At 60.2% G+C, this 57,671-nt stretch carries 47 protein-coding genes and 1 pseudogene (2 of these 48 running past the window's edge); 18 read left to right on the plus strand and 30 right to left on the minus strand.

Annotated elements, in window-relative coordinates:
* Nucleotides 1–197: the 3' portion of an AraC family transcriptional regulator gene (locus N5D61_RS15970; protein WP_279893495.1), read on the plus strand. 739 nt of this gene lie to the left of the window's left edge; only the last 197 of its 936 coding nucleotides appear in the window; the start codon falls outside the window, past its left edge; it ends in the stop codon at nt 195–197.
* A gap of 39 nt (nt 198–236) precedes the next feature.
* Here the strand turns inward: N5D61_RS15970 and N5D61_RS15975 are convergent, their stop codons facing one another.
* Nucleotides 237–1,127, minus strand: coding sequence for an AraC family transcriptional regulator (locus tag N5D61_RS15975; RefSeq protein ID WP_279893496.1), 891 nt, complete (start codon nt 1,125–1,127; stop codon nt 237–239).
* Nucleotides 1,128–1,271: 144 nt separating this feature from the next.
* Here N5D61_RS15975 and N5D61_RS15980 point away from each other — a divergent pair, with 144 nt between their 5' ends.
* The gene (locus N5D61_RS15980; RefSeq protein ID WP_279893497.1) at nt 1,272–1,754 is read left to right on the plus strand and encodes a hypothetical protein; all 483 of its coding nucleotides are present in this window, start codon (nt 1,272–1,274) and stop codon (nt 1,752–1,754) included.
* Between the two features lie 307 nt (nt 1,755–2,061).
* Here the strand turns inward: N5D61_RS15980 and N5D61_RS15985 are convergent, their stop codons facing one another.
* The 4 genes from N5D61_RS15985 to xylA all read right to left on the minus strand — a co-directional run bounded on the left by N5D61_RS15985 (nt 2,062) and on the right by xylA (nt 7,344).
* Nucleotides 2,062–3,198 carry a sugar ABC transporter permease gene (locus N5D61_RS15985; protein ID WP_108240218.1) on the minus strand — a complete coding sequence of 379 codons (1,137 nt, stop codon included), beginning with the start codon at nt 3,196–3,198 and terminating at the stop codon, nt 2,062–2,064.
* Nucleotides 3,199–4,755 carry a D-xylose ABC transporter ATP-binding protein gene (xylG, locus tag N5D61_RS15990; protein WP_279893498.1) on the minus strand — a complete coding sequence of 519 codons (1,557 nt, stop codon included), beginning with the start codon at nt 4,753–4,755 and terminating at the stop codon, nt 3,199–3,201. It abuts the gene before it with no gap.
* A gap of 122 nt (nt 4,756–4,877) precedes the next feature.
* The gene (gene xylF / locus N5D61_RS15995) at nt 4,878–5,879 is read right to left on the minus strand and encodes a D-xylose ABC transporter substrate-binding protein (RefSeq protein ID WP_279893499.1); all 1,002 of its coding nucleotides are present in this window, start codon (nt 5,877–5,879) and stop codon (nt 4,878–4,880) included.
* Between the two features lie 148 nt (nt 5,880–6,027).
* Entirely contained in the window at nt 6,028–7,344 is a 1,317-nt protein-coding gene (gene xylA / locus N5D61_RS16000) for a xylose isomerase (RefSeq protein WP_108240221.1), read from the minus strand.
* Nucleotides 7,345–7,518: 174 nt separating this feature from the next.
* Here xylA and N5D61_RS16005 point away from each other — a divergent pair, with 174 nt between their 5' ends.
* The 5 genes from N5D61_RS16005 (at nt 7,519) to N5D61_RS16025 (ending at nt 13,703) form a co-directional block, all read left to right on the plus strand.
* Nucleotides 7,519–8,694 carry a DNA-binding transcriptional regulator gene (locus N5D61_RS16005; RefSeq protein WP_279893500.1) on the plus strand — a complete coding sequence of 392 codons (1,176 nt, stop codon included), beginning with the start codon at nt 7,519–7,521 and terminating at the stop codon, nt 8,692–8,694.
* 151 nt (nt 8,695–8,845) lie between these two features.
* Nucleotides 8,846–9,343, plus strand: a complete 498-nt coding sequence (locus N5D61_RS16010) for a DUF1543 domain-containing protein (protein WP_108240223.1) — start codon at nt 8,846–8,848, stop codon at nt 9,341–9,343.
* A gap of 291 nt (nt 9,344–9,634) precedes the next feature.
* Nucleotides 9,635–11,707 carry an ATP-binding cassette domain-containing protein gene (locus N5D61_RS16015; RefSeq protein WP_279893501.1) on the plus strand — a complete coding sequence of 691 codons (2,073 nt, stop codon included), beginning with the start codon at nt 9,635–9,637 and terminating at the stop codon, nt 11,705–11,707.
* 35 nt (nt 11,708–11,742) lie between these two features.
* Nucleotides 11,743–12,759 (plus strand): glycine betaine ABC transporter substrate-binding protein, encoded by a 1,017-nt coding sequence (locus N5D61_RS16020; RefSeq protein ID WP_279893537.1) that lies wholly within the window; start codon nt 11,743–11,745, stop codon nt 12,757–12,759.
* On the plus strand, nt 12,756–13,703 hold the full coding sequence (locus N5D61_RS16025) for a homocysteine S-methyltransferase family protein (RefSeq protein WP_279893502.1): 948 nt from the start codon (nt 12,756–12,758) through the stop codon (nt 13,701–13,703). Before N5D61_RS16020 ends, N5D61_RS16025 begins: the two co-directional genes overlap by 4 nt.
* Nucleotides 13,704–13,735: 32 nt before the next feature.
* Here the strand turns inward: N5D61_RS16025 and N5D61_RS16030 are convergent, their stop codons facing one another.
* On the minus strand, nt 13,736–14,497 hold the full coding sequence (locus N5D61_RS16030) for a TetR/AcrR family transcriptional regulator (RefSeq protein WP_279893503.1): 762 nt from the start codon (nt 14,495–14,497) through the stop codon (nt 13,736–13,738).
* Between the two features lie 173 nt (nt 14,498–14,670).
* On the opposite strand from N5D61_RS16030, the gene N5D61_RS16035 reads away from it, so the two are divergent.
* From N5D61_RS16035 to N5D61_RS16065, 7 genes are all read left to right on the plus strand, one after another.
* Entirely contained in the window at nt 14,671–15,429 is a 759-nt protein-coding gene (locus tag N5D61_RS16035; protein ID WP_279893504.1) for an enoyl-CoA hydratase/isomerase family protein, read from the plus strand.
* Nucleotides 15,430–15,533: 104 nt separating this feature from the next.
* Nucleotides 15,534–16,889, plus strand: a complete 1,356-nt coding sequence (locus N5D61_RS16040) for an MFS transporter (RefSeq protein ID WP_108236745.1) — start codon at nt 15,534–15,536, stop codon at nt 16,887–16,889.
* Nucleotides 16,890–16,980: 91 nt separating this feature from the next.
* Complete coding sequence (locus N5D61_RS16045; RefSeq protein WP_279893505.1) at nt 16,981–18,585, plus strand: CoA-transferase; 1,605 nt, start codon at nt 16,981–16,983, stop codon at nt 18,583–18,585.
* Complete coding sequence (locus tag N5D61_RS16050; protein ID WP_279893506.1) at nt 18,582–19,439, plus strand: shikimate dehydrogenase; 858 nt, start codon at nt 18,582–18,584, stop codon at nt 19,437–19,439. The genes N5D61_RS16045 and N5D61_RS16050 overlap by 4 nt, the downstream gene beginning before the upstream one ends.
* Nucleotides 19,440–19,489: 50 nt before the next feature.
* Nucleotides 19,490–20,653, plus strand: coding sequence for a dihydrodipicolinate synthase family protein (locus tag N5D61_RS16055; RefSeq protein WP_279893507.1), 1,164 nt, complete (start codon nt 19,490–19,492; stop codon nt 20,651–20,653).
* A 13-nt stretch (nt 20,654–20,666) separates the two neighbouring features.
* The gene (locus tag N5D61_RS16060) at nt 20,667–21,518 is read left to right on the plus strand and encodes a sugar phosphate isomerase/epimerase (RefSeq protein WP_279893508.1); all 852 of its coding nucleotides are present in this window, start codon (nt 20,667–20,669) and stop codon (nt 21,516–21,518) included.
* Nucleotides 21,519–21,544: 26 nt separating this feature from the next.
* Nucleotides 21,545–22,030, plus strand: coding sequence for a MaoC/PaaZ C-terminal domain-containing protein (locus N5D61_RS16065; RefSeq protein WP_279893509.1), 486 nt, complete (start codon nt 21,545–21,547; stop codon nt 22,028–22,030).
* A 71-nt stretch (nt 22,031–22,101) separates the two neighbouring features.
* Here N5D61_RS16065 and N5D61_RS16070 read toward each other — a convergent pair whose 3' ends face one another.
* Nucleotides 22,102–22,854: an SDR family NAD(P)-dependent oxidoreductase gene (locus N5D61_RS16070; protein ID WP_279893510.1), complete on the minus strand. Its 753-nt coding sequence runs from the start codon at nt 22,852–22,854 to the stop codon at nt 22,102–22,104.
* 449 nt (nt 22,855–23,303) lie between these two features.
* On the opposite strand from N5D61_RS16070, the gene N5D61_RS16075 reads away from it, so the two are divergent.
* Entirely contained in the window at nt 23,304–24,254 is a 951-nt protein-coding gene (locus N5D61_RS16075) for an alpha/beta hydrolase (RefSeq protein ID WP_279893511.1), read from the plus strand.
* A gap of 135 nt (nt 24,255–24,389) precedes the next feature.
* On the opposite strand, the gene N5D61_RS16080 is transcribed toward N5D61_RS16075, so the two are convergent.
* The 16 genes from N5D61_RS16080 to N5D61_RS16155 all read right to left on the minus strand — a co-directional run bounded on the left by N5D61_RS16080 (nt 24,390) and on the right by N5D61_RS16155 (nt 46,141).
* Complete coding sequence (locus tag N5D61_RS16080; protein WP_279893512.1) at nt 24,390–25,022, minus strand: TetR/AcrR family transcriptional regulator; 633 nt, start codon at nt 25,020–25,022, stop codon at nt 24,390–24,392.
* Between the two features lie 175 nt (nt 25,023–25,197).
* The gene (gene tssA / locus N5D61_RS16085; RefSeq protein WP_279893513.1) at nt 25,198–26,298 is read right to left on the minus strand and encodes a type VI secretion system protein TssA; all 1,101 of its coding nucleotides are present in this window, start codon (nt 26,296–26,298) and stop codon (nt 25,198–25,200) included.
* 101 nt (nt 26,299–26,399) lie between these two features.
* Nucleotides 26,400–26,918, minus strand: a complete 519-nt coding sequence (locus N5D61_RS16090; RefSeq protein ID WP_108236735.1) for a type VI secretion system tube protein Hcp — start codon at nt 26,916–26,918, stop codon at nt 26,400–26,402.
* A 165-nt stretch (nt 26,919–27,083) separates the two neighbouring features.
* On the minus strand, nt 27,084–29,579 hold the full coding sequence (gene tssM / locus N5D61_RS16095; RefSeq protein ID WP_279893514.1) for a type VI secretion system membrane subunit TssM: 2,496 nt from the start codon (nt 29,577–29,579) through the stop codon (nt 27,084–27,086).
* Nucleotides 29,576–30,502, minus strand: coding sequence for a type VI secretion system-associated protein TagF (gene tagF / locus N5D61_RS16100; RefSeq protein WP_279893515.1), 927 nt, complete (start codon nt 30,500–30,502; stop codon nt 29,576–29,578). Before tagF ends, tssM begins: the two co-directional genes overlap by 4 nt.
* Before the next feature lie 31 nt (nt 30,503–30,533).
* A complete protein-coding gene (locus N5D61_RS16105) occupies nt 30,534–34,454 on the minus strand; it encodes a type VI secretion protein IcmF/TssM N-terminal domain-containing protein (RefSeq protein WP_279893516.1) in 3,921 nt (1,306 codons plus the stop codon).
* Between the two features lie 30 nt (nt 34,455–34,484).
* Nucleotides 34,485–35,195, minus strand: a complete 711-nt coding sequence (gene icmH, locus N5D61_RS16110) for a type IVB secretion system protein IcmH/DotU (RefSeq protein ID WP_279893517.1) — start codon at nt 35,193–35,195, stop codon at nt 34,485–34,487.
* On the minus strand, nt 35,192–36,535 hold the full coding sequence (gene tssK / locus N5D61_RS16115; RefSeq protein ID WP_108236730.1) for a type VI secretion system baseplate subunit TssK: 1,344 nt from the start codon (nt 36,533–36,535) through the stop codon (nt 35,192–35,194). The genes icmH and tssK overlap by 4 nt, the downstream gene beginning before the upstream one ends.
* On the minus strand, nt 36,528–37,280 hold the full coding sequence (tssJ, locus tag N5D61_RS16120) for a type VI secretion system lipoprotein TssJ (protein WP_279893518.1): 753 nt from the start codon (nt 37,278–37,280) through the stop codon (nt 36,528–36,530). Before tssJ ends, tssK begins: the two co-directional genes overlap by 8 nt.
* Nucleotides 37,281–37,304: 24 nt before the next feature.
* Nucleotides 37,305–39,902, minus strand: a complete 2,598-nt coding sequence (tssH, locus tag N5D61_RS16125; RefSeq protein ID WP_279893519.1) for a type VI secretion system ATPase TssH — start codon at nt 39,900–39,902, stop codon at nt 37,305–37,307.
* Nucleotides 39,899–40,969, minus strand: a complete 1,071-nt coding sequence (gene tssG, locus N5D61_RS16130; protein WP_279893520.1) for a type VI secretion system baseplate subunit TssG — start codon at nt 40,967–40,969, stop codon at nt 39,899–39,901. Before tssG ends, tssH begins: the two co-directional genes overlap by 4 nt.
* The gene (gene tssF, locus N5D61_RS16135) at nt 40,933–42,765 is read right to left on the minus strand and encodes a type VI secretion system baseplate subunit TssF (RefSeq protein WP_279893521.1); all 1,833 of its coding nucleotides are present in this window, start codon (nt 42,763–42,765) and stop codon (nt 40,933–40,935) included. Before tssF ends, tssG begins: the two co-directional genes overlap by 37 nt.
* On the minus strand, nt 42,765–43,247 hold the full coding sequence (tssE, locus tag N5D61_RS16140; RefSeq protein ID WP_108236725.1) for a type VI secretion system baseplate subunit TssE: 483 nt from the start codon (nt 43,245–43,247) through the stop codon (nt 42,765–42,767). Before tssE ends, tssF begins: the two co-directional genes overlap by 1 nt.
* A gap of 25 nt (nt 43,248–43,272) precedes the next feature.
* Nucleotides 43,273–44,775, minus strand: a complete 1,503-nt coding sequence (tssC, locus tag N5D61_RS16145; protein ID WP_108236724.1) for a type VI secretion system contractile sheath large subunit — start codon at nt 44,773–44,775, stop codon at nt 43,273–43,275.
* A gap of 14 nt (nt 44,776–44,789) precedes the next feature.
* Nucleotides 44,790–45,323: a type VI secretion system contractile sheath small subunit gene (gene tssB, locus N5D61_RS16150; protein WP_108236723.1), complete on the minus strand. Its 534-nt coding sequence runs from the start codon at nt 45,321–45,323 to the stop codon at nt 44,790–44,792.
* Between the two features lie 68 nt (nt 45,324–45,391).
* Nucleotides 45,392–46,141 carry a hypothetical protein gene (locus tag N5D61_RS16155; RefSeq protein WP_108236722.1) on the minus strand — a complete coding sequence of 250 codons (750 nt, stop codon included), beginning with the start codon at nt 46,139–46,141 and terminating at the stop codon, nt 45,392–45,394.
* Nucleotides 46,142–46,841: 700 nt separating this feature from the next.
* Between N5D61_RS16155 and N5D61_RS16160 the strand changes: the two genes are divergently transcribed.
* Entirely contained in the window at nt 46,842–49,010 is a 2,169-nt protein-coding gene (locus N5D61_RS16160; protein ID WP_279893522.1) for a M48 family metallopeptidase, read from the plus strand.
* A 188-nt stretch (nt 49,011–49,198) separates the two neighbouring features.
* Nucleotides 49,199–50,014: a DUF6508 domain-containing protein gene (locus tag N5D61_RS16165; protein WP_279893523.1), complete on the plus strand. Its 816-nt coding sequence runs from the start codon at nt 49,199–49,201 to the stop codon at nt 50,012–50,014.
* A 948-nt stretch (nt 50,015–50,962) separates the two neighbouring features.
* Here N5D61_RS16165 and N5D61_RS16170 read toward each other — a convergent pair.
* From N5D61_RS16170 to N5D61_RS16200, 7 genes and pseudogenes are all read right to left on the minus strand, one after another.
* Nucleotides 50,963–51,499, minus strand: coding sequence for an HD domain-containing protein (locus N5D61_RS16170; protein ID WP_279893524.1), 537 nt, complete (start codon nt 51,497–51,499; stop codon nt 50,963–50,965).
* Between the two features lie 27 nt (nt 51,500–51,526).
* Entirely contained in the window at nt 51,527–51,847 is a 321-nt protein-coding gene (locus N5D61_RS16175; protein WP_108236717.1) for an immunity protein Tsi6 family protein, read from the minus strand.
* A gap of 32 nt (nt 51,848–51,879) precedes the next feature.
* Nucleotides 51,880–52,142 (minus strand): annotated as a pseudogene (locus N5D61_RS16180) (hypothetical protein).
* A 260-nt stretch (nt 52,143–52,402) separates the two neighbouring features.
* Nucleotides 52,403–53,323, minus strand: a complete 921-nt coding sequence (locus N5D61_RS16185; RefSeq protein ID WP_279893525.1) for a hypothetical protein — start codon at nt 53,321–53,323, stop codon at nt 52,403–52,405.
* A 498-nt stretch (nt 53,324–53,821) separates the two neighbouring features.
* Complete coding sequence (locus N5D61_RS16190) at nt 53,822–54,223, minus strand: hypothetical protein (RefSeq protein ID WP_279893526.1); 402 nt, start codon at nt 54,221–54,223, stop codon at nt 53,822–53,824.
* Between the two features lie 135 nt (nt 54,224–54,358).
* Nucleotides 54,359–54,583: a hypothetical protein gene (locus N5D61_RS16195; protein ID WP_279893527.1), complete on the minus strand. Its 225-nt coding sequence runs from the start codon at nt 54,581–54,583 to the stop codon at nt 54,359–54,361.
* Complete coding sequence (locus N5D61_RS16200) at nt 54,583–56,088, minus strand: DUF6861 domain-containing protein (protein ID WP_279893528.1); 1,506 nt, start codon at nt 56,086–56,088, stop codon at nt 54,583–54,585. The genes N5D61_RS16195 and N5D61_RS16200 overlap by 1 nt, the downstream gene beginning before the upstream one ends.
* A gap of 770 nt (nt 56,089–56,858) precedes the next feature.
* Between N5D61_RS16200 and tssI the strand changes: the two genes are divergently transcribed.
* Nucleotides 56,859–57,671, plus strand: partial view of a type VI secretion system tip protein TssI/VgrG gene (gene tssI / locus N5D61_RS16205; protein ID WP_279893529.1) — the 5' end (the start) only. It continues 1,041 nt past the right edge of the window; the window shows 813 of its 1,854 coding nt (coding positions 1–813); the start codon lies at nt 56,859–56,861; its stop codon lies off the right edge, out of view.

Below are 57,671 nucleotides of genomic sequence, written 5' to 3' on the forward strand. Positions count from 1 at the left end.
CGCGGCTGCTCATGCTGCGTAACGATGTGTCGGCTGCCGCCGCCGCGTTCGATGTGGGGTATGAAAGTCCGTCGCAATTCAGTCGAGAGTTCAAGCGCTTTTTTGGACGTACACCCCAGGCGGAGATTGCGTGGATGAAGGCGACCTACGCGTTGCCGGAGCCCAGCACGCCTTCGCTGTTCGTTTCTTCGCACTGAGGCCAAGGCAAGCCTTGCCGAGTCGCTACATCCGCTGAGTCAGCGGGGCTCGTCATCGGCACCCGGGGCACTGTCGTCTCGTGGCGAACACCCGAAGAACGCTTTGTAGGCCCGGCTGAACGCCGCTTCGGACTCATAGCCGATCGCGAATCCGACTTCTCCGACGCGGCTGTGCCCCTGCAGCAACATGCTCTTGGCCAGCGACAGACGCCATTCGTTCTGATAGCGCAACGGCGGTCGCCCCACCAGGGCGTTGAAACGTTCGCAAAAGTTGGAGCGAGACATGCCCGCCACCTTGGCCAGCGCCTCGATACTCCACCGTTGGCCGGGCGTGTCATGGATGGCTTTCAACGCTTGGGCGATTCTCGGATCCGACAATGCCTTGAGCCAGCCGGACGCCGCTTTCTGATGAACCCAGGTCCGCAGAATGCGTATGACCACCAGGTCGATGAGGCGCGACACCATCAACGCTCCGCCTGGGTGGACGTTACCGGCCTCCAGCAGCATGAAGTGCAGAATACCTTCGGACCACGCGGCGGCGTCTTCGCGGGGGATCAAGATCGTCAGGGGCAGGGCGAAGACCATCGCTTCGAAGCTGCTGGCATCGAACCAGAAACGGCACACCACCACCTCTGCTGGTTCAGCGCCCACCGTCAGGCTCAATGCGTTGGGCGGGTGAGGGAGGAGCAGGACGTCCCCCGGCTGCAAGGTCATCTGGTGTTCACCCCTGTCGTGAACGTCCAGCCTGCCTTGGCGCAGCATGCACACGTGGGCACTTTTTTCATCCAGCACCAGCGCCTCGGCAGCATTTAGCGTCAGGGAATAGACGTGGTCGCCGGTGAGGCGGATCTTGGCCAGCACTTGGGACAGCAGATCTGCCTGGGCAAAGCCCTCAAGCTGCATTTCCGGATGAATGATCAAATTTTCCATGGAATCCATCATGTTCGCCGAAGGCTGCCCTCACTAAGCTGAGGCTGCAAGCATAGCGTGTTGTCGCGTTCGAACCAGATACCCCGTACACGACTGCCACCCCATGCACTATGCCTTTCATCCAATCAACCGGAACCGCGTACCATGTTCGGAATTTCACCCCTCGGCTGGGTCCATACCATCGGCAGCCTACCTGCCATTCCACTGGCCGCTTACATGTTCGTGCGCCATGGGCGCATCGTCCCTCGCTCGACGCCCGGATTGCTTTACCTGCTGTTCATGGTGATCGGTGCCGTGACGGTGTTTCTGGTGGCCAAGCAACCACCCAGCAACTTCATCGGTGTCATCACCCTCGCGCTGCTGGCGGCAGGGTATGGCATAGGACGGCTGGGATGGAAATCCCGCGCCGTGGTGTACATTGAAACCATCCTGTTAAGCGTGACGGCCTTCTTTTTGATGGTGCCCACCGTCTCTGAAACCCTGCGTCGAGTTCCCGATGGTCACCCGTTGGTCACCGATCTGCATGCGCCGCTGTTGATCAATGCGCAAGGCCTTATCTTCCTGACGTTGGTCGTGGGTGTTTCGGCCCAAGTATATGCCTTGAGAAAGGGGCGGCTGGTGCGCTGAACGTGGTCGGCGTCTCGACCCAGAGGCGCAACGAGCCGAAGCCATGCATCATTGCTGACTCGTAAAGCTCACCTGGGAGAGTTTTATACGGCGTAAGGCTCACAGAAATGAGCCTTACGCTTGATTACCTTTCCAAAAACGTCCTGGCTCGACCTTATGAGAGAGAAACCGTGCCAACGGCTCATGAGGCGTTGAGCCTTTGCGCGGGCACCGACCATTGCCCTTCATTCCGCGACGGTCAACAGAGGCCCGACCTGGACAGATTCGCCCCGTCTGCTCGGCAGTTGCCGACGCGAGGCGCTTCCTCTCAACGTCGTCCTGTGCGCGTGCTGACGTCCACCCACACGGCCAGCACCAGAATGCTGCCCTTGACGATCATCTGCCAGTAGCTGTCGACGTCGAGCATGGACATGCCATTGTCCAGGCTGGTAATGACCAGCGCGCCAAGGAGGGCACCGTAGACGGTCCCGGACCCACCGCGCATCGAGGTGCCGCCGATGAAGCAGGCGGCAATGGCGTCGAGCTCGCCCATGTTGCCGGCCGAAGGTGAGCCGGCGGCCAGGCGCGCCGTGTTGACCACCCCGGCCAGCGCGCACATCAGGCCCATGATCGCGAAGATCCACAACTTGACCGCTTGAACGTTGATGCCGGACAGGCGCGTCGCTTCCATATTGCTGCCCACCGCATAGACGCGTCGTCCGAACACGGTTTGACTGGCCACGTAGCTGAACACCCCCAGTAAGAACAACAGCAGCAAGACCGGCACGGGAATGCCGTCGTAGCTGTTGAGCGTCTGGACGAAGCCTGCAAGCACTGCGCCGATCACGGCCACGCGAATGATGTCGCGCACGAGCGAATGCGCCGCCAGGCCGTGAAGGGCGCGATTGCGCCGCTGTTTCCACGTCAGGAAAAGCGTCAGGGCAAACAGCAGCACCCCCAGCGCAGTGCCCGTGGTGTGAGGCAAATAGCCTTGACCGATGTAGACGAGTTCGGGCGAGACAGGGGCGATGGTGGTACCCCCTGTGATCCCCAGCAGGACACCGCGAAACGCCAACATGCCGCCCAGGCCGACGATGAAGGAGGGGATGCGCAGATAGGCCGCCATATAGCCGTTGGCAAGCCCGATCAACAACCCGCATAACGCGACCACGCTCAAATTCGCCAGCAGTGGCACGTGATAAACCACATCGAGAATCGCCGCCAGACCGCCGAGCAGGCCGAGCAAGGAGCCGACGGACAGGTCGATCTCGCCGCTGATGATGACCAGCACCATGCCGCAAGCGAGGATACCGGTGATCGACATTTGGCGCAGCAGGTTGGAGAGGTTGCGTGGGGTCAGGAAACCGCCCTCGGTTTGCCAACTGAAAAACAGCCAGATCACCACCACGGCAAACACCAGTGCGAGCATTTTGTAGCGGGTGAACACTTGCTTGACCTGATTCATTTACGCGGATTTCCGATCATTATTGTTATGGCCGCCAGGCTGGCTGAGGGCAGCAGCGAGCACCTGCTCCTGGGTAAGTCCATGGTTGACGAAATCGCCCCGCAACTGACCTTCCCCGATTACCAGTACCCGGTCGGACACCCCGAGCACCTCGGCCAGTTCTGAGGACACCATGATGATCGCCACACCGGCGGCAGCCAGCGCCCCCATTAGCTTGTAGATCTCGTATTTGGCACCGACATCGACACCACGGGTGGGCTCGTCGAGAATCAATATCCGAGGCTGGGTCAGCAGCATCTTCGCCAACACCGCCTTTTGCTGATTGCCTCCGGACAGGCTGGTGATCGGCAGGAAGGGGCTTGCGGTCTTGAGTTGCAGGCGCGAGATTTCACGATCGATGCTGCCCAGTTCCGCCTCCGCGTCGATCCGCGTCATCTTTGCGTAACTGTCCAGTACCGCCAGGGTGATGTTCTGGCCGACCCCCAGATCCGGAATGATGCCTTGGCGCTTGCGGTCCTCGGGCACCAGGCACACACCGGCGCGAATGGATTTGAGCGGCGTGCGGGTGTCGATGGGTCGGCCGTCTAGCCAGACCTCGCCCTCGTAGCGGCCGGGGTAAGCACCGAAGAGGGCGGTGACCAGTTCGGTGCGGCCTGCGCCCACTAGCCCAGCGATCCCGAGAATCTCACCCCGCTTGAGGGCGAACGACACATCGTCGACGCGCTTGCGCCGAGGATTGTCGACGTCGTAACAAGTGATGTGGCGGGCCTCGAAAATCACCTCTCCCACATCGTGGGGCTCGGTGGGGTAGAGGTTGTTCATTTCTCGCCCGACCATCTGCGAAATGATCTGGGGGATGTTCATGTCGGCCATCGCGGTGGTCGCGATGTGTTTTCCATCCCGGATGACGGAAATGGTGTCGCACACGGCGGCCACCTCATCGAGCTTGTGGGAGATGTAGACACAGGCGACCCCCTTGGCCTTGAGGTCATGGATGATGTCCAGCAGCACCTCGATTTCCGAACGGCTCAATGCCGAAGAGGGCTCATCGAGGATCAGCAATCGGGCCTTCTTGTTCAGCGCCTTGGCGATTTCCACCAGTTGCTGATAGCCGCCGCCGTACTGTGAGACCGGCAGCGACACGTTCATATCGGGGACCTTCAATTCGCGCATCAGGGCCTCGGCACGGTGGATCATCGCCGGGTAATTCATCCGGCCGCCGGGCAGCGTCAGTTCATGGCCCATGAAAATGTTTTCTGCGACGGACAAGTCCGGAACCAGCGTCAGTTCCTGATGAATGATGACGATTCCAGCCGCTTCCGTTTCACTGATCGACTGTGCCTTGAGAGGGTGGCCGTCCCAAAGGATCTCGCCGTCCCAGGTGCCATGGGGATAGACCGCCGAAAGGATTTTCATCAACGTGGACTTGCCCGCACCGTTTTCACCGCACAGGCCCACGCATTCGCCAGGCTTGACCTTCAGGTCAATGCCGTTGAGCGCTTTGACACCGCCAAAGGTTTTGACGATGCCGTTCATTTGCAACAGGTAGTCGGACATGACGAAGGCTCGTATGACTGGGGTCGGACATCGTTAAGCCGAAAGGGGCGGGCTGGGCGAGGGAAGCCCGGCGCAGATCGGCGCGGCCGGCCACGCGATCCAACCCGCTCTCATCGCTTCGATCAGTTCCCGTTCATCTGCGCCTGGGTATAGAAGCCGTCCTTTTCCAGCAGATCGACGTTCGCCTTGGTCAGGGCCGTGGGGGTGAGCAGAATCGTGTCGACTTTCTTGCTGCCGTTGTCGTACTGCGAGCTGTAGGCGGGCTTCTCGTTGCGTGCCAGTTGCACCGAAAGCTTCGCGGCTTCAGAGGCGATGAGCTTCAACGGTTTGTAGACGGTCATGGTTTGAGTGCCAGCGATCACGCGTTTGACGGCTGCCAGGTCAGCGTCCTGGCCCGAAATCGGCACCTTGCCTGCCAACCGTTGAGCTGCCAGCGCCTGGATCGCGCCGCCTGCGGTGGCGTCGTTCGATGCGACGATGGCGTCGATTTTGTTGTCGTTGCGAGTCAACGCGTTTTCAACGATGCTCAGCGCCTCGGTCGGGTTCCATTCTTTGACCCACTGCTGGCCAACGATTTTGATATCGCCCTTGTCGATCGCGGGCTGCAGCACTTTCATCTGGCCTTCGCGCAGCACCTTGGCATTGTTATCGGTGGGCGCGCCGCCCAGCAGGAAGTAGTTGCCCTTGGGGGCTGCCTGCAACACGCCGCCGGCCTGCATCTCGCCGACCTTTTCGTTATCGAAAGAGATGTAGGCGTCGATGTCCGCGTTGAGGATCAGGCGATCGTACGACACGACTTTGATCCCGGCTTTCTTCGCTTCGGCCACGGCGTTGGTCAGGACCGTCGCGTTGAACGGCACGATCACGATGACGTCGACGCCCCGGGAAATCAGGTTTTCGATCTGTGAGATCTGTTTCTGCTCGTTGGCATCGGCGGACTGAACGAACACTTTGGCGTCCATTTTCTCAGCCGCCGCGACGAAGTAATCGCGGTCGCGGGACCAGCGTTCCAGGCGCAGGTCATCGATGGAAAAACCGATTTTGGGGTGGGCAGGGTCCGCCATCACTGGCAGGGACAGCAGTGCAAGGGCAGAGGCCAACAACGTACGTTTCAGGTTCTTCATAGCGGGGCGTCCTTTTATTCTTGTTTGAAGAAACGGCCTGACGATCAGTATCGGGCTGGTAAAACTGTAGAGAATCGCCAGCCGCCGCGAGCACAGATTTGTCGCTGAAATGTCACAGCCGGCAGGTGATCGCGGTCGACCGGTCCGATCAGCGGTAAATGAACCGGTTTACAACGTTTTCCAGCATTTCCTGCCGGCCGCTGACGGGCTGTGGGTTCAGTTGATGGTCGAACGCGTGCGCGGCCAATGACTCAAGGTTGAATTCCCCGGCCAGCACCGATTGCCCGAACGGCTGCTGCCACCCGGCGTAGCGCTGGTCCTTGAAACGCTGCAACTGATCGTTCTGAACCAGCGCGGCGGCGCGTTCCAGCGCCAAGGCGAGCACGTCCATGGCGCCGACATGGCCGTGGAACAGGTCCACCTCATCGAGGCTCTGGCGACGGACCTTGGAGTCGAAGTTGAACCCGCCATGCTTGAAACCACCGACCTTGAGAATCTCGTAGATGGCCAGCGTCATCTCTTCGACGCTGTTGGGGAATTGATCGGTGTCCCAGCCGTTTTGCGGATCGCCGCGGTTGGCATCGATGCTGCCAAAAATACCCAGTGAGATCGCCGTGGCGATCTCGTGGTGAAAACTATGCCCGGCCAGGGTGGCGTGGTTGGCCTCGATATTGACCTTGATTTCCCGTTCCAGGCCAAACTGCTGAAGGAAACCGAACACGGTGGCACTGTCGTAGTCGTACTGGTGCTTGGTCGGCTCCTGCGGTTTGGGCTCGATCAGCAGATCACCGGTGAAGCCGATCTTGTGCTTGTGCTCCACGACCATGCGCATGAAACGGCCCAGCTGTTCGCGCTCACGCTTGAGGTCCGTATTGAGCAAGGTCTCATAGCCTTCGCGGCCACCCCACAACACGTAGTTGGCCCCTTTCAGGCGATGGGTGGCGTTCATGGCACTGAACACTTGTGCGGCTGCCCAGGCAAAGACTTCGGGGTTCGGATTGCTCGCCGCACCCGCGGCAAAACGAGGATGGCTGAAGCAGTTGGCGGTGCCCCATAACAGCTTGATGCCGCTTTCGTCCTGATGCCGCTCCAGGTGATCGACCATCTGCGCGAAGTGATTGCGATAGTCGCGCAGAGACCCGCCTTCCGGGGCGACGTCCGTGTCATGAAAGCTGTAATAGTCGATGCCCAGCTTGGAGAAGAACTCAAAGGCGGCTGCCGCCTTGCCGATGGCCAGTTCCATCGGATCGCCTGGGTGCTGCCACGGCCGCTTGAAAGTGCCAGCACCGAACATATCGACGCCCGGCCAGACGAAGCTGTGCCAGTAGCAGGCGGCCATCCTCAGGTGTTCGCGCATCGGCTTGCCGAGGATGAGTTTGTCGGGGTTGTAGTGGCGGAAGGCAAGGGGCGAATCGCTGTCCGGGCCTTCGTAGCGGATCGGCTCGACATCGGGGAAGTACGGCATGACCATGTCCTTGTTGTTCTTGGCGGTGACTCGATACTAGCAACGGCACTCCCGGGCCTGATTATGAAAAGCACCAACACAGGGTGCGATTTTGCGTATTGAGCTTCGTCGACCAGGCGCCTAGTCTGTGAGCATCGCCCCTGCCGGAACGGGCTTCGAACCTGCCTGAAAACAATGAAAACTGTACCGCCTGTGCATCGAATCGCCTTGCTGTTCAACGGCAGCAAGATCTACGACCGCGGCATCATCAGCGGCATCGGCAACTACCTGAGCAGCACCCGGGCTTCCTGGGACCTGTTTCTGGAAGAAGACTTTCTCTGCCGCCTGAAGGGAATCGAGCGCTGGCAGGGGGACGGGATCATTGCCGACTTCGACGACCCGCTGATCGGTGAGGCCCTGGCCGACATCCATTTGCCGGTGGTTGCCGTGGGCGGGTCGTACCAGGACAAGCGCGCGTACCCCAAGACGATCCCTTACGTTGCCACCGACAACACCGCGTTGATGACCTTGGCCTACACGCATTTGATCGAGGCGGGTTTGCAGCGCTTTGCCTGTTTCAGCCTGCCTGAAGCGCAGGCCAATCGTTGGGCACAGGAGCGGGAGAAGGCGTTTCGCACGCTCATGGAACGCGATGGTCTGCACACCGAAATCTACCGTGGCATGGGAACCAGCGCGCCGCTGTGGGACAGCGCCGTCGAACAGTTGATCGCCTGGTTGCAGGGCCTGCCAAAGCCCATCGGCATCATCGCAGTCAGTGACGCCCGGGCGCGCCAACTGCTGCAAGCCTGCCTGACGGCCGGGATTGCGGTCCCCGAGCAGGTGGCGCTGATCGGCATCGACAATGACCCGCTGACCCGCAGCCTCACCCGCGTTCCGCTGAGCTCGGTCATCCAAGGGACGGAAACCATGGGCCGCACAGCCGCTCGACTGCTGCACCAGATGCTCCACGGCATGCCCTCGACGGGGACACAGATCCTGATTCCCCCTGATGCGGTCAATGTGCAGGTCTCCAGCCTGCACCAACCGTTGGGCAACCCCTACGTCATGCAGGCGCTGCTGTTCATCCGCCAGTACGCCTGTCAGGGCATCAAGACCGATCAGGTGGCGGCCTTCGTCGGTGTATCGCGTTCATCATTGGAGTCGCACTTCCGAACGACGCGTGGCTGCTCGGTGCATGACGAAATCCTGCGTTTCAAACTGGCTGCTGCCACCCGTAGCCTGACAGACACCGACTCGGCAATCGCCGACGTCGCACGCACCTGTGGCTTCAAATCCGCCCAGTATTTGCATACGGTGTTTCGACGGGAGTTCGGCTGTACGCCTCGGGAGTATCAGCAGGGGGCAAGGTAGGGGCTCGGCAGGCTCGTTGGGCCTGTCAGAATGCAGATCGAGCAAGCCCGCGTTCTTGCGCTCCTTTTCCAGGCGGCTATCCGGCCGCAGTGTCGCTGGCAAGAACGCCTTGGTACATAAACGTCTATCTCTTTGATCAAGCAGGCCGAACATGCTGTATGTGGTCATGCTCGGGGGCAAACACCCCAGGGCAAAAATCGAGGTCCACGATGTGGCCTTTGTCGTCGCCGACACGCTAGACGATGCCTACCCTCAGTTGCGACGGGAGTGGTTCGGGGACAGCCATGGCTTGCATATCGACGCCTGGATGGCGGTCGACGGCGTGGATCAATGGAAGGTCGAACTCAGCGCGCTGGCCCCCGCGCCAGGTTCGCCACGCCTGTATTTCATCAACTTGGGCGGGTACGACACGCGCCTGTTCGGCGAGGCCCACCACTACATCCTGGTGGTCGCGCACAACAAACGCGAAGCGATCGCCAAAGGCAAGCAGCACAGGCTGGCCGGGTGGTCCCAAGCGCATACCGATGCGGTGATGGATGTCGACGATTGCCTGCCCATCGATGCAGTCGCCGGGCGATACGTGCACCTGGTGGAAGGGCCTCATCGTGGGGTCACCTACCGTAATGACTACATCGTCATTTCAGCGTGACGTGGGAAGTGCGGTCAGCCCCGGCTTCAGTCGCGGCCTTTGCCCGTTGGAGCCCGCAAGGGTGCCGGGGTCGGGCCTCTCGAAATGGGTCATCGGCTGTGACCCCGCTTTGCTGTTGATCCAGCAACACCTGACGCACAGTTGGCTTTGAAAACAAACAGTTATCGAACAGCGGTTCTGTCTGTTACACCCGGTTTCAGCGGTTTTCGTCTGTGGCACAAAGCCTGCAATTCCCCCTGACAAACATCCCGACGCTATCGTGAGTGTCGCAGCGAATTGTCAGGAGTCACCATGTCCACCGCCGTTTCCCCTCAACCTCGCGTCGTGACCGATACGCCCGTCAACGCTGCACACGCTGATGTCGTGCTGCAATTCCAGCGCGTGAGCAAACGCTATAAAACGCGCTCGGGCAGCGCAGCGCAGGACGCGGTCAGTCAGGTCGATCTCAGTGTGCAACGGGGTGAAGTGCTGTGCCTGATGGGCACGTCGGGCAGCGGCAAGTCGACCCTGCTGCGGCACATCAACCGTCTGATCGAACCCTCCGATGGCACGGTGTTGCTCGATGGCGCCGACATCAGTCAGCTCAGTGCAACGGCGCTGCGTGACGTGCGTTCGCGGCGGATCGGGATGGTCTTCCAGCATTTCGGGCTGTTGCCTCACCGCAGTGTTCGCGACAACGTCGCGCTGCCGCTGGAGCTGCGCGGTGAGGCCGAACACCTGCGCCGTGCCGCTGCGGACGAGCAATTGCGGGCAGTCGGCCTGGACGGCTGGGGCGATCATTTCCCCGCTGAGCTGTCCGGCGGAATGCAGCAGCGGGTAGGGTTGGTCCGCGCGTTGATCGGCGAACCGGACATTCTATTGATGGACGAGCCGTTCAGCGCGTTGGACCCGACCATTCGCCGAGACCTGCAAACCCATTTCCTGCAATTGGTCAAAGCCCGTGGCATCACAACCTTGCTGGTGACCCATGACCCTGGGGAAGCCTTGCGTCTGGGCGACCGAATTGCCGTGCTGCGCGCCGGTCGGTTGATCCAGGTGGCCACGCCCGAAGGCATCCTTCACGCGCCGGCCGATGCCGAGGTCGCCGATTTCTTCCGGGATGAGAAGGCGATCAACGCCACGGCTCAAATCAAACCGCTGAGCGCAAAGCAGCCGACAGCGTCTGTCTCCCATACGTCAGCACCGACTTCGATGACGCGCGGGCCAGCACTGTTGCTCGGGCCTGCGGCCTTCGATGCGACCCGGCGTGCCGGGCTGTTCTGGACCTTGCTGATCGCTGAACTCGCGGCATTGGCAGCGTTGGGGCAGGGAATTCTGAGCGGCCACGGGTGGCCCATGTTCGCCGGTGCGGCAGTGCTGGTGTTCAGTCGTGCGGCGGCCACGCTATGGGGCCCTGGGTCCAACCCCAGGGCCTGGCTCGGGCTGCCACTGGCTGTACAGACGTTGAGTCAGGCGCTGGTGCTGTGGCGCGCGGTTGCCAGCGACGCCAGCGGCCCGTGGGTCCAATTTCCTGCGCAGCGTAGCTGGATGCTGGCCACGGCCGAGGGAATCGATTCGATCATCGGATGGTCGCAAAGCACCTTCGAAACCAGTTTCGTCGGGGTGATTTTTACCGTGCGTACGGTGATCGAGGGCATTGAAAACGTGCTGGCCTGGTTACCTTGGCCGGTGGCGGCACTGGCCTTGGTGTTTCTTGCCTGGCGCGCGGCGGGCACAGCGTTGGCACTGACCGCCGCCGGTGCGGTCGCCTACATCGGGCTGTTCGGCTTCTGGGAACGGACGCTGTCGACCTTTGCGCTGGTTGGCTCCTCCGTACTGATTGTGTTGGCGATCGGTGTCCCCCTCGGGATTCTGGTCGCCAAACGCCCGTTGGCCCAACAGGTGATCACACCGATTCTCGACGTCATGCAGACGCTGCCGACCTTCGTCTATCTGATTCCGGCCGTGGCGTTTTTCTCGGTGGGCAAGACGCCAGCGGTGATCGCCACGGTGATCTTCGCCTTGGCACCGATGATCCGCCTGACAGCGCTGGGCATCCATGAGGTTCCGAAAAACACCGTCGAAGCCGCCGTCGCCCACGGTGCGACACCCTGGCAGACGCTGACCAAGGTCGAGCTGCCGCTGGCTTCCGGTTCCTTGTTGCTGGGCATCAATCAAACCCTGGTGATGAGCCTGTCGATGGTCGTGGTTGCTGCGTTGATCGGCGCCGGAGGGCTGGGCTACGACGTCATGACTGCACTGCGCAACATCAAGGGCGGGGAGGGCCTGCTGGCCGGGGCTGCCATTGTGTTCTGCGCGCTAATTCCCGACCGCATCATTCAATCGACCTTGCGTAAGCGAAGTCGCTCTTTCCATCGTTCGTGAGGTTTACCGTGAGCATTTTCTTCCCCCGTACCGCCCTGACCGCGGGATTGATCGCAGCGCTGCTGCCGGCGACCGCTGCCTTCGCCAAAGACAAGGTAGTCATCGGCGAGCAAAATTGGACGGGCGCCATTGCCATCCAGCACATCCTAGGCGAAATCATCAGTACCCGCCTGGACGGCGATGTGTCGTACCTGGCGGGCGACGTGCCGGTCTTGTTCGCGGCCGCTGCCAAAGGGGATGGTTCGGTGGACGTGCTGACCGACATCTGGCTGCCCAATCAGTCGGCGGCCTGGGCCAAATACGTCACCGGCGGCACCCGTTCGCTGGTGCCGAACAAACGGCCCTACCTGGGCGTGCAGGGCTTCTACATCCCCGGATACATCCAGGACACCTACAACGTGCATTCGGTGTACGACCTGAAGAAGCCGGAAGTGGCCAAATTATTCGAGCCACTGGGTGGCGGAGAGGCGCAATTGCTGGTCGGCCCGGCGGGCTGGGAGTCCACCTACATCGGCGAGATCAAGGCCCAGGATTACGGCTTTGCCGACCAGTTCGAAGCGGTGTCCACTGAAGCCTCGGTGACCTACGCCAAGCTGGCAGCGGCGTACAAAGCCCACCGTGGCGTTGTGTTCTACGCCTACACGCCGGACTGGATCTTCTCTGCCTTCGACTTGCGCCGCCTCGAGGAACCGGCATTCGACGGCTACGCCCAGGACAACAAGAAGGGCGACCCGCTGTACAAGGCCGATGGGTGCTGGAAATTCATCAGCCCGACGGTCGACGCCGACTGGAAGAACAAGAGCCACATCACCTGCGCCTACCCGGATGCCAAGGTGTATGTGCTGACTTCGACAGCGTTGCAAAAACGCGCGCCGAAGATCGCCAGCTTCCTGGAAAACGTTGCCATCGACCCGCAGTCGCTGAACGACCTGATCCTCAAGATCGAAAAGGAGAAGCAACCGGCCGATGCGGCCGCCAAGGACTGGATCGCCACCAACCCGAAAGTGGTGGACACTTGGCTGGGCGTACAGACCGTGGGGAGCGCGCAATGACCAGAGTGACGCTGCTGGATGGGGGCATGGGCCGAGAGTTGCAGCGCATCGGCGCACCGTTTCGCCAGCCGGAATGGTCGGCGCTGGCGTTGATCGAAGCCCCCGACTACGTGTTGCGGGCCCATGGCGCATTCGTCGACGCCGGGGCCCGGATCATCACCAGCAACAGCTATGCGCTGGTGCCGTTTCACCTCGGGGAGGAGCGGTTCGCCGCCGACGCCCTGGGGCTGGCGGAGCGGGCAGGGAGGCTCGCTCGCGAAGCCGCCGGGCGCAGTCCCGAACGGATGGCCGTGGCCGGTTCGCTGCCACCGGCGCTGGGCTCTTACCGTCCGGATCTGTTCAATCATGAGCGCTCCGTCGCGATTCATCGCATCCTGATCGAGGGCCTGCGCAGCCATGTCGACCTGTGGCTGGCCGAAACCCAGAGTTCGATTGCCGAAGTTCGCGCGGTGCATCAGGCTCTCAGCGAGGCAGATTCCGTTCGGCATACGCCGCTGTGGCTGTCCTTTACTCTCAGCGACGACCCGGAACAGGGGCCGCGTCTGCGCTCCGGGGAACCGGTGGCTCAGGCCGTGAACGTGGCGCTGGAGCTAGGGGCCGACGCCGTGCTGTTCAATTGCAGCCAGCCCGAGGTGATGGGGCAGGCAGTGATCGTGGCCCGGCAGGTGATCGACACCGCGGCGGCCCACGCGCAGGTGGGTGTGTACGCCAATGCCTTTCCGACGGTCAGCACCGAGGCCGAAGCCAATGCCACCTTGCTCGACATCCGTCAGGATCTGGACCCCAGCTCGTACCTGCGCTGGGCACAGTCATGGGTCGAACAGGGGGCGAGCATCGTGGGTGGCTGTTGCGGCATCGGCCCGGAACATATCGCTGAGCTGCACGGCCACTTATTGCCGGTGACCGAGCGCAGCGATGACCAGGCATCCTCGCAAAGGCGCTGAAAGGGAGGCGCAGGCGACAGGGGGGCGGAACGTCAGTTCGTGTAGTTGGCCAGAACGATGCGCGAAAAGGCATTCAGGAACAGTTCGACCCGTTCGTAGCCCCCTGCGTCCTGCGCAAATATCGACAAGCTGTCCACCAGGTGCGTCAAGAGCAAGACCAGATCCTCTCTTGGCGCATCGGCGGTCAATTCGCCGACGTCGATCGCGTGATCCACTGCGTATTCCACGGCCGCGCGCACGTCGGTCGTGAAACCGGCCAAAGCCGCACGGGTCGGTTCGGTCAACACATCGCTTTCCAGCCGTAACCGGCTGATCAGGCTCCAAGGCTTGCGGGTCTTGCCATTGGGGTTGAATTTCTTGAACAGGCTGCGATTGAACGCAAGTTCGGCCTGGACCTTTTCCTGTAGCGACTTCCCTTCATCAAGCCAAATGGCACGTTGCTTGGTCGTAGCCTGTTGCACGTAGTCCGTGACCACCTCTTCGACCAGACTGTTCTTGTTGCCAAAATGGTAGTGAATGTTGGTGGTGGTGATGTCCAGCTCCTTGGCGATCACGCCAAAGGTGGTCTTGTGATAACCGTGGGCAATCAACAGCTTTTTCGCCAGATCCTTGATGTTGTCACGCATCGAAGTCTCTTTCGGGGTGGCATTCGCTTTGTCGTTCTGGCTCAAGGTGAAGTCTCGATAAGACGCGCAGTAGATGGCCTGATATTGCAGGCGATCAGGCAGCGGTGTGCGTACGAAGGCGGCCGACACCTGACGGCAACCGGGTCGGCGGCCGATTTTACACGACATTGCCGCGGTTCATGTCGCGCCCGTAGCAGCACGCTCGCTGCGATAACGATTTCCCAGCCAAAAAAATCAATTGCAGACCTGCTGCCCGGGTGATATTTATAGCTCATGACGTACTTACTAGTAAGTAAGTTGCGTACTGATGAATCCCTTGTTTCTCCTTCATAGGAGCAGGTATGCGAGACACCCTGACCCTTCATTTGCACGGTGCCGTTGCGGAAGTCGTCATCGATCGCCCGGAAAAAATGAACGCCATGACGCAGGACATGACCGCGGCGCTGGTGGACATCAAGCGCAAGGTCGAAGGCGATGACGACGTGCGGGTGATGTTGCTGCGTGGCGAAGGAACCCGCGCATTCTGTGCAGGGAGCGACCTGAACTCGCTGAACGCCTACCGCGATGCGTGGACGTTTCGCGACCGTGTCGACTACGCGGCGGTCATCCGTGATTTCAAGAAACCCGTGGTGGCCGCGCTTGAGGGGTGGGTGCTCGGCGGTGGCCTGGAAATGATGCTCGGCGCGGACATTCGCGTGGCAAGCCGAGGGGCCCGTTTCGGCGCCCCTGAGGTGGTGCGCGGTTGGGTCGGAGGCGGTGGGGCGTCGCAGATGCTCCCCAGGCTCGTGGGTTACGGGCAAGCGATGAAGTTGCTGCTGAGCGGCGATCCCATCGACGCCGCTGAAGCGCATCGCATCGGGCTGGTGGAGATGCTGGTGGAGGATGGAGAGGCGAGGGACGCCGCCCTGCGCTTGTGCTCGCGGCTGGCGCAGCACAGCCCGATCGCTACCCAAGCGGTCAAAGCGGCGGTTCGCGCGTCGTTGTCCATGCCGCTGGAGCAGGGTATTCGGTATGAGAACGAATTGACCTCCCTGTGCTTTGCCTGTGGGCACTATGCAACGGGCGTCAGCGCCTTCTCGGAACGCAAAGCGCGCACTTGAGCTGCGCGCGCCGATGCAGGATGCATGGGTGAACACCGGCAGGGACACCCCAGATCTAAAAAAGCAGTGCCAACATCCAACAACAATAATCAGGAGAACGCGCTATGCACACGGCACAGGCGCATCAGGCAAAGCAAAAAAACATTCGGCGCGCCGTATTCGCCTCGACCCTGGGCACCATCATCGAATGGTATGACTACGGGTTGTATGCGGCGGCGTCCGGCCTGATCATCAATAAGCTATTCTTCCCGCAACTTTCCGCGCTCGCCGGAACCTTGGCCGCGTTTGCGACCTTCGCGGTGGGTTTCATCGTTCGCCCGGTCGGCGGCATCATCATTTCGCACATCGGTGACAAATACGGGCGCAAACCGGCGCTGATCTTCTGCATCACGATCATGGGGGTGGCCACGGTCGGCCTCGGGATACTGCCGACCTACGCGCAGGTCGGGATCCTGGCGCCGATCCTGCTGATTCTCATGCGGATGATGCAAGGCTTCGGGGCAGGGGCGGAGCTCGCCGGCGCCATCACGCTGATCGCCGAATACACTCCACCTCACCGACGCGCCTTTTTCACCTCGATTCCCAACGCGGCAACGAACTTTGGCGTGATGATCGCCATCACCACTTTTCTGATGATTTCCTGGGTGCCCGAAGACATCCTCTTCAGCTGGGTCTGGCGCGTGCCGTTCATTCTTTCGCTGGCCTTGTTCGGCGTCGCGCTCTACATCCGGGCCAAACTCGATGAAACGCCCGAATACGTCGCGGCAATGGAAAGTGCTGCTGCCAAAGCCAAGGATGCCAAGGTGCCGGTAGCCGAGCTGTTCAAGAACAGCCGTCGCGAAGTGTTGTGCGGCTTTCTGGCGATGGGCGGGCATCAGGCGCTGAGTTACGTTCTCAACACCTTCGCCATCAGTTACATGACCTACACCCTCGGGATGGAGAAAACGGACAGCCTGATCGTGTTGATCGTCGCCCTCGGCGTTTCCCTGTTCTGTGCACCCATCGGCGGCCTGCTGGCCGACAAGTTTGGCAGCGGCAATATTTTTGCGGCCGGGGCGATCGGTGCATTGGTGATGGTCTGGCCGTTGTTCCTGGCCATCGACAGCAAAAACGTGGTGCTGGCGGCGTGTGTGATGAGCGCGGTCTACGGCATCAGTTGGGGCTGTACCTGTGGGGCACAGGGGGCCTTCCTGGCAAACCTGTTTCCCACCCGTTACCGCTTCTCCGGGATTGCCATGTGCCGAGAGCTTTCCGGCGCTTTCATCGGAGGGCCCACCCCGTTCATCGCCACGGCACTGGTGGCCTATGCCGGCGGAAAGCCCACGTACCTGATGCTCTATCTAGGGCTGTTCTCGCTGCTGACATTGATTGCCGTGGTGATGGGCAAGCACTTGTCACGCCACCGAGACGACCCTGTGGACGCGCCGGCGCCTCATCCTGCGGTGTCCGCGCGTCCCTGATCACCTTTCCCATTGCCGGGCGGACGCCTGAAGTCCGCCCGCCCGGCACGCTTGCTTCCTTAACCGTCTTCCCGGAGCCGTCGCAGCCGCCATGAAAATCTTGAACGCCGATCAGGCCATAGCGCTTATCAATGACAACGACACGCTGATCATCGGAGGGTCGGGGAGCGGCCACGCGATTCCCGAGACACTGATCGAGGCCTTGGAACGGCGCTACCTGGCCGAAGGCAGTCCGCGTCAACTGACATCGATCCATCCGGTCGGTCTGGGCAATCGGGCCGAGCGGGGCGCTTCCCGAATGGCACACCCGGGCCTGCTCAAGCGGGTTATCTGCGGCACGCTCGTCGATTCGCCGCCACTGGCACAACGTGCATTGGACAAGCAGATCGAAGCCTGGACATTGCCCCAAGGCGTGCTTTCGCAACTCACACGGGAGATGGCGGCCGGCCGCCCCGGCCTCATCAGCCACGTGGGCTTGCACACCTTCGTCGACCCGCGCCAGAACGGGGGTAGCCAGGGCGCCGACAGCGAAGCGCAGTGGGTCAGCCTGATGGAAATCGAGGGGCGGGAGTGGCTCTTCTATAAGCCATTCGACCTGGATGTCGCGTTCCTGCGCGGCACCACGGCCGATGAGGATGGCAACATTTCGATGGAGCACGAGGCTATTTTCGGCGACATGCTGTCCATGGCTCAGGCTACCAAGCGCAACGGAGGCCTGGTCATCGTGCAAGTCAAGCGCGTTGCTCGGCGCGGCACCTTGCCGCCCAAGTCCATCAAGATCCCGGGCATGCTGGTTGACGTGGTGGTGGTGGATGCGCAACAGCCGGTGACTTACCAGACCGCTTACGATCCAGCCTTCACGGGCGAGCTGCGCATCCCCCTCGACGGCTTCCCCAGGTTGCCTCTGGATGAGCGCAAGATCATCGCGCGCCGATTGGCGATGGAGCTTCGGGTCGGTGCGGTGTGCAACGTCGGCTCCGGGGTCTGCACGGGTATCGGCCTGGTCGCGGCCGAAGAAGACGTGCTCCACCACATCGTGTTGACCAACGAGCAGGGGTTGATCGGCGGTGCACCTGCCGCCGGGCTGGACGCGGGGGCGGCGCGCAACTACAGCGCGATCATCGACATGCCCTATCAGTTCGACTTTTATGACGGCGGCGGCATCGACATTGCCTTCCTGTCCGCCGTGGAAATCGATGCGGTCGCAAGCGTCAACATCAGCCGCTTCGCCGGCAAATTGATCGGCGTGGGCGGTTTCATCAACATCAGTCAGAACGCGAAGAAAATGGTCTTCGGCGGCACCTTCACCGCAGGCGGCCTGGCAGTGGCGTGCGAAGGCGGGCAACTGCACATTCTGAAAGAGGGCGCTCATCGCAAATTCGTGGCGCAGTTGCAGCAAGTCTCCTACAGCGGCCCCTACGCTCAACAGTGCGGGCAAACCACGCTGTTCGTGACCGAGCGAGCCGTGTTTCAGGCCGTCGACGGGGCCCTTGAGCTAATCGAAATCGCGCCCGGTATCGACCTTGAACGCGATGTGCTTGCCCACATGGCATTCCGGCCGCTGATCTCGCCGGAGTTGCGGTTGATGGATCACCGCCTGTTCCGTCCGGAGCCCATGGGGCTGGACGCCGACATGGGCGAACAGCCCTGGCCTGAGCATCCGCGCCTCAAGGCCTTGCGGGAGCGCCACGTATGAACACGCCGATGCAGAACGTCCGTGTCGATGGCGCCACCCGCCTGTTTGGAATCGTCGGTCACCCGGTGGCGCAGGTGAAGACGCCGCAACTGCTGAATGCACGCTTCGACGCGTCGCGGCTCAATGCCGTGTGCGTGCCGTTCGACGCGCCGGTCGAGCACTTCGAAGCCATCGTTCAAGGACTCAAATCCCTCGCCAATCTGGATGGCCTGGTGATCACCGTGCCGCACAAGATAAGCGCGAGGGCCTTGGTGGACAGGCTTTCGCCCGCGGCGCAGCGCGTTGGCGCCATCAATGCGATGCGACGCGAAGCCGACGGTACCTGGTTGGGCGATATGTTCGATGGTACGGGGCTGTTGCAAGGGCTGGCGCCATTGGGTTTTCAGCTGGCCGGCCAACGGGTCAAGCAAATCGGCGCGGGTGGCGCCGGTGCCGCGGTGGCGCATGCACTCGCTCAGGCTGGGGCTGCATCCCTGGCAGTGAGCGATCCCAGGCAGGCGGCGTTGTCGGAACTGGTGGAACGCCTGCGCCATTTCTACCCCGACTGCAAGGTGGATATCGACCACAACCCTGCGGATGTCACCGACACCGACCTGCTGATCAACTGCTCGCCCGTGGGCATGGGCACCGGTGATGGAATGCCGGTGGCGTTCGGCGCGTTTCCCGCTGCCTTGCAGGTCGTCGACATCATCATGACGCCCGCCGAAACCCCCTTGTTGAAACACGCACGCCGGTTCGGCTGCAACGCGAGCAACGGTTTGCCGATGATCCACGGGCAGCTCGAGGCGTTCGCCCGTTTCTTCCGCGTCGACCCGGCCGAACCCGCGCTGTCAACGTTCTCCGACGTCCGTTGAGAAGGCGCCGGGAAGCGCAAGCCACCTCAGACATTTTTCGAGCAATCATCATGATCATTACGCTGCCAACCGCTACTGGGCAACTGGAAACCTACACCCTCCGAGGCCAGCCGCTGGCCCCCGCCGCGCCGGGAACCCCCTTCAATCGCATTGCCTATTCCGCCGCGCATGTCGTTGCAGACCCCCGCGCTGCCGGGGAATTGAATCAGCCGGCCGCCATCGATTGGCCGCGCACCCTCGAATACCGACGGTACCTGATCGAACAGGGGTTGGGGATCGCCGAGGCCATGGACACCGCTCAGCGTGGAATGGGGCTCACTTGGGACACGGCACGCGAGCTGGTTGAACGCACCGTTCGCGAGACCAGCGATCTGCCGGGCGCCCGGATCGCCTCCGGTTGCGGCACGGATCATTTGGAGCTGCACGCAGGGCTGACGTGCGATGACGTCATTCGAGCGTACGCGATGCAGCTGGACGCCATTCAGCGCACCGGCAGCCGCGTCATCCTCATGGCCAGCCGAGCGTTGGTCCTGGCAGCCCGCAGCCGAGCAGACTATGTGCGCGTCTACCGGGAAGTATTGGCGATGTGCGACCAGCCCGTCATCCTGCATTGGCTGGGCGCCATGTTCGACCCCGCGCTGAAGGGCTATTGGGGGAGTGAAGACCTGGACGACGCGGCGGAGGTTTGCCTGGAGGTGATCGGGCAGAACGCTTCGAAAATCGACGGCATCAAGATCTCTTTGCTGGACGATGCCAGGGAAATCGCATTCCGGCGGCGCTTGCCTGACGGCGTAAAAATGTACACCGGGGACGATTTCAATTATCCCTCGCTGATCAAGGGGGACGACGTCGGCTACTCCCATGCCTTGCTGGGGATTTTCGACGCCATCGCGCCCGCTGCCTCACAGGCGTTGGCCGCCTTGGCGGCAGGTGATGTCGACAGGTATGACCGTATGCTTGCGCCCACCGTGGCGTTGTCGCGCCACATCTTTCGTGCGCCGACCCAGTATTACAAGACGGGGGTCGTGTTTCTCGCTTACCTGAACGGCTTCCAACCGCATTTCTTTATGTTGGGCGGCCACCATGGCGCGCGTCCGCCTGCCTACCTGGCGGAGGTGTTCCGTCTCGCCGATTCGGCCAACCTGTTGCGCGACCCCGAAGGCGCCATCCAGCGCATGCGCCTGGTGATGCAGACGCTCGGTTGCCAGCCCTGACGGAGCGACGTTCATGACATCCCTCGAAGGTCAGTTGCACCGATGTGCCATCAACACCGCGACGCTCGGTCATCGCGAGCCGTTGGACAAAACCCTGGACCGTATCGCCCGCGCCGGATTCGGTGGCATCGCGCCGTGGCGGCATGAAGTGGAAGCCATCGGCGCCAAGGCGGCCGGGCGGCAAGTGCGCGCGCTCGGGTTGTCCGTCACCGGCTACTGCCGATCGGCTTATTTTGCCGCGGCCGACCCGGCTGAGCGACGAGCGAACATGGGCGCCAACATCGCAGCCCTGGACGACGCGGTAGAACTTGGCGCCAGATGCTTCGTGCTGGTGGTAGGCGGCGTGCAGGGTGTGAAGGACGGTGTGGTCGGTGCGCGCGCGCAGGTGCAGGACGGGATCGGCGCGCTGTACCTCGAAGCTCGCAAACGGGGCATGCCACTGGCGATCGAGCCTTTGCATCCGACCTACGCGTCAGACCGCTCGGTCGTCAACACGATCAGCCAAGCGATCACACTGTGCGAATCGATTGCGCCCGATGACCCCGCCATGCTCGGCCTGGCGGTCGATGTCTACCACTGCTGGTGGGACCCTGACCTGGCGGCCTCCATTGCCCTGGCAGGCCACGCGGGCAGGATCATGGGTTACCACGTTTGCGATTGGCTGCTCGACACCCAGGACAGGCTGATGGATCGCGGCATGATGGGTGACGGGATCGTCGACCTTCGGGGTTTCCGCCGCCTGATCGAAGACGCGGGCTACACCGGCATGGTGGAAGTGGAAATATTTTCAGCGCAGCGATGGTGGAAGGTGGCTCAGGACGAAGTGCTCGCGGTGTGCGCCCGGCGCCTGCAGTCCCAGTGCTGATTCAACGAGCCAACAGGAGAAGAACGATGAGTGCTCTGCAGACAGAAGGCCGGGTGCTGACCCCCGGCCTGTACCATTTTGACGAGATCGAGGTCGGCGACCGCTTCGTCACCTCCGGGGTGACGGTCACCGAAACGCATGTGGTCAACTTCGCCGGTGTGTCAGGCGACTTCTATGACATCCACCTCGATGACATTGCCGCTCAAGAGGCAGGCTTTCCCGGCCGCATCGCCCACGGGCTGTTGGGGCTGTCGCTGGCGGACGGTCTGAAGACCCGTTGCCCGGTGCGCCTGCAGGGGCTGGCCACCCTAGGCTGGAATTGGTCGTTCCGCGCCCCCATCCTCATCGGCGATCGTATCCATGTCGAGATCAACGTCGTCGGGATGAGGCAGACGAAGCGCGCGGACAGGGGGATTGCCACCCTGGCGCTGACGGTTTTGAACCACACGGGCAAGACCGTGCAGGACGGGGAAACGCAACTGCTGATGGGCATTCGAAACCGCATCGAGTGAGCAGGGCAGGCGTCGCGCGGCCCGTGTTGACCGCTTCCGCCGGAGCGTCTCTCTTAGCTCACCCACTCGCGTTATTGGAAAGAGGGCTGCTGGACCTTGGGCGTAAGCAATCCGGCGGTCTCGCCGCCATCGATCGTCAACGTGGTGCCGTTGACGTAGCTCGCCGCTGGCGACAAGAGCCAGCAGACGGCCTCTGCGACTTCCGAGGCCATTGCCAGACGTCCTTCGGGAATGCGTGCGGTCAGGGCGGCGAGGCGGGCTTCGTCGTTGACGATCTTGTCCATCATGCGCGTGGCGATCTGTCCAGGGCAGACCGCGTTGAACCGCACTTGGCCGCCGTACTCCAGGGCCAGGGCCTGGGTCAGGCCGAGAAGGGCCGCTTTGCTGGCGCAATAAGTGGCCAGCCCTTGCTCCCCGGCTTTTCCCGCAATCGAAGAAACGTTCACAACGGCGCCATGGCCTGCGATCAGCCCCGGTAGCGCGTGTTTGGTGTAGAAGAACGCCGATCGCGTGTTCACGGCAAAGAGCGTGTCCCACTCCTGCTGGGTGGTTTCGACAAAGGCTTTGCGGCCGGACATACCCGCGTTGTTGACCAGCCCGGCGAGCGTGCCATTGCCCCGTTGCAGCGCCGTTTCCACGACGTGCCGGCACTCGTCCTCATTTGCGACATCCCCGGCCACGAAGGTGCAATTCGGCAAACGGCTCGCCAACTGGTCGCCAGCGGCGTGATCGCGCCCGGTGAACACGACCGAATGGCCAAGGCTGACGAGTTTTTCCACGGTTGCCGCACCAATGCCTTGGGTGCCGCCTGTGACGATGTACATGCAGTGCTCCTGAAGATGAACCGCCTCGAGACGGGCCGTTCACTGTGAATACGCGAGGTCGACCGTGTACCAGAAGACCCTGTTGCAACGGTCCGCACGATACCGTGTTTGCTCTCACAAAACTGTACGGGCAGCGTTCACGTTTGAACGATGCGGACGCGCCATCTGCAGCGGTCAATAGTCTTCATTTCAGCCACCAACCCGCTGCCCCGCGGCCTGCCGTCGAACGGATGCCAGGGGCATCTCCCACTGCATGACTTCGGCGCATACCGACATTCACCTGACTCGCATATCAATCGGTACAGATGTCGTTGACGCAGGGCAGGCGCCCTTATAGTGTACCGAACGGTATTTAAATGGCTTGTCAATGGCGATCAGTGCTTGCGTCAGCCGCTAACCGATCACCGATATCCAGGCGCGAAGGGCGCGCCCCATGCGAGGAGTAGGACATGAAGAAGCACCTCAAACGAGCACTTGCCACCGCGGCGATGGCCATGGCTCTGCCTTATCTTGCCCAGGCTGCGGAATTTCCGGTTCCGAAGGGATTTACCAGCGAGTTCAAAACGGTGGACGGCGTCAAGCTTCATTATGTGAAGGGCGGTTCCGGGCCGTTGGTATTCCTGGCCCATGGTTTTGGCCAAGCGTGGTACGAATGGCATAACTTGATGCCTGAACTTGCCAGAAATCACACCGTTGTTGCCGTGGATCTTCCCGGTCTGGGCGAGTCGCAGCCGCCTAAAACGGGATACAGCGGTACCGCGGTCTCGAAATACCTCTTCGACCTCGCAACGCAATTGAGCGGCAATCAGCCGTTCGATCTGGTTGCGCACGACATCGGTATCTGGAACACGTACCCCTTGGCGGTCATGCACCAGAGCCAGATCAAAAAATTGGTGTTCATGGAAGCGCCCATTCCTGACAAGAGCGTGTATGACTTCCCCGCCTTCTCACCGGAAGGTGAGTCATTGGTCTGGCATTTCAGCTTTTTCGCCGCAGGCGATCACATGGCTGAAACGTTGATCAAAGGCCATGAAAAATTCTTTCTCAAACGATTCATCCAGTCGCACGCGGCCAGTATGGATGCCTTCACGCCCAAGCTGATCGATATGTACGCCAAGTCCTACGCCAAGCCCCAGACGTTGAACGCCTCTTTCGAGTATTACCGCGCACTGAACACATCGATCGCCGAAAACGCTGAACTGTCGAAGACCTCACTGAACATGCCGGTGTTGGCCATCGGTGGGGGCGGGCGCAATGGTCTGGGGCAGTTCCAGATCGACCAAACGAAAAAATACGCAACCAACGTCAAGGGCGAAATCTTGCCGGGCTGTGGGCACTGGTTACCGGAAGAGTGCGCTGCCAAGTTGAATGCGGTGGTGGTTGACTTCCTGGATAATTGACACAGGTCCCATGCGAGTCGGGCGGATTCTGATGTTGCCCAGGACCCTTTCGCTGAGGCCCTCGATGTACATCGGTGCCATCGGCGAAAGCCTGTTTGAGGAGGTCACGGGTTTCAGCCAACAACTCCGGCCGAACTAAGGTACGGCGTGCACGTTTGCACCCTGCGCGCTGTCCCACAAGCCCATGATCTGTGTCACAGCCGCATCGATCTGCTCGAAGGCGACGCCGTCCCGAGCCAGCACGGAAATGCCCAGCAGGAAGCTGTCGAAGGCTGCCGCCAGCGCCTCGGGCACGACGGTGGCGGGGAGTTCACCGAGGGCGATCCCGCGCTTGACACAGGCCACGATGCCGGCGCGGTTCAGTGCCCGGGCCTCAGCCAAGGGAGTGGAGATGGCCTTGCTTTCATCCGTGCACGTGCTCAACAAGCCAAGCGCGACGAGGCATCCCTTGGGGTGACCGGGTTCGCATTGCATTTTTGCTGAACGTCGCAGCGTCAGTTCGATGGCCTCTCTCGGCGCGAGCGTGGTATCGAAAAGACTCTCCGTCACCCGGCCATGGGTGTTCAGATAGCGTTCCATCACTTCTTCGAACAGCGCCTGCTTGGAGCCAAATGCCGCGTAAAAGCTGGGGGCGGTGATGCCTGTACCGATGTTGGCCTTGAGCTGGCTGAGCGAGGTCGCGTCATAGCCATGCTCCCAGAACAAATGCATCGCCTGAGTGATTGCCACGTCCCGATCAAAGGAGCGCGGACGTCCCATCTGTGCCATATGTACCTCCTGCCGAGTTACATACAGACTACTCGATACATATATCCTTGCCTAGCGCAGGTGACGATCTGCGGCGCTGCCCGGCAGCGCTAGCTTCGCAGCGCTGTCAACGCGTACTCATCCGTTTCAGGGGGGGGGCTGTGGCGCGCGGGTAAGCTGACCTGGCCGCCGCAGATCAACCCTTCGGTTCCTTGGTCCCCAACACGTCGCGGATGCCGTCGACGACGCTGCTGTCCTTGATCACGTCGTTCAACCAGCCTTCGAGCGGCATGTTGCCCCACTTGATCGCACGCTCGATGAGATAGGGCACCGGGCTCTGGGGCTCGGTCTGTTTGAAGAACTGCGCGACACCTGCAAGCAAGGTGAAGGCTTCATCGCGGGTGAGCGGGGTCGTGCGCAATGGCGCCGTGGCGGTGTCTTTGATGGGGGTGGTCATTGCGGGACCTGCAGGGACTGGGTCGGCCGATAGCGCTTCGGGCTGTGATGGCTCTGCCGGGGCGGCCGGGTTGAGTTCGACGCCACGGTCCTTCAAGAGCTTTTCCGCGAGCTGCGCGGCACGGGAGAGGATTTCGCTCAGGCCGGCGAAGCTGGGCGCTTCGTGACCGAACAACCGGTCTGCGGTGGCCTGCAACTGGCGACAGGCATGCAGGCTGTCGTTGATCTCTGCCGCTTTGCGGAGAAAATGTTCGGTCTCGGTCAGAACCACCGAGCGCTGGAAAATTTCTGCATTGATTTTTCCTTCGTCCAGAGCCGTGCGCATCGCCTGTTGGTTCTGCAAGGCGAGGTTCTCGATGTGCCGGGACTCGTCGTAGCGCAATAGGCCGAATTGATCGCCTTGGGTGATCGGCAGCCCGCCGACCACGTCGGCCAGTGTTGTTTTTAGCCAGGCCAGGCGTGCAGCACGCTCTTCCAGGCCTTCGTCGAGGGCAGGGAACAGATCGTCCCAGAAGCGCTGCAGTATCCGCTCGGCCAGCGTGAGGCCGAAGGTAATGCCCACGAAGTGATATTTGTGCGCCAAGGCTTCACTGAGCCAGGCCACGAGCATCAGGTCCTTGCTTTGTTTGGCAAGCCCCTGTGCAGCCAGGGTGATGGTCATGTCCCAATCCGAGGATTTCAGATCGGTTTGCCAATCACCCTGGGTCAGGTAATCAGGGTCTGCCCGACGAGCTTCCTTGACCTGATCGAACAGCGTGGAAAAGCTCAGGTCTTCGCCGCTGCCTCCATTGATCGGCGCTGTCAGTTCGGTCATTGAAAGGTCGTTGAGAAATTCAGACATGGTCAACTCGGCAATGGGTAAAGAAACACCATGCCGATGAAGTCGGCACGGTGTCAGGTAAGGGCCATCGCCGTCGACGATGGCCCCGGGTGCTTACGCGATCACGCGAAAACCTTGTTGGCGGTGCGGTCCCAGCCGCCAGTGACGTTACCGCCACCCTGGCCGTCCGCACGGCTCTGTTGGGTGTAGGTGGTTTTGATACGCGCGAAGTTGAAGCTGATTTCTTCGATCGGCAGATCGCTCACCGCTTTGTCTTCGCCATCCTGGTTACCACCGGCAATGGCCTTGACCGACGACACCACAACCTCTTCCAGGTTGATGGTGAGGTAGGTCAGCTTGTCGCCGCCGGCACGGTTGACGTTCAGCTGGATCTTGGCGATGTGGGTCCCTTTGCAGCAGGCTTCGAACAGCTTCGCGGAGGCCTTGTCGACTGCCTTGCGAATGCTGAAATCGCTCAGCGCAACGCGCTCGGACGATGCACCACCCGAGGAACTGGCCGTTGCCGAAGTGGCTTGCGTGGCGCCGTATTCGTAGCCCAGTACTTCGATCCAGTCCTTGTGCTTTTCATCCAGCACTTCGCCTGGGATCCCGTCGATCTGAATGTATGCGTCAAATGCCATTTCTAACTTCTCCATTTTCTTACAATTAAGGGCTTGTCCTAGCTGCGGCCAGATCGCAGCCCTTCGATTTGACCCCCTCGATCATTCGAGGGGAGTCGGTTGCCGCTGCCTCAGCCTCCGCGCGCAGAGGCTCAGGCGCCGGTTCCTCCTGAGCGGTACGCGCACTCAATTGAGCGCGCGCACCTCGATTTCTACCCGCCGATTGGGCTCCAGGCACTGAATGAGCTGTGCCCTGGGCAATTGCATGTTGCACTTGACCAGCGGTTTCTGACTGCCTTCGCCCACGGCTTCCACCAGTTCGGCGGGCACGCCCTTGCCGACCAGGTAGGTCTTGATGGTTTGCGCACGTTGCCTGGACACCTGGAGGTTGCCTTCTGGATCACCCAGTTGATCCGCGTGCCCGGCGATGATGATCTTGCCGATGTTCGGGGTGCTCAACAGCTTGCCGGCGATGGCGCTCAACTGGCTCTGGCCCTCGGTTTTCAGGCTCTGGAAATCAGCGCGGGCGAACGCGAACAAGGTGTCCGATTCCAGCGTGATGGTCTCGATCGAACGCAGCGACTGCGACAACAGGCTGTTGATGTAATTGCGCGAGCTGGACGTCAGGAACGCGTTGTCGAGGATCCTTGGCACGTCGGGCTCGTGGATCTGATCGCTGTAGAAATTGACTTGGCGGCTGGCCATTTCATAGTCGGTTCCGGTATTCGGCGCGGCCGTAATGGCCGGCGTGTTCTTACCGGTCTGTTTGGCGATTGCCGGGTACCAGTAATCAGGAATCCGTGCCTTGAGAAACGCCGGGTCCGCTTTCTCGCGTTGCGAGCGCGACAACATCACATAAGTTTCGAGCGTGGCCTTGCCGAAGTCGGCAATCGACTGCGCACGGTTGTCCGTCGGCAGGGCGCGAGGCTCGACGCTGTCGACCCCGGTCACCGGCATGAGGTCTCTGGCGTTGCGCTGGTACACCTTGATCGTGGTGAGTAAGTACAACGAGCGGGTCAGGTTTTCGGAGGTCGGCTTGAGCATCACGCTCTCCAGCCGACTGAAATACCGGCTGCGCACTACAGGCTCGATCTTGTAGCCCTGATAGAGGCCCAGCCGCAGGCGCAGCGGAACGCCCTGGTCGTGATGCCGCGCGTAGTAATCGGCTGTCCAGAAGCGCAGGCGGTCCAGCGTCTGCCAGGACGTGTACTGTTGCGCAGCGGCTTGGTCCTGCGCGGCCGCCGCGGTCAATTCCGCCGACAGCGTTTCGATGGCCGACGCATTGTTCCAGTACGACCAGCCCCACAGGCTGCAGAGCAACAGTGCGACGAGACTGGCGCCGCCGACCCATGCGGCCTTGCGACGACGCTCGCGGAAATTGGTGGTGTACAGCGCGACCAGATGTTGATCCGGGATGATCACCTTACGGAACAGGCTGTTGATGAACAGCGGCTGGGGTTGTGCGTGGCCACTGGTGCTCGCGGCTTCGCCCTGGAGGTGAAAACGCTCGCTGACCTGCCGGGTGTGGCCACCCAACTCTGGCGCGTCGGCGTCCAGGGCGCTGGTGAAATAGAAGCCGCGCAGCAGCTCCGCGCTCTGGTAGGGGTTGGCACGCAGCAGGGTGTCGACGAACTGTTGAAGCCTCGGCTTGAGCGCCGCCAGCTCCAATGGGAAGCGGTAGACCGCAGAGTCCTGGCGGGTGATCTGAATGTCCTGCAACACCAGTTGCTGGCTGGCCACCTCCTGCCAGTAGCGGGTCAACTCGTCCATCGCCAGGCCGAACCGCTGCCCCCAATCGGCCTTTTCGAAATCCTTGTGGGTGAAGGTCTTGCCCATGACTTCGCCACGGGCCACTTCATCGAGGCGCCGGTAAAACGCAGTGAATCCAGGTACCAAGTCGCATTTGGTGAAGACTAGATAGACAGGCAGCCGCACTTCCAGCAGTGAGTGAGTTTCCTGAATCCGCTCGCGCAGGCGTTTGGCCAAGCGTTCCTGGTCTTCCGGCGAGGCCTCCAGAATGTCGTGGATGCTCACCGTCACGATCAGGCCATTGAGCGGACGCCGCTGGCGATACTGGCGCAAGAGCTGGAGAAAGGCGCGCCACTTACCGACTTCCTCCTGGTTGTTCATGTAACGTCCGGCGGTGTCCAGAAGCACCGCTTCGGAGCTGAAGAACCAGTCGCAATTACGCGTGCCGCCCAGCCCGGCGACACGAACGCCTTCGCGTTCGGCATACGGGAAATTCAGGCCGGACTGATACAGCATGGTGCTTTTGCCTGCTGCGGGCTGACCGACCACCAGGTACCACGGCAGTGCGTACAGCGCGTCCTTGGTGGCAGCGCCCCGTGGCGTGTTGCTGTGCAGACGGTCGATGCTTTGCAGCAGACGCTCACGCAGCAGGCTGACCCCCTCGCGATCTGCCGGGCTGGCATTGAGCACCGCCTGATCAGCGTCATCGCGCAGCAAGCCTTCCAGATTCGGGTGGCGTGAGGCGCCACGGTACAACAGCAGCACGTAACCGGCAGACAGCAGCAAAAACAGACCGATGCCAGCCAGCAGGCTGTGCAATGAGTTGAAGCCCAGCGCAACACCGATGGCCCATACCGCGAAGATCATTACAAAGAAGCAGACCCCAAGCACGTAGGGTTGATAGCGCAGAAAGTAATATTTGATCTTGTTCATACTGACTTCATATCCGGCGCGTCGACGAAGCGGTCGATGGCGTCATAAAGGGGGCGTTCGGTATCGGGCATCGCGGGCTGGCGATGGTGTTCGTCAAACGTTTCGAAATTGGCCAGCACGTCATAGGTGTCAGTGGCCTGGCCTTGGCCGGTGAGTACGGTGTAGAGGCTGTGGTTGCCTCTGTTGGGAAAGCAGAACAACTTAGGGCGCAGGAAGTCGTCGGCCAGCACGCTCACTTGCGGCGAAGCCCGACCCGCGCTCATGCGTGTCAACCAGTCGACCCACAGATCGGCGGTGGGGTTTTTCAGACCACGCTCGGCGGGCAAGGGCAGGCTGATGGCCGGCGCGTCCGCGTGGTGCAACGAGTGGCGTGCTGCATGGAGCCGGGTCAGCACCGCCGACGTGATGAACTCGGGATAGGCACCCTTCAAAGCGTCGGCGATGTCGCCCAGGTTGAAGTTGCGCAGGAATTTGTCGTGCACCTGGCGAAACAGTGCCAGATCCTGGCCCTGCAACGGCCGCAGCGCCTTGATCTTCTCGAACAGCCGTGCCGGTTGTTCGCCTTGCACACCGAGATGAAGCAGGGGCTTGATCTGCCCGCAGAACAGCTCGCTCAAGGTGAATGGGTTGACCAGACGTTCATTTTCTTCGGCCTTGAGCGTCTGGAAAATAAAGAACGGATAGCGCCGCTGGCTGGCGTCCATGGAGCTCACCAGGCCACCCAACAACCAGTTGCCCGAGCGCGCACGGTAGGAGACGAAGCACACCGGCAGGCGATCGAACAGCGTGCGCCAGTCCTCGCGCGGGTGAATCGCCGCCAGCGCGTTCTGGAGCCAACCGTCGAATTCGCAGACTTCGTCAGCGGCGCCATGCAGGCTGACGAAGTCGGCGCTGGCCGGTATTTTTCCGAAGCAGCCGATCATCGACCGCTCCTTGGGTTTGAGGCGCTGTGGTTCACTTGGTCCGTCCGTCCGCGACATTGACTGGGGCGTTCAACGCGCTCAGCGCCTTGACGTTGGCAAGGTCGGTCAGTTTGACGCCGCCATAGTTGCGCACTGCCAGGCTCACTTGACCGTTGGCGGTATTCCAACTGAAGCGCTGCTGGATACCGTCGAGATCGACCACGCGCGCGCTGTCGTTCATTCGCAGCAAGCCCCAACGCCCCGGATAATCGAACACCGTGATACGTTCGCCGGAGAGGGTCACCACATCCAGACGAGCGCCCGGAGCAGTGGTGCTGCCTGGCCAGGAGAAGCGGCTCCAGCTGGTCTTGCCGTTGCGGTAGTGCTGCTCCTGACCGTCCAGGGTGAAAATGATGTCGGTGAAGTTGGCCGACGGCTCCAGCATGATCTCGAAGCCATTTTCCTTGTCCGACAGGCTGGCAATGACCTCGCCCAGCGAGCTCGCTTTGTCGATGCTGTTGACCATGTTCGGGTTCACCAGCGGCACGGCCTTGGCGCCGCTGCTCATGCCCAGGCCTTCTCCGCCGGACAGGTTGCCGATTTCGTTGCGCTTGAAGTTCGGTAGCAGCCCGGATTCCGGGTCGACGAAACGCTGCAGGTCCTTGACCGATGCTTCATTGCGGCTGCCCGCCGCAATTGGGTAACGGTGGGCCATGACCTGCTCCCAGGGCTTGGCGATCTGCTGCGCCCAGGCCTTGGCAATCTGTTGGCCGGCCGGATCACGCAGGGTTTCCCAAGCGAACTGGATCGGCAGACTGAACAGCCCTTGCAGAGACGCCGACAGGCCGCCTTGACTGGTGTCGACAGTGGTTTCCACGTAGTTGCGCACGTTGGTCACCTCGCTTGGCTGGCCTTCAAGGGTTTCGCTGATCAGCTGCTTGCTGCTCTTGCCCACATCCTGCGAGCGCTGGATGTTGTTCATCCGCACCTTGAGCTTGCGCAGCGCCGCCAGATAGCGATCCATGATGGTGCTGTCGGCGCCTTCCGAATTTTGCGCGGCGAATACCCGCGACACCGGTTCGAAGCGTTTCGCCAGGCTGCCGTCGTCAATCGACGGCAATGGCGAGAGCATGGCTGCGGAGGGTTTCTGCGGACCATCGAACAGGCCGGTGGCCTTGCTCCAGAAACTGTCCTGGGGTGCGGTGCCAGGTGCTTGGGGCTCACGCGGAGCCGGCAGGTCCCAGCGCGTGTTGTCATTGACGGCCGAGAGCAGCAGTTTGACAGGCGAGTTCTGCACGTCGCTCAGCAATGACAACTGTTCGGTCGCGTTCGCCATGTCGGTGAAGTGCCGAATACCGACACCGTTGAGCAGGGCGTACCACACCTGGGCGTAGTCACGTTTGTAGCGCGCCATGAATTCACGCACGAAGTTGGCTTTCTGGACAATGCTGTCGCCGCCTTCACCATCGAGCACCCAGTCGGACTCGTTGCGCAGGTTGCCGGACACCAGCTTGATCAGCTCCGGCTTGACGAAGCCGTCCCAGCCTGGACGGGTAAAGATGGCCGGCACGGCTTCGCTGCCATACAGCAGTTGGCGACCGGGCAGCGGGACCAGATCGTTGAGGCTGATGGCGGGGAACTGACGGCTGGATTCCAATTGCAGGCGCAGGTACTCGCGGTCCACCAGCGAGCTGGAAATCATGAACGCCTTCAGGCTTTTGCGCGTGCTGTCGACCAATTGCTCGTTGCGAGGCAGGGCAGGGGCCTGACCGTTCTTGAGCAACTGCACGTACATCGGCACGTTGTCCTGGATGACCTCGTCACTGACAGGGCTGGCCTCCGTCGCAGTGCTGGCCCATGCGACCGGCAATGCGGCGCTGACGAATTCCGGATCCGGGTGAGCAGCGGGCTGCGTCAGCATCAGGTACAGCTTGAGCGCGTTGTAGGATTCGATGATCGATGCCACTTGTTGCTCATCCAGCCGTCCCAGCATTTCCTCGGACAGCGACAGCCCGCCGGTGGTCGCCGAGACCTCGGCCGCATCACTGGCGGTGGCCGGGTTGCGCAAGTCGGCCAGCGCACCGTCGCGGGCTTTGCCGGCAGCGCCCTTGGCCAGACCCTTGAGACGATTGCCTGCGTCGCCGACGGAGCGCGGGATGCTGCTCAGCGAAGGTTTGCCTGCCTTGGCGCGGAGGTCCTGCATGCCACGGTCGATCAGCTTCTGGCCCTTGGCGGTTTTGACGTTGGCCTTGCCCGTTGCGGCAAGATCGTTCTGGGGCTCCATTGATTCGGCGAATTCATTGAAGGCGCGCATCTGCATCTGCAGTGCCAGCGCCACCGGCTCCAGCGCCTGACTGCGCAATTGCTGCAGGTAGGCAGCCTCGGCGGCGGCGAAAATATCGTCGCCCCGGTACAGGCCCGCGCTCAATTGCAGGGGAACGCCCTTGGCGCGGTGTTTTTCAATCAGCGTCAGCTCATTACGAAGCAATTCGAGGCCTTCGCCCGCAGCCATGCGTTGGTCGCGGTCCGGCGCGGCATTCAGATCGCTGATTTTCCCTTCCAGCGCCGCGATCCATGCCCGGTTGTTCTGGAAGGCCAGCGCCTGCCAGCCAACGAAAACAAGCCCAGCGAGCGCCGCCAGCGCGATCACGGCCGGGCTGAGCGACGTGTCGCGCCCCGTACGCGACTGATAGCGGGTCAGATCACGGTCCGCGAAGATGACCCGCCGGAAGGTATCGGTGATGAAGTAACTGCGGTCGCTGATCTTTTTGCCCACCCCTTCGGTAAGGGCCAGAGCGTCCTGGTCAGGCTGCAGCGCAAACGACTCGGCCAGATCGTCCTCATAGACCGGAAACAGCTGATGATCGGTCTGCAGCGCGCTGGTGAAATACACACCGCGCAGCAACAGCGGGTTGCCGTGGCTGGCTGGCTCCGTGAAGGGCTTGAGAAATTGCTCCAGCACACGCGGCATCTGGGCAAAGTAATTCGGGAAGTTGAGCAACGTAGAGTTGGCTTCCGCGCCCAGACGCGTCATTTGTGTGTCGACGTGACGCTGAACGCCGCCGTACAAATTCTCCAGTTTGCGGGTGAGCACGGCACGCAGACCCAGGTTGCGGATCTCCGACTGGCCGAACGTCATGCCCAACGGCTGCTGACGTTCAGTCAGGTCCAGACCGTCGAATGCCTGGTTGAAGCCGGGCAGTTGGTCGGTCTTGCTCAACATCAGATAGATCGGCGGGTTGGCCTCCAGACAGCGGGTGTACTCTTCGATCCGCGACACCAGTTGCGCTGCCATCTGCTCGCGCTCTTCGACCGTGGCCGACAACAGCTCCGGCAAGCTGACGACCAGCACCAAGCCATTGACCGCCGCTTTCTTGCGCTGTTTTTTCACCAACTGCAGGAATGCGGCGAACTCACTGGCCGATTGGTCATCGTGCAGGTAACGCCCGGCCGTATCGATCAACACCGCTTCCGGGCTGAAATACCAATCGCAGTGCTGCGTGCCACTGTCGTTGTCGCTCTGGCTGCTGGCAATGCTGGCGGACAGGCCTGAGCGGGTGAGCAGGGAGGTCTTGCCCGCCGCCGACATGCCGATGACCAGGTACCACGGCAAGTCGTATAGCGCCGAAGAACCGCCACCGCCGGCGGAACGGTCGGCGCGCAACATGGCGATGGCATGTTTGAGCCTGTCCCGGAGCACCTGTTGGTCACGGAACTCGCCGTTCGATTTCAGCGAGCGATCGACTTCGATCTGCACCAGGTTTTCGAGGTTGTGTTCGGTGCGAATACGCCTGTACTGCCGCAGCACGATGATCAAGAGATAGAAGGCGCTGACGATCGCCATGGTTTCGAGCACGTGATCGCGCGACCACTGCACACGAGGCGCGACCAGCGCGCAGACGAGGAGGCTCGCCAACCATAGGGCGATGACGATGAACCAAAAGCTTTTCAATGCACGGAGTAATGTTTTCATGTCTTCCTGACTCGGTTACCTGACCATTGCTCAGGCACTGAACAACTGGCTGATGTGTTCTGAGAGGACGGCGACGTCTTTGCCCAGCAGCCAGTCCAGCGTCAGGTAGACGCCCAGGCAGACCAGCGCAATGAGCGCCAGATAGATCCACACGGGCACTTCATGACGCAGCATCTGCGAAACCTGATCGGGCAGCGCCCAATCGGGCGAGAGCGCCTTGGGTGTCTTGCGGTACCGCGCAATGTCCTGGCCGAGGGTGTTGGCCAGGTAGCGCAATTGATCCTTTTCGGACAGGAACTTGCCTTCGAACCCCAGCGCCAGGCAGAGGTGGTAGACCTCCAACACATCGAGGTTGCCTTTCACGTCGGCGCGCAACGCGTCGATCTTCTCGAAAAAGCCTTCGCCGGCCAGGGCCACGCCGAAATAGCGAAACTGCAAGGGTGACATCTCGAAGTGCCGGCGCAGGTCGTTTTCGCCCGAGCGCAGCACGCTTTCATCGAGAAACGCGCACAGTGCATATTGCGTGTCCTTGACTTGATCGGCGCTGTATTGGGCGCTCCGCGCATCACGCTCCAGTTGAGCGAAGAAACCGTCGACGCTGGCTTCGAAGGCGCTGATCGACGTGACCTGACGGCCGCGACGTACGATCAGCGCCATGCTGATGAAGTCTTGCACGAGGTCTTTCAAGGTGGGTTTCGCGGCAGTGGCGGTCGTTGCGCCTTGCATTACGGCTTCGTTCATTTGAGTACCGCCATCAGTTCAAGCTTGAGGTTGGTGAAGGCACTGGGTGCGTAGAACGAGATCGCCTGCGCGTTCATCATGCGTTCGTAGACCCGGCCATGCGGCTCGATAGAGAAATAGTGGTTGTCCAGCCGTACCGGAATGGCGTTGGGCAGGCGTGTGGAATGGTTGAGCGTGACACCCGGCATGGCGCTGTTGACAACCACTTCGATGTCTTCCGGAGAGCCGATCTTGAAGGCGCGTGGCACCAGCTCCAGAAGGCTGGCCCCAGGCATGTCGGCGTGCACGGAAATGTAAAAGTCCGCTTCGACCAGGCGCGGATCATGCAATTGCCCTTGCCAGTAAGAGGGCTTGGTTTGGGTCAGGTTGATCATGATGCATTGGTTAGGAATGACGTTATCCAGCAGTACCCGGATCGTCTCGTCCAGCTTGACCAGCGAGGCGGCCGGATCGTGATGGTCGTATTCGGGAATGCTGTTGAGCTCCATGTCGAGCGAGAACGTCAACAGCCCACCGGCCAACTCAGCCAGGAACAGGTACAGGCGCTCCGGATGCAGGCGCGGGTGCGCGAGCAGGTGAGCGAGCGCCGGGTAAGCGCGGTTCACGGTGTTGAGCAGCCAGAACAGGGTGACGTCGCTGGAGCCGAACTCAGCGATCTGGTCGGCGCGCTCGCGACGGCGGCCCGACAATGCCTTGCTCTTGGATTGCAGCGCCCCCAGCAGGCGTTTGCCCAGACCGATCAACGTCTCGTGAGTGCCCACATGCAAGGTGGGATGCACGAAGTGCATGTCCAGGTTGAAGCCACCGATGTTATTGCGTGACAGCCGAGCCACCGGGCAATAGGTGTAGCCGTCCAGGGTGTCGCCATCGACCAGCATGACCACGTTCAGCCGCAGACTGGTGATTTCGTTTTCAAGATCGCCTTCGTTCAGGTCAGGCAGGGTGTCGAACTGCTTGCGAAAACGGCGCGCGCTCTTCTGTTCCTGACCGTCTTCGACATAGTTCAAGCCGAACGGCTCGGGCAGTTTCAACGCCGCATAGACCTTGAAATCATCACCCTTGAGCAATTCCCTCAGGTCCCTCGCCGCTGGAAGCGGGTCATGTTGCGGCGCGTCGAAGAGGCTGCCATCCGGGAACACGAGCTTGAGACGCTTGAGCTGCAGCGAACCGTTGGCCAATGCCTCTTCATCGATCTGCAACGCCTGGACACCCCAATGAAAAGGCGTGCTGCGCAAGGTCGATTCGGCAAGCTGATGCTGATGGAACTCGTCCTGATACTGAAAATGCTGCGGCAGAAGGAACATGCCTTCAGACCACATCACACGGCTCTGCTTACTCATGAACGCCTTCCAGGAGTGAATCGAATTTTGACTGCATGCCTTTCTGCGCGGAGTCGACGGCGGTGTCCTCGGCTTTCTGAACCACCGCGTCCTGAACCTTTTGCGCGACCGTCGGGGTGCCCGGCGCCTGCGGCAGGGTGTTGGTACTGGCGATCTGAGCTTGCGTCGGCGTCTGGCGCAGTACATCGGCGCCGCGCACGGCCACCACCTGGTTGTTGTCCACCAGCACCCTCAGGCCATCGGATGAGAACCAGATGCCGTCCTTGCGCAACGAGTTGGCGTCGAAGGCGACTTTCCATTGGCTCTTTTCTTCCGAGCGGAAGAAGGCGGCGACGCCGACATACCCGGTGGCCTTGTTCAAAGGCCACTGGTTGTTCTGCCCCATGCCGGGGAGCAGGGTGATTTCCTGGCTGTCAATCAAGGTGTTGCCGAGCGCCTTCTGCGGGTCGCTCCACAACGAATCGGGGTCGGTGGACGCAAAGCGTTCGAGCGCCGTGAGCTGATAAACCCGCAGCACCACCGACAAGGGCTTGCCCGACTCATCGGGGTTCAGCTGATTGCCACCGTCGGACGTCAGAATCACCTTCTCTTTGTCGCCGAACAGCATGTCGCCCGCCCAGGTGTCGTCGACCCGTTTTCCAGCCCGCTCGGTGATGCCGCAGGCGCTCAACGCCAGCAGCATCGCCAGAAGGGTCAGCCCCTTCGCCCAGCTCGCGCCGGCACGTTCCATGTTGTGCATATTCATGACTACTACCTATGAATGCTCGAATCAGGTGAGGCGATAGGCGAAATCGCCGTCGCTGCCCAGTTCGATGTCCAGCCGTTGGATCGGTTTGTCCTGCGCCATGCGCTCCAGCACGTGCTGCGCAAGTTCGGGCATCAGCGTCTTGGACAGGATGTTGTCGATGTTGCGCGCGCCGCTGTCGACCTCGGTGCAACGGGCGGCGATGGCCGAGACCAGTGAGTCGTCGTAGCCAAGCACCGCTTGGTGGTTGCGTTCGAAACGCTTGCGAATGCGCTCCAGCTTCAAGGCCACGATGCGTTGCAGAATCGCGTCCTGCACCGGGTAATAAGGCACGATGGACAAGCGGCCCAGGAACGCGGGCTTGAACACCTGGTTCAACTCGTCGCGCAAACCGTCGACGATCTGCTCGGGCGTTGGCTGCTCGGCGGCATTCAGGCACCACTGCATGATCCGGTCTGTGCCCGTGTTCGACGTCAGGATGATCACGGTATTGCGGAAGTTGATTTCACGGCCTTCGCCGTCGTCGAGCACGCCCTTGTCGAATACTTGAAAGAAGAGTTCCAGCACGTCGGGGTGGGCTTTTTCCACTTCATCGAGCAGCACGACGCTGTAGGGCTTGCGCCGGACCGCTTCGGTCAGCACGCCGCCTTCACCGTAACCGACATAACCGGGCGGCGAGCCTTTCAGGCTGGAAACGGTGTGCGCTTCCTGGTATTCGGACATGTTGATGGTGATGACATTGCGCTCGCCGCCGTACAGCGTGTCGGCCAGCGCCAGGGCGGTTTCGGTCTTGCCGACGCCGCTGGGACCGAGCAGCAGGAATACGCCGATGGGCTTGTTCGGATCTTCCATGCGTGCGCGGGAAATCTTGATCCGCTTGCCGATCTCCAGCAGCGCGTGGTCCTGGCCCAGTACGCGCTCGCCCAGCAACGCAGGCAAGCGTTGCACCGTCTCGATTTCGTCGCGCAGCATCTTGCCGAGGGGAATGCCGGTCCAGCCGGAAATCACTTCGCCGATGGTGCCGCCGTCGACCAGCGCATGCACCAGGGGTTGCTCGCCTTGAACCGTGCCAAGCTCAGCGCGCAGGGCAGCAATCTCGTTCGCGTCCGGCGCCTCGTGTTCACTCGCCTGTGCCAGCTTATCGACCAGCTCAAGCTCGCGTTGCCATTGCTGTTGGAGGGCTTCACGGTGTTGCTGAGCGGCCTTGAGCTCGTTGTCGAGTGCCGCAAGTCGGCGCGTATGGTCGCTGCCCCGTGACGATTCCTGGGTGAGGACGGTGATTTCCGACTCCAGGTTTTCAATGAGCCGCTTGCAATCTTCCAGTGCGCCGGGTTGGGCAGACTGCGCCAGCGCCACGCGTGCGCAGGCTGTGTCCAGCACGCTGACGGCTTTGTCCGGCAACTGACGCCCGGTGATGTACCGATTGGACAGGCGGACGGCCTGCACCAAGGCTTCGTCCATCACTCTGACCTTGTGGTGCGCCTGCATCTTGCCCAGCAGGCCACGCAGCATGTGAATGGCTTTCTCCTCGTCGGGCTCTTCGACTTTGACCACCTGGAAGCGGCGGGCGAGGGCGGCGTCTTTCTCGAAATACTTCTTGTATTCCGCCCAGGTCGTGGCGGCGATGGTGCGCAGTTCGCCGCGGGCCAGCGCCGGTTTTAGCAGGTTGGCGGCGTCGTTCTGCCCGGCCTGGCCCCCGGAGCCGATCAGGGTATGGGCTTCGTCGATGAACAGGATGATCGGGTGAAGACTGCGTTTCGTTTCTTCGATGACCGATTTCAAACGGTTTTCGAATTCGCCCTTGACCCCGGCGCCCGCTTGCAACAGGCCCAGGTCCAGCGTGTGGATCGCCACGTCCTTCAGCACCGAAGGCACGTCGCCCTGAACGATGCGTAGCGCCAGGCCCTCGACCACGGCGGTTTTGCCCACGCCGGCTTCGCCCGTGAGGATCGGGTTGTTTTGTCGCCGACGGGTCAGGATATCCACCATCTGGCGCACTTCGAATTCCCGACCCAGCACCGGATCGATCCGGCCTTCGCGGGCGTTCTGCGTGAGGTTGACGGTGTACTGGTCCAGCGCAGGGGTCTTGCCGTTGCCGGCGAGTGGACGGCTGGCCGCTGCCTCTGATGGGCTCAGTGGCTTGGCCAGACGCGATTCAGGACTGGACTCCACGAGGGCGGCGAGATTGACTCGCAGGTCGTCGGCGTTGATTTTTTCCAGTTCGATGGCCGAGCCGACGATCACGCGGCGCAGTTCATCGTCATCCAGCAGCGCCTGGATCAGGTAGCCCGTGCGGATCTGACTCTGACCGAACTCGATCGACGCCAGTAGCCAGGCTTGCTCGATCATGCGGGTAATATGCGGGGACAAGGCGGGCGTGCGGGTGTTGCCCTTTTTGAACGTGCCCAGCGCTGTCACCAGTTGCGCCTGCAGGCGCTCGGGTACGACATCGTAATGACGAAGAATGGCCGGCAGGTCGTTGTCGCTGCCTTCGAGCAGTTGCAGCAACAGGTGTTCGACTTCCACGTCGTAATGATGCTCGGCAAGGCACAGCGCGGCAGCGCCTTCCGTGGCCGTGCGACTGGTTTCGTTGAGCTTGGCGAACAGCGACTTCAGGTTCACAGGGAGACCCCATCGAAAGGAATATTGAAAACGGCGCAGCGGGAAGGCTCGACTTCGACGTCCGGACGCTTGAGCCAGCCCAGCCACCCCAGCGCGACATTGCCCTGGCGACCCAGGCGGGCAAGGGGCACGGCCTCACGCGCAAGGGTGGGTGCAATTTGAAAGTCCAGCTGGGCGCCCACGTAGAAACGCACCAGTTCCACCAGCTTTTGGTAGTCCTCGGTGGCCGGTTGAAAACGCTGGTAATCCGCGAGCTGTAACGGACCGATCTCAATCCGCACGCATGACTGGTAATCCCAGACACGGTTGCCCGCTACGGCGCTCTGCCCGAGCACTGCATTCTCGCGGCCCAGTTGGGTCCACTGGCTGACATCCAGCTTCAGCCAGCGTCCGGCAAACTGGCTCACCTTGAACGGCAGCGAGAAATAAAAACCGAGCATCACCTGCAGGTTGAGGGCGTTGCGCGGTTTCTGCGCGAACATCCCCGAGAAGTAGCTGAACAATTCCCGACGCAGCGGCGAGCCACCGGGGCCGAACTTCTGCTTTTGCGCTTGAGGTCCGAAACCCACCAGGTTGAGCAGATACCGGTCGAAGTTCGAACTGCCGGTGCGCTCGTACTCGATGTAGAACTTGTACTTTTGCCACGCCTCGTAGAACAGCGTGGTCATGCGGTGCGAAAACAGGTCGAAGAAAGCGTGCGCGGCGTCGTCGCGGTACTGGATATGCCGTTCCATCAGCAATTCGGTATACGGGCGCGGCAAGACACCGGAAGGGCCGACCAGCCCCATGAACGTGACCTGCACCTCCGACAGCGGCAAACCGGCGGACGAGACTTTCCCCTCGCGCTCGAATTTCAGGTCACTGACTTCACTGGCGGGGAAGTTCAGGGAGAGCTGAGAGCGGAAGCGCAGCGGATCCTCATGGGGCCGCGTCTGCAGGTCCATGCGCCCGTTTCTGCTGTAATGCAGGCGGAGCAAACGCACCAATTGAAAGAACTCGAATCGGTGCGGCTCAGCCCGTGCCTGATCAATCAGACCAGGGGTTGATCGCCGGTTCGCGGAGGCCATTGGACCACTCTCTTTTCACGTTGCAAGGTGCGCAGGGTTAATTGGGTAAAGCTGTTGATGGAGCAGTACTGGCCGAAAAAATGGTCCAGCACCATGCCGAACAGGAACACGCCGCTGCCGGTGTACTGGCTTTCATCGAAGGTGAGGGTGATGCCCACGCCGCGAACGAAGTTGGGCCGCGGATGACCAATGCGAGCGACCACCGGCTCGCTGCCGACCGACACGATGCCGTTGATCTGCTTACGGATCGCCGACGTGTTGCGGTAGTTGTACAAGGACAGCAGTTCCAGCAGCACGTCACGCCCTTTGGACACCAGCGACATGTGGTTCAACGACAGGTGTGAAATCAGCCGCCAGATCACGCCGTTACCCAGCGGCACGCGGACCGAGGCGGTGGGTTTGCGCAGGCAGCGAATGTCCTGGATCACCACGTTTGCCGGAATGTTGAAGTCCCCGCGCTCGCCGCCGAAGGGCAGCATCAGCGGCACATCGCGGTTGCTGCACGTCAATTGCAGGCTCAGGGTGTCGTTGTTGGAATCGATCAATTCCAGATCCCGGTCAACGACCCGGATGTACATGTGCGTCCCCTCGCTCTGCACGGTTTGCACCGGTCGACGCCTGGCAATCCAGAAGCTGTCGCCAGGGCCATGATCGGCCCGCGGATCGAAGAAGGGGTGACAGGTCGCAACATGATCGACCCCGCCCAGCTTCTTAACGCGACGCACTCGATCGATGGACACCACTTCAGCCGAAGCCTGAAGGCGTACGTCGGGCTTCACGGTATATTCGTGCTGTGCGTGCGTCAGCTTGATCGGCTCGGCCTGCTGGCGGAACAGATTGATGATCGGCGTGCAGTTGAGTTTGAAATTGGCACGGCCGATGTTTTGCGTCAGGCGCGCCAGACGATCGTTCAGGTCGTAGTCGGAGAAGTAGAAGTTGATCTCGATCCGGTCAAGCGCCTTGCCTGCCAGGATTCGGCCGAACCCGGACAGATCGAAAAACATGAATTTGTCCGGGAAGGTGAAGTACTCATGCAGCAGCCGATACCCGAGGAATGAACGCTCCGAATAGTCCACGAGCCCTTCGTCGAGGCCGTAACCGACGGCCTTGAGCGCATTGAGCGGCAGGGCCACCTCCCGATTACGCCCCTGTTCCTGAAAGCTGATGGTCGCCTTGGCCAGGTTGTTGAACAGCAGCTCGTACAGCTGCAGCATCAGCGTGCTTTCCCCGTCGAGGAAGAAGCGCAGACGGTCCATTTCCATCTGCCCGAACAAAGTGTCGCCGGTTGCAGCAAGGCCGAGGCGCAATCGTGCAACCAGATCGGCGCTGTGACCGTTGAAGGCAGAGCGTTCCATCTCCACGAAGGAGGCTTGCTGCACCGTGATTGGCCAGAGCTCCACGGGGTAGCAGGTGCGGAATTTGCACACCACGCCGTCAACCGGATTGGCATGCAGTTCGGTATGGCGGGCAACGCGGTAGGCTTCGGTAACCTTCTCGTGCTTGCCCAGGCTGAATTCAACGATGGACATCGACGGAGTAGGGCGCAGGTAATGCGGGTAAAGCACCTCGAGAAACGATTCGACGATCTCGGGAAACTCGTCATCCAGTTTCTTGTGGACGCGGGCAGCCAGAAACGAAAACGCCTCGATCAAACGCTCGGTATGCGGGTCTTCACAGTTATCGCCCTCGATGAGCAACCGTGAAGCGATTTTCGGGTACTGGCTCGCGAACTCCTGGCCCAGAAAGCGCAGGTGCGACAGTTCCTTTTCGTAATAGGGGAGCAGATCGTCGAGCATCAGTTGAGGTTCTGTACTTTGTATTCCTGGGTGTTCACTTGCAGCACCGCATCAAACGAAACCTGACGCGAAACATCCTGCAGGCGCAGTACGGCGTCCACGCGAAAGGTCAGCATACGTTGGCCGGTTTGTTGTGCCAGTAGTTGCACCTTCACGCTGCGAAAACGCCGGTCTCCCACCGAAATCGCCTTTTCCAGCTGGCGCTGGATGAGCAGGCGATCCTCAGGGTCGAGCACACTTTTGCTGGTGAAATCAGGCATGCCGTAGTCGAGAATCGTGCCATCCAGCTGGGGAAAGCCGCCGAGCTCCTCCGCCACCAGGGACTGGCGAGTGTTCACCAGGATCTCCAGGTCGCGGACGATGCTGGCCTTGTAATCGGCCAGCGAACACAGCCGTTGCGACGACGCTTCGGTGGATTGGTGCGGACGGTCGTCCAGCAACCGATCCAGCAATGACGGCAACAGCTTGTGTTGGCTACTCATATTGCCTCCCTGGCAACGGCATCGATCAACCGCGTGTGGACTGCGGCAACTCGGCAACCAGCCGCAGAGACGCGGTCAGTTCATCCAGTTGGTAGTGCGGGCGCAGGTACGTCACGGCCTTGTAGACGCCCGGCTTGCCAGGCACTTCGAACACCTCGGCGCGGGCTTCACGCAGTGGGAATTTGGCCTTGGCTTCCTGGCTGGCGGTGTCGTCGAGCAGCACGTAGCTGGACAGCCATTTGTTCAGGAACAGTTCGACATCCTTGCGCGAAGCGAAACTGCCGACCTTGTCGCGCATGATCGCCTTCATGTAGTGAGCGATACGCGATGTCGCGAAGATGTACTGCAGTTGCGCGGAAAGGCGCGCGTTGGCGTTGGCGATGTCGGTGTTGTACTGCTTTTGTTTCTGTGTCGACTGAGTGCCGAAAAACGCTGCGTAGTCCGTGCCCTTGCAGTGCACCAGCGGGATGAACCCCAGGTCCGACAGTTCCTTTTCGCGGCGGTCGGTGATGGCGATTTCGGTCGGGCACTTGAGGGCTATTTCGCCATCGTCGGTCTTGAAGGTGTGGGTCGGCAGACCTTCGACGAGGCCGCCGCCCTCGACACCGCGAATCGCTACACACCAGCCATAGCGCGAGAAGGCGTCGGTGACCCGGGTCCCCAGCGCATAAGCGGCGTTCATCCACAGGTATTTGTTGTGGTCGCGGCCGTCCACGCTTTCGACAAAGTTGAATTCTTCGACTGGGGTGGTATCCGGCCCGTAGGGCAGACGACCCAGCACATGGGGCAGGGTGAGGCCGACGTAACGGGAATCTTCAGAGTTGCGGAAGGACTTCCACTTGGCGTATTCGACAGTGTCGAAAATCTTCGCCAGATCGCGCGGGCCCGACATGTCGGTGAACGAGTCCCAGCCAAACAGCTCCGGCGACGCCGCGGAAATGAACGGTGCATGGGCGGCCGCAGCGACGTGGGAAATTTCTTCGAGCAGGTACATGTCTTCCGGGTTGCGATTGAATTCGTAATCGCCCAGCAGCATGCCGAAGGGTGCCCCACCGAAGGTGCCGTACTCTTCTTCGTAGATTTTCTTGAACAGCGCGCTCTGGTCGAATTCGGACGAGGCCTTGAGATCGCGCACCAGGTCTTTTTTCGAAGCATTGAGCAGGTGGATTTTCAGTGTGGTGCTGGTTTCGGTCTGATCGACCTGGTACTTCAGGCCACGCCAGGAAGCTTCCAACTGCTGGAACTCGCGGGCGTGCATGATTTCGTTCATTTGCTCGGAGAGCATCGAGTCGATTTCCGCGATCCGCGCGTCCAGCACGGCGATCAGGTCCTTGCTCGGGGTCACCTCGCCTTCGAGGACCTGGCCGACCAGCTCACCGATCAGGTCACGGGTGCGGGTGCGCTCGGTTTCGGAACGGGCGACACGGCTTTCGGAAATGATGCTGTCGAGCAGCGACGATTGGGGCGCGAAGTTTTCCACTTCCACCAGATCGGCATCCTGCTGAGCCACGGTTTGTTTATCGTTCATCGTCGTGCTCCTGCTTACTCTTTGGCATCGGTGGCAGGAGCAGCGGCTTCGCGGCCGAATTCCTTGCCCAGGGTTTTCAGCTTCTCGGTGTTTTGCAACACGTCCATCAGCAGCTCTTCAAGCTTGTCGTTGCCGCCCATCTTGTTGCGCAGGTCCGCCAGCTTGTTGCGAACCTCGAGCAGCTTGCGCAGCGGTTCCACCTGCTTGACGACGTTCTGCGGCTCGAAATCCTCGAGAGTGTTGAAGTTGAGCTCGACGCCCAGTTGCGTGCCGTTCTTCGCCAGGGTGTTGTCGACCCGATAGGCCAGACGCGGCTTGATGCCTTTGAGCACACCGTTGAAGTTATCGCGGTCGATGAAGATGAACTTGCGGTCCTTGAGCTTTGGCAAAGGCTCCAGCGGGTTGCCGGAGAAATCGCCCAGCACGCCGACGACAAAGGGCAGCTCTTTCTTTTCCTGAGCGTCGCCAATGTCCACGTCGTAGGTGATATGAACCCGAGGGGCGCGTACGCGGTCGAGTTTGTGCTGGGTACTTTCCTTCTTCGCCATCGTGATCTCCTGTGCGAGTAACTCGCTGCAATTCATTTGCGTGTCGGCCCGGCGATGGGCCGGACGCGTTACAGTCCTTCGATCGTCATCAGCAGGCGCTGACGAATCTCATCTTTCATTTCCATGATGCTGTCGTGGCCCACCAACTCTTCGAAGCTGGCGTTGCCTGCGATCTGGGTGCTGCTGCGAATGACCGAGTCGTCCGGCAGCGTCGAGCGCACCGGCGAGCTGATCACGCAGAAGGGCAGGTCGCCGAAATCCTTCAACCGCTCGAAACTGACCGGGAAACGCAGCCCTTCGAACAAGCGACCCAGGCCAGGCGATTTGCTGACGCAGTAAAACAGCACCAGGTAGTGCACGACGAAGCGATACAACTCGGCACTGCTGCGGTTCGGGTCCTGGATCACCTTGCGAAATCGCGCCAGATCGAACGAGTTGAAACCGACCACCCAGCGCGTTGGGCTGGTGATACGAATGGTCTGTCCGCTGGGTTGCAGGACCTTGTCGTATTCGAGCGGAAACAATTCGGGGGTGGTGCTGATCAGGTTCAAAGGCACTTCCAGTTCGCTGACCAACTGGAACGGAGACGCCGCGCCAATTCTGTCGTACAACCCCTTGAGCTCTTTGAAGTGATGTTGCGTCTCACGCCCGCTGCTGCGCTGTGCGCCTTGCAGGTATTCGCCGAACAACGTTTGCGGACGTATCAGCAGAGACAACGTGGCCAGGTAATCCGAAGCCTGGGCCTTGAGCACATCTGAGATGGCGCGTGTCTGGCTCCGCAACTTGATCAATGCTTCTACATCGAACGTCTGAGTCATCGATACATCGTCCTTGAACCCTTTTCTGCAACACCCTCGCAACCTCAGCAGGGCGACGAGAAGGGCTACGTGTTTCTCAACCGGCACACCTTTGCGACACGTTCGATCCCGGACCTACAGCATCACGAAATCGCCCCGCACGTTAGGTGAAAGTGGGGTGCTAGCAAACCAATATTGTCTAGCCAGCAGCGTCAGCTCAGGCATCATTTGGAGTAGGAAAGTTCCTACAGGCCGCAAGTTTTTCTCGTTTTTGATACACATCGCAATGATGCCTTAAAGCCATTATTCACCCGGATGAGGCCTGTAGAACTCGCTGAAAACCTTATAGACAGGGGGTTTTCGGTTTTTTTTGGATCCCTCTCACGCACAAAACTAAAGGTTAAAAAAGTGATCCGGTTCACCTGAAATGTGGGTGGTGAAAATGAATGTGCACTGCAACTTGTGTTTTACGTGGCGAGTCGATGATGGCAACTGAGCGGAGGTCATCGTGTGAACCACACCCGATTCGCGGCATGCTGGGGTACTGAAAGGAAGGCATTTCGGGTATAACGCCGCCTGTCACGCCGCGGCAGTCCATTGCGTCTGCGCTCGCGTCTGCCGACGGCGTGCAGGAGCGCGAAAACCTCGGGTTTTTGTTAAAGGGAAGTTTTGCTCGCCGTGTTCCGTCAGCGGCGATGCACGGTTTGTAAGGTGTCGCACGATGCAAAAGATGAAGCTTGTCGCCGTATTGATCCTGTTGCCTCTGTTCCTCGGATTATTTGGCGCGTGGGAGTTGCAACGCAGTGCCGACAATGGGAGTCGTCTGGTCCAGGATCAGGCAGAGCTCGCCGAGCTTCTCCCGCAACTTCGGGAAATGGCCAGCAAGAACAAGAGTGGATGGATTGAGATCAACGACCAGCGAGTGGGCGTGGAGCTGGCCCTGACCCGCGTTGGCGAAGCCGAGCACGACATCCTCCAACTGCTGTCGCTGGAACGGATCAAGACCGGCATTGCATGGAGTGTGGTCGGCCTGGGCCTGCTGGCCGCCCTGGTCGGTACCCTCGGCCTCCTGGCCCTGGGGTGGGCCGCCTCGCGAGCCCTGGAGTCGCGCAAGCGATTGCTTCACACCTTCACTCTCATCAGCCGCATCCTCCCGTTCGTTCTGGTCGGGCACATCGTTGCGATGACCGCTGCCGTTGCTGCCGTTCTGGTGTTCGAAGGTCTGGGGTTGTGGCACGTCGGCCGAATGTCTGCCGGTGAGTTCAAATTGATGGCGGTCGCCTTTATCACTGGTCTCGTCTGCCTCTATTCGATCTGGACCATGGCCAAGCAGCTGAAGGTCATGCTGCACATGTTCGAGCCGTCGGGCATGGTCGTCCTTGGGCACGCTGTGACGCCGCAACAAGCGCCGCTGCTGTGGGACATCGTGCGCGAGCTGGCGCAGCGACTCGGCGCGTTGCAGCCCGATCACATCGTGCTCGGGATGGCCGACGGTTTTTACGTCACTTCCAGCGACGTCAGTCTGCTGCCGAGCGACGCACACCTCTCAGGGCGAACGCTGCATGTGCCGATCATGTACCTGGGCCTGCTCGATGACGCGCAGACGCGCGCGGTAATCGGTCATGAGCTGGCGCATTTCGCTGGCGCCGATACTGAATACAGCCTGCGCTTTCTGCCGATCTACGACGGTATCAGCCGCAGCCTGCAGTCGATTTTCCAGACAATGCTCAGCAGCGATCTGCTTCAGCGCACGATCCTTCGCCCGGCGTTGATGCTGGGGCTGCACTTCATGGAAAGTTTCGACCACGCTGTGAATCACTGGAGTCGCGTACGGGAACTTGCTGCGGACGCAGCGGGGGCTCGCATGGCCGACAACGAGGCAGCTGGGTCGGCACTGTTGCGTATCTCGGCGATCGATCCGCTGCTTCAGGAACGGGTTTGGGGGCATGTCGACAGCGCGACCAATCCCGTGCCGGGTTATGTCTTGCCCACAGACTTGCCGGGGGCCGTGCTGCAGGCCTTAAGCGAGCAGGCACTGACCTTGTCCGAAGACGAACTGGCCGTTCAACTTCCACACCCCTCCGACACCCACCCCTCCAACGGCGAGCGACTGGCCTCGTTGCACGTGACGGTTGAAGACGCGGCGAAGAGGAGCACCCACCCGATCGACGCGGTAATGGCCAGTGCTGCAATGGATCGGTTCTTCACCGATCCATCCAGTGTCCGGGCGCGCCTCACCGAAGATTTCCTTTCGCACTATGTCACCCAAGACGCTGCGGTCGTCGAAGAGCTGAAAACCTACGCGGGTAACGTCAGCGGTGATGTGCTCCTGTATGAGGGGGCACGCAAGCGGGGGATAATCGCCACAGCGGTTTTCGGTTCCCTGTTGCTGACCGGGCTGGCGTTGCTTGCCGTGGGGTACCTGCATCCACAGTTGGCCAATGGCAAACCGCAGATACTCTATGTAACCGGTGCGATCCTTGCCGTGCTGATGGCCTGCCTATTGCCGATGACACTGCGCCTGGTCATGCGCGCTCGCATCCCCGCCTTGAAGCTCACACCGGATCACTTCGTCTTCGCCAACCTCAAAGCGCCGCTGGCTATCCAGCATGTGGCAGATTTCGGCCTGACCCTCGGCAATGGCCTGGTGCTCAACGTGTTGCTCGAAGACGACGCCCCGCTGCCCGAAGTAACCTCAGGTTCTTTTTTCGCGCCCAACGCTCAAGTGATCAAGAAAAAACGCTGGGTTCAGTTGCAGTTGATACAGTTCTGCCGGGATGACAGGAAGCTCAAGCCCGAAGAACTGGCGGAACTGATTGGCACGTACCTGAACGCCGGCACTGCCCGCCACCTTCTCGCGCAGCGTTCGCAGCAGACCGCTGTCACGTGAGCGCTCACTCTCGAGGTGTTCTGATGCACTGGCTTCGTCGACTCAAAGGCTTGCTGGTTCGCCAGCCACGACTTGAACCACCTGCCGCAGACCCTGTGCGGGGTCCTGCGCAGGAGCCTGCGCCACCCACGCCTTCCCCTGTGGAACAGAATCTGAGCTGGCTGCCGGTCTACGAGGCGCCGCAGCCGTTGAACGAGCTGCCGCCAGGGTGTCCGCCGCTCGGCCGCGAATATGAGGCATTACGCAGCCGCTATCTGGCATTCGTCGGCCACGCTCAAAAATATTATCCGCAAGCGCTGACGGATGAATGCCGCCAGCAGGGGCATGAGCTGGCGCGGGCTCTGCATTCGAAAGCCCTCGACCTGAGTTCTTCCAAAGCGACGACCGATTCGCTTGATATCTATTGGTTCATGCAGTGCGCGGCGCTGGTTTCGCTGTTCGCCCATGGCGCTCATTCGGTCGCCTTCAGCCGCTACAGAAAGGACGTGGACTACTATAAGGACCACAACTTGACCCGCCAGCAGGTAGAGGCTTTTGGCTGCTACGTCCGGGCATTCACCCCCGAGCTGCCGTCAGGCAATCTGCTGCCGATGCGCGGGCCGCAGGACGCACGCTCGCGCCTTGAACCCATGCCGCAAGTCGAGGACATGGATGAACTCCTGTCGTTTTTGCCACGGCTTTACCCCGGCGGCATTGCCATCAAGACCTACACCGTCCGCGAAGGCACCTACTGGCCTGAGTACGCCGAGGTCGTTACCGATTTCTTTTGCGCGGTGGGCAAGGATTGCTGGAATGACTTCGATTACCTCAACCATGGCGCCGCGGTCATGATCGAAAACCCAGCTTGCATCGCACAGGCCAGTTTGGCGGACATCCAGAGCATGTTGACCTGGTGCGTACGCGGCGAGCGCTTCTGCGACGGACATCATGGTTCGGTTATCGAAAAGGGTTACGTGCTGAATGTGTTGCGCAGGATCGAGGTACTGCGTGCTGCAATGCGGTGATCGCCCGTTTCCAGCGTCACTCAGTGATGCGCGACAGCACGGCAACCATTTACACCCCGTTTTCAGATGAGTGTTTCGTATCGCAGCATTGCCGTGTTCAGTCGCTTAGCGAGGTATTCATGTGTATGGCCGAGCGCCGCCAGAAGCTTGCTCTGATTCCTGGCCAGCCAGTCTGCAGACTTCCTATTCGGAATCTCCGCCTGAAGCTTCGCACTGCGCCAAGCGCTGCGGCGATACCGAACGCCAGCGAACGTGCAGCGCCTCCAATGGCGCCCCGACAGCGAGACTTCCCCCCCCAGAATCGTCACCACTTACTGCACCAGCTTCATCAGCACCGGCAAGACTTGCGAGATGTTGATCGATGCCCGCTTTAGGGCGAGATTCGTCTGCATGATCGGGTAGGAGAGGGCCATCGCTTGCCGAACATGGTCGATCCGGTTGCCGCCGATGGTGCTTTAGGCTTGGCTGGCACCGCTGCCCATCTGGCGTGTAAATCCGTCCCAGCTGTCATGGGCGGTTTGCAAGCCGTTTACACAGAGCCAGACGCGTTTAGCGCTGCGTACACAGTTCGAATAGCTGAGTTCTCAATTCGTTAAATTCGTTGTTTGAACTGATCAAGGGTTGCCCATCTTGGTACAAAACGACGTCATTGAGGGAGCCCATTCCGCCGTATAACTTGATTATCTGAGAGTGTGCGAACTCTTCATCTTGAAGCAGCTGTGCTCGGCACTGATCGAGCCTGTCGGCCCACGATCCGTTGTCTCCTGCGCGCAGCAACACAGACATGCGGTTGATGATCTCAGTTGTCAGGTGGTGGTTGGCCATAGGTGGGTTACTCCAAATGTGTTGCGCAGGATCGAGGTGCTGCGTGCTGCCATGCGGTGATCGCGCCGTTTCCAACGTCATTCAGTGGTGGGCGACAGCACGGCAAACATTTCCACCCCGTATTCAGATAAGGGTTTCGTATCGCACCATTGCTGTGTTCAGTCGTGTGGCCAAGTACTCATGTGCATGGCCGAGCGCCGCCAGAATCTGCGATGACTCCACCAGATAGCTCGCACGTTTGGTCTGCGTCCACGTCGCAGGCGCGGACTGCAGGTTGGTAATGCGATCGCACAGCTTGATCGCCGCAGCCTCCTTGGAGTGCGCGGCGATGGCCTGGAAATACTGCTCTTCGGAAAACGGCACGATCAGGTTCTTGCTCAAGCTGGCGACCACCGAGGCGACACGTTCGCCGAAGAGGTCAGCGATGGTCGCTTGAGTAACGGATGTGTCCTCGATCACGTCGTGCATCAGCGCGGCCGGCAACGCAATTTCCAACGCGCCGACCGACTCTTCGCGATCAGCAAAGATCAGCTCATTCGCCACCATGGCCACATGGGTGGAGTAGGGCAGCTGCGAGGCTTTCATGGTCTGTCCGAGATGAGCCTGCGAGGCAAAAAGCCAGGCTTTGTTGTAGAGGTGTTGCAGGTCCGTAGTTGGCATTGAAGCTCCTGAGACGTCTGAGTAGCGCTACTGTTTTGCGAGGCTCTCGGGCGGTTGTCCGTCCGGGAGTTGAATTTTCAGTCCGCGTGCAATCTGGTCACGGATGCTGTCGGCTACAGCAAGCGCGTCCGCATGCTCCGGGTCGTCACGACGGAAGTCCTCTGCTGGCCAGACGCCAATCTTCAGCGTATGCAGCTTTGCTTTGTCGGTTTCGAGACCCAAGACCACGTCTTTCACATATTCAAGGTTATGAAGAAGGCCGGCGTACAGGGCATCCCTTGAGCCGGTTTCCAGCCTCGAGCGTGTGATGTCGATGGCCTCATTGATGTAGTCGACGGCTTTTTTCAAGTCAGTGCTTCCTGAGCTCCGGTGCTGAAATGCTAGACAGCATTGCCTCTGTTCCAACCCGGTTTTTGCATCAGCAGCTCATCGAGTTCACGGCGGCGGCAGCGGTTGACGAATGTAACGGCTTCGCGACATCATTCTGGAAGCGTTCGAACATTTGCGGGTGTATTGCGTAATATTCTTCGTAGTCAACAAAGCCGCTACTCACAGGGAACGATACGTAAAATTGACCTGAGGTTTCTTCTACACCCATAGAGAAGCGTTCTTTGCGGCTTACGTAGAAGTCGTTGAATTTCATGCTGAGGACCCTGCCTTTTCACATATTCGGGCTTTAAACGCGTCCGACCGTGTGGCCGGTGAGCCATACCCTGAAAGCGCGCAGCACCTGAATGGCCGGGAGAATTAAACCGCTATTGCCACGCCTCGAACAAGCCTGAACCCGACCGCCGCAGCTGGGCAGTCGGTGCTTGTTTCAATAAGCCTGGGGGCGCAGCAACGCCATCAATAGCGGCCACGGCTACCCGTGTTCAAAAGGCCCGCCAACGTGCGCCCGATTAATTATTGGGTGTTCGTTTCAAAAACATTTGCGGATGACTCGCGCGCCTGGTTTTCAACTGCCAACACGACATCCAGCGTGTTGAGAAACAGGTCGTGGCTCAGGATGCCGGTGGCGATGGTCGTCAACACGGGTCTGCCGTGCTCGTCCTTGATCACCACGTTTTCAGTCCAGGCGTTGAGATCAACCTGGCGCAGAGACGAAACAGGCACTGTGTTGCCTTGGTATTCGAGGAAGTCGCGGTGCACGACAATTGGCGACGTGGTGACTTTAAGGAAATCGCCAGTGACTCGCTTGCCCCAGACGTGCTTTGAATTAATGCAGTTGAACGTGACCGAACGCCCTGCCTCCAGCGCTTCGGCCACGGCCGGCAGCCGCGCCCGTACGTGTAAGTCTCGGACCAGCTCCTGAAAGGCCTGGAAGCCTTTGAGGGACTCGATGACTCGATGAAAAGGCTCAGCAGCGTTTCGACGATAGGCCAGGTTAGTAATCAGGCCGGTCAATGCAGCCTGGCCGGAGCTGAAGAGATACAGGTCCTCTATCTCGGCAAACGCCGTGTAGTCGCGCTGCTCTTTCGTAATGCGCACGATGCCGTTTTCGTAAACCTCGTAATGGGACTTACGCAGCTTCTTCTGCCAGACGGTGATACCCACCATGCACAGGCCCAAGAGGGCCAAAAAGCCGGCTGTGAAATTGAGCACAGCTTGCTTGCTGTCGAAGCTGAGGGTCATCCCACGGGAGGTTTGGAGGCTGGCAGGGCCATTAGCCTCCGGCAAAATCGTGCTCAGATAGAGAACGAACACGGCAAGGCCCAAAAACACAGCGGCTAGTATCAGGCTGAAAATCAAAAGGGCCTTGCCCTGGCGGAACGTCGCGATCAGTTCGCCGCTGGCGGAAGGTGCTTGGGAGTTGGTTGATTGCATGAGGGTTTGCGTCCTTGTCATTGCATGGGTGTGCGGCTTAAGACACTGCGAGGTGTGAGAGTGGCTTTTCCCAGGTGGTTGAGCGGCGCAGTTGGCTTCATGGCCTAGCCGGCGTGATTTATAACAACGCATTCCCATATCAGGTCATGTTGTGTCGCGCATTACCCGGACTATGCTACTCAGCAGCGGGTAGCAGTGCGATGGAGTATGCTCATCACTCAGATTTGCAGGCGCCGCCAGTATAGCGGGGCGAGTGATTTGGAAAAATCATATTTCTCTGTTCTAAAACTGTCCTCTGCCGTTGAGAACGACGTCACTCCTCAGCAAGGAGTAGCTGATTGTCTAGTTGTCCTTCATCGTGTCTACACTGTCGTCTGGGTGCACATCAAAAAGTTGATGTTGTTGCGACAACGAACCGGAAAAATTAGTGCCGTCCTCGGAGCCTACATAGCGGGGTGCACCGTTCGGAAAATCGATTCAATAACGATGAATTACCGTCTAGGCTTTTGGGCAAGTCTCCGGTCCGAAGGTGACCTCAGTGATTGGCTCGGCTTGGCTACTTGAGTAGCTGTAAGTGATCTTGTTTCCCAGCCCTAGCAAGAGCAGATAGGCTGTCTGGCTGCACAGCGCCTTGGGGATCTGTTGAGAGAGGTAGTTCTCATAGTACACCCTCTCACCTGGACGATTCTCATAGCCATAAAGCGTGATTTTGTAGAGCACGTTGTGATTGGCGTAGCTGATGTCATCGATACGAGTTACAGGGTCGAGCATGATTGGGAGCTGTTTTTGTTGTTCGACAACGACGCTTCGAAGCGCTTGCTCGCTGTCCTGAGCGTAGGTCGGAGTTATGCAGAAGAGGGTAGCCGCTGAGGCGAGCAAGTATCGGTTTAAGCTGGTCAAAATAACACTCCTTGTTTTCATACACTGTTGTTGATTCGGGCGTATATGTTCGGAAATAGAGGTTTGTGGTCAGATGCGGACTGACAAGTGGTTTACAGCGGAGAGCGCTGTGAGCGCATCCCGCCCGGCATTGATCTACTTACCTCTATCGTACTCAGCTTTACTCATCTCTTCACCGTAGCGAAGCGCATCATTGAAAAGACGGTTCTCGTGCGGAACGGGTTCTCGGCTTTCCTGTTCGCCGTAGAAACGAACAAATATCTGCTGCGAAGCATGGTCCCACCGGTAAGTGACATCCTCAAATGGGTAATCTACGTAAACATCTTCTTTTGCAAAGCGTTCCCCTTTATTGATGCTCATTACAATCCCCTTACTGTGTCGTAGTAAACTTTACTCTGTTTGGCAATAGCCTCGGCGCCGGTGGAAGTTGGATTCATCGTCCGCCAGTCCTCGTAATAAGAATGTCCAAGCCCGCCGGGGACGCCTGCCTTGGAGGCTACGGCGTCGTAGGTGTCATTCCCCAATAGGTTTCTTGCCAGCGCCTCCGGCTCTTTTGCAAAAATCATTTGGGGAGAGTTGACTTGGATTTCTCCGGGTATGCCAGCTTTGGTCATGAACGATGAATTGACCCCGCTGTAGCCAAGTGGGTCCGTAGCACCATCAATGATTTTCACCTTTGCCCCGCGCTGCGCCAACTCATTGGTAACTGATGCGATTTTGTCTGCTGGCACGATGATCGTGTTACGTGCCAAATCCTTGATTTTCGTTGGATCCCCGCCGTAGTCATTGGCGATCTTCTCCAACGCGCGCGCCCTTGATTTGATTGGTGCTTTGGCGACTGTGCCACCATACCTGGCAGCGATCTCATCAGCTGCAGCGTCAATTTCGGCCTTTGCTGCAGCAGCTTTCGCATAAATCTCATCAAAGGTTGGGCGTGTTTTAGGTGGTTTGGTAGATTTGACGCTTTCGTTGGTGAGCGGTGGTTCACGCTCTGCTTTGTTCAACGGCGCCACCTCTTTAACCTGCAACTCCGGCTCCGCCAGAATCTTGCTCTGGTTCTTGGCCAGCCAGTCTGCAAACTGCCTGTTCGAAATCTCTGCCTGAAGCTTCGCACTGCGCGTCGCAATGCTCTCCATGCTGTTCATCACACCGGCTTTCATCTGGCCGCGTGTGAGGTAGGTGACGATAGCGGTGAGTAGCAACATCACCAGTTGCTCTTGGCCCCGAGCGAGTTGGCGGGCGGCGAGTTCTGTACGCTCCTGCATCTGTGCCGAGGATCCCCCGGTGGGGTCGAGCCCGGGTGGCTTGAGCCCGTCCTCGGCGTGCCAGGCTGTGGCCAGGCCCTCCTGCAAAGAGGTCAGGCAGGCGGGCAGGCCTTTGTAGAAATATTCGGCGATCGCCGACAGGCCCAGCGCCATCAGGATGAGGTTGCCGACCTGCAGGCCGATGCCGGCACCCGCCACTGCGCCAGGCGCCGCGCCGATACCAAACGCCAGGGAGCCCGCTGCACCGCCGACGGCCCCGCCCACTGCAACGCTGCCCCCCAGGATCATGACCACTTCCTGCACCAGTTTGATCAGCACCGGCAAGATCTGCGAGATGTTGATCGACGCCCACTTGCGCGAAAGGTTGGTCTGCATGATCGGGTAGGAGAGGGCCATCGCGTGGCGAACATTGTCGATGCGGGTGCCACCCATGGCGCCGTAAGCTCGGTTCGCACCGTTGCTGACGCGTCGAGTGAAGCCGTTCCAGCCGTCATGCGCGCTTTGCCAACCGCTGCTGACGCTCTGGTTCAGTTCACTGAATCTGTGGTCAAGGTTTCGTTCAATGTCGTCCCAACTAGGGACGTGGGCTAAAAGATCCATTTACTCATCACAGTCCTTGAGTGAAAGGCGCATGCCAGAGAGCGATCTCAAGTGGTCTCGCTCGATATCATAGAGCCATTACGGACAACTCAGATCATCGCCTACCAAATAAATTCAGCGAGGGCTGCATTTTTGTCATATACGCGGCGCTCGACAATGATGTCATTTAAATATCAACTCGCCCGTTTTTATCCGGGAGCCTCCTGTTTACACGCTGAACGAGTCAATCACAGACGTTTCGAATTTCAGCGAATGCTCCCCGAAAGTTGAACTACAGCGCCGTGCGCGATTTCGCAAAAGAGGGCAAATGGGTTGACATGATGGGCGCGACAGGTGTCTCCTTCCTCGCTTTCGAGCATCTGTAACATTTATGAGACTGTGATCAGTCTCTCGTTTTGAAAGCTCTAGTGGCACTTTCGAATTGCATTGCGGTCCCAGTGTCCAACTGTGTCGACACGGGCTCCGTCGTTGTGTCCAACTGTGTCGACACGGGCTCTGTCGTTGTGTCGAACGGCCTTTTGCAGGACGGAATGAAACCCGGATCGGGCGAGTCGAACAAGCGGGACCGACTTATTCGCTCAGCGTAGCCGTAGTTCATGTCCTACACACTGTTCGGATGAGTAGTACCGGCCGCACAGCATATGTTGCTGGAAGCACCGACGAAAACCAGAGAAGGTGCAACAGGAAATTCTGTTCTCCCCTGTTGCTCGTAACCTGTTGTTGCCGAGCATGGCGGTAGCGTTGTTCCCCATGCCTCCAAGGAGATACACATGTCGATGGACCTTGCCGCGTTGTTCACTCCCCAGAACCGGCGTCTATTCAAGTTCAAGAATTTGGCCAACCCCGAGCAGCAACTGCTCATCGAGTCTTTCAAGGGGCGCGAAGGGTTGTCGCAGGCCTACAGCTTCGAGCTGCTGCTGGTGTGCGAAGATTCCGGGGTCGAGCTCAAGTCGATGATGGGGCAACATGTGACCATCGAGATCGAGCTGGCCACCGGCTCGCCGCGCTACATAGCCGGCTACCTGACCCGCTTCGCCAGCATCGGCAGCGATGGCGGCATGGCCCGTTACACTGCGACCCTCAACCCCTGGTTCTCGATGCTGAAAAACCGCTTCGACACGCGGATTTTTCAAGGCAACACGATCGAGGAAGTGGTCACTCAGGTCTTCGCATTGTGCACGGCATTTTCCCGCCACGAGTTCCGCCTGACCAAACCCCAGAAGCGCTACACCTACATCACCCAATACCGTGAAACGGACTTCAATTTCGTCCAGCGCTTGCTGGAAGAAGAGGGCATGTTCTATTACTTCGAGCACACTGCCGAAGGCCACACCATGATCATCTGCGATGACTCCAGCACGCTGGTGGCATTGCCTGAACAGCCTCAGATCCGCTTTCACACCGCCTCTGTCACCGAAACCGCCGACTCCATCACCCAGTGGAGCGGCAACCGCCAGCTCCAGTCAGGCAAGATCGCCGTGCAGACCTTCGACTACCGCCAGCCGAAAAACCGCCTGCCGGTGACGATGAACAGCCTGAACAAGCAAGGCGACGTCGAGAACTTCGAAATCTACGACTTCCCC

The sequence above is a fragment of the Pseudomonas sp. GD03842 genome, assembly GCF_029841165.1.
Taxonomy (GTDB): Bacteria; Pseudomonadota; Gammaproteobacteria; order Pseudomonadales; family Pseudomonadaceae; genus Aquipseudomonas.

Coding starts and splice junctions, on each gene's coding strand:
- N5D61_RS16030 (WP_279893503.1), bottom strand. CDS start 14,497: ATGTCGTGTAAAATCGGCCGCCGACCCGGTTGCCGTCAGGTGTCGGCC.
- icmH (WP_279893517.1), bottom strand. CDS start 35,195: ATGAACGAAGCCGTAATGCAAGGCGCAACGACCGCCACTGCCGCGAAA.
- N5D61_RS15975 (WP_279893496.1), bottom strand. CDS start 1,127: ATGGAAAATTTGATCATTCATCCGGAAATGCAGCTTGAGGGCTTTGCC.
- tssM (WP_279893514.1), bottom strand. CDS start 29,579: ATGAACAAGATCAAATATTACTTTCTGCGCTATCAACCCTACGTGCTT.
- N5D61_RS16035 (WP_279893504.1), top strand. CDS start 14,671: ATGCGAGACACCCTGACCCTTCATTTGCACGGTGCCGTTGCGGAAGTC.
- N5D61_RS16105 (WP_279893516.1), bottom strand. CDS start 34,454: ATGAAAACATTACTCCGTGCATTGAAAAGCTTTTGGTTCATCGTCATC.
- tssF (WP_279893521.1), bottom strand. CDS start 42,765: ATGCTCGACGATCTGCTCCCCTATTACGAAAAGGAACTGTCGCACCTG.
- N5D61_RS16070 (WP_279893510.1), bottom strand. CDS start 22,854: ATGTACATCGTCACAGGCGGCACCCAAGGCATTGGTGCGGCAACCGTG.
- N5D61_RS16090 (WP_108236735.1), bottom strand. CDS start 26,918: ATGGCATTTGACGCATACATTCAGATCGACGGGATCCCAGGCGAAGTG.
- tssG (WP_279893520.1), bottom strand. CDS start 40,969: ATGGCCTCCGCGAACCGGCGATCAACCCCTGGTCTGATTGATCAGGCA.
- xylA (WP_108240221.1), bottom strand. CDS start 7,344: ATGCCGTACTTCCCCGATGTCGAGCCGATCCGCTACGAAGGCCCGGAC.
- tssJ (WP_279893518.1), bottom strand. CDS start 37,280: ATGAATATGCACAACATGGAACGTGCCGGCGCGAGCTGGGCGAAGGGG.
- N5D61_RS16195 (WP_279893527.1), bottom strand. CDS start 54,583: ATGAGCATCAATAAAGGGGAACGCTTTGCAAAAGAAGATGTTTACGTA.
- N5D61_RS16050 (WP_279893506.1), top strand. CDS start 18,582: ATGAACACGCCGATGCAGAACGTCCGTGTCGATGGCGCCACCCGCCTG.
- N5D61_RS16185 (WP_279893525.1), bottom strand. CDS start 53,323: ATGCAATCAACCAACTCCCAAGCACCTTCCGCCAGCGGCGAACTGATC.
- xylF (WP_279893499.1), bottom strand. CDS start 5,879: ATGAAGAACCTGAAACGTACGTTGTTGGCCTCTGCCCTTGCACTGCTG.
- N5D61_RS16065 (WP_279893509.1), top strand. CDS start 21,545: ATGAGTGCTCTGCAGACAGAAGGCCGGGTGCTGACCCCCGGCCTGTAC.
- xylG (WP_279893498.1), bottom strand. CDS start 4,755: ATGTCCGACTACCTGTTGCAAATGAACGGCATCGTCAAAACCTTTGGC.
- tssE (WP_108236725.1), bottom strand. CDS start 43,247: ATGAGTAGCCAACACAAGCTGTTGCCGTCATTGCTGGATCGGTTGCTG.
- N5D61_RS16040 (WP_108236745.1), top strand. CDS start 15,534: ATGCACACGGCACAGGCGCATCAGGCAAAGCAAAAAAACATTCGGCGC.
- N5D61_RS16010 (WP_108240223.1), top strand. CDS start 8,846: ATGCTGTATGTGGTCATGCTCGGGGGCAAACACCCCAGGGCAAAAATC.
- tagF (WP_279893515.1), bottom strand. CDS start 30,502: ATGATCGGCTGCTTCGGAAAAATACCGGCCAGCGCCGACTTCGTCAGC.
- N5D61_RS16200 (WP_279893528.1), bottom strand. CDS start 56,088: ATGGATCTTTTAGCCCACGTCCCTAGTTGGGACGACATTGAACGAAAC.
- N5D61_RS16075 (WP_279893511.1), top strand. CDS start 23,304: ATGAAGAAGCACCTCAAACGAGCACTTGCCACCGCGGCGATGGCCATG.
- N5D61_RS16055 (WP_279893507.1), top strand. CDS start 19,490: ATGATCATTACGCTGCCAACCGCTACTGGGCAACTGGAAACCTACACC.
- tssA (WP_279893513.1), bottom strand. CDS start 26,298: ATGTCTGAATTTCTCAACGACCTTTCAATGACCGAACTGACAGCGCCG.
- N5D61_RS16015 (WP_279893501.1), top strand. CDS start 9,635: ATGTCCACCGCCGTTTCCCCTCAACCTCGCGTCGTGACCGATACGCCC.
- N5D61_RS16155 (WP_108236722.1), bottom strand. CDS start 46,141: ATGACTCAGACGTTCGATGTAGAAGCATTGATCAAGTTGCGGAGCCAG.
- tssB (WP_108236723.1), bottom strand. CDS start 45,323: ATGGCGAAGAAGGAAAGTACCCAGCACAAACTCGACCGCGTACGCGCC.
- N5D61_RS16170 (WP_279893524.1), bottom strand. CDS start 51,499: ATGCCAACTACGGACCTGCAACACCTCTACAACAAAGCCTGGCTTTTT.
- N5D61_RS16060 (WP_279893508.1), top strand. CDS start 20,667: ATGACATCCCTCGAAGGTCAGTTGCACCGATGTGCCATCAACACCGCG.
- tssK (WP_108236730.1), bottom strand. CDS start 36,535: ATGAGTAAGCAGAGCCGTGTGATGTGGTCTGAAGGCATGTTCCTTCTG.
- N5D61_RS16025 (WP_279893502.1), top strand. CDS start 12,756: ATGACCAGAGTGACGCTGCTGGATGGGGGCATGGGCCGAGAGTTGCAG.
- N5D61_RS16045 (WP_279893505.1), top strand. CDS start 16,981: ATGAAAATCTTGAACGCCGATCAGGCCATAGCGCTTATCAATGACAAC.
- N5D61_RS16160 (WP_279893522.1), top strand. CDS start 46,842: ATGCAAAAGATGAAGCTTGTCGCCGTATTGATCCTGTTGCCTCTGTTC.
- tssC (WP_108236724.1), bottom strand. CDS start 44,775: ATGAACGATAAACAAACCGTGGCTCAGCAGGATGCCGATCTGGTGGAA.
- N5D61_RS15985 (WP_108240218.1), bottom strand. CDS start 3,198: ATGAATCAGGTCAAGCAAGTGTTCACCCGCTACAAAATGCTCGCACTG.
- N5D61_RS16005 (WP_279893500.1), top strand. CDS start 7,519: ATGAAAACTGTACCGCCTGTGCATCGAATCGCCTTGCTGTTCAACGGC.
- N5D61_RS16080 (WP_279893512.1), bottom strand. CDS start 25,022: ATGGCACAGATGGGACGTCCGCGCTCCTTTGATCGGGACGTGGCAATC.
- N5D61_RS15980 (WP_279893497.1), top strand. CDS start 1,272: ATGTTCGGAATTTCACCCCTCGGCTGGGTCCATACCATCGGCAGCCTA.